Source organism: Vibrio sp. 1457 (assembly GCF_033340195.1).
GTDB lineage: Bacteria > Pseudomonadota > Gammaproteobacteria > Enterobacterales > Vibrionaceae > Vibrio > Vibrio alginolyticus.
In genome coordinates, this window is the sequence record NZ_JAWOWA010000029.1 from 1 (window position 1) to 51,661 (window position 51,661).

The following is a 51,661-nucleotide window of genomic DNA, read 5'->3' on the forward strand; positions in this document are numbered from 1 at the left end:
GTTTCATTGAAACCTAATTTGATACCGAAGTATCGAATTGGATTATCATCAACGAGTGCCCACACAGATTGATAGGTCTATATTGTTAAAGAGCAACTCTTCTTTGTGATTGACATCACTTCGGAAGAGGCGGCCATTCTAGCGAGATAATTTATCGTGTCAAACACTTTCTTCAAATTATTTCGTTTTTCTTTTCAGCCTTATCAACTTCGCTTAAACCCTTCTGAGCCCTTGCCCTGTCGACGAGGAGGCATTATAGAGATCGCGCTCACATTGGCAAGTGTTATTTTTCAAAAATTGCAAAAATAATGGTTAAACGATGAGTTTTCGATCAAACCTTTATTTATTCAACTTTACCCCAAACTCTCACACAACTTATCCACAGAGTTGTGCTTTGAGACGTATTTTTCAAGTACCATAAATAAAGAAAGCTGCTTTATTGCAGCTATCTTTATTAAACTTAACCTAAACTCTATTTAAAGAGTATTATGGCTATATGCCAGACCCATCTTGTTCAGAGCCATCATCTTCGTGTAGGCCACATTCTCGCTTTAAGCCAAAGAATCGAGTTTCTTCCTCTGACATTCCCGGCTCCCATTTACGAGTGGTATGTGTATCACCAACTGAAAGGTAACCTTCATCCCACAATGGGTGGTATTTAAGGCCGTGTTGTTCTAAGTAGTAATGAACGTCTTTATTAGTCCAATCAATTACTGGTAGAAATTTAAACACACCGTTCTGAATGGATAGAATCGGTAAACCTGCACGAGATTTACTTTGCTCTCGACGCAATCCAGAGAACCACGTTCCAACATTAAGCTCTTTTAACGCTCGACGCATCGGCTCAACTTTATTGAGCTTGTTGTATTTTTCAATTCCCTCTACACCCTGCTCCCATAATTTTCCATATCGAGCCTCTTGCCAATTCGCACTTTCTTTGGCTCGATAAACTTTTAAATTTAGGTTGAGAGCATCTGTCAGCTCATCGATAAATCGGTACGTCTCAGCAAACAGGTAACCAGTATCGGTTAGAATGACGGGGATGTCCGTTTTGGCGCGAGTAACTAAATGAAGCATAACCGCGGCTTGAATACCAAAACTAGAAGAAACCGCGAACTCGCCTTCTAGATTATCTAAAGCCCACGCTACTCTCTCTTGTGCTGAAAGCTTTTCGAGCTCGACATTAATTTGAGCAAGACGGAGGATTTGCTCCGTCTTTGTTAATGTCAGTAACTCTGTGAGCTCCAGCTTGGATGCTACAGAATCAAGCATGAAAGTCCCTCTTTGATACGAGCACTTCTTGGATAATGCCAGCACGAATAGTGAAATCGCCAAAGGCTTCGCCTTCTTCACGCTCTTTCGACCATCGAGCCACCAGCAGATCAATCTCTTCTAAGATTTGCTTATCCGTGATGTTCTCTTTATACATTTTTGGTACTCGAGTACCAGCACGGTTACCACCTAGGTGCAAGTTGTAACGACCCGGCGCTTTGCCAACTAGACCAATTTCAGCCAACATTGCGCGACCACAACCATTTGGACACCCAGTTACACGCAAAATGATGTTGTCATTTTCTGGTAGGTTGTGCTTCTCCAGAATCCCCTCCACATCAGTAACAAACTGAGGAAGGAAACGTTCAGCTTCTGCCATCGCTAGCGGACAAGTTGGAAAAGCAACACACGCCATTGAGTTCTTACGCTGTTCACTTACGCCGTCGTCCATTAAGCCATGTTCACGAGCGATCTTTTCAATTTTCGCTTTTTCGTTTTTAGGTACACCCGCAACAATTAGGTTTTGGTTCGCTGTCATGCGGAAATCGCCTTTGTGGATTTTGGCAATTTCAGCAACACCCGTCTTAAGTGGTTTACCTGGAAAGTCTAATAAGCGACCGTTTTCGATGAAAAGCGCTAAATGATATTTACCATCAATTCCTTCTACCCAGCCAATACGGTCACCACGTTCTGTGAATTCATATGGACGGCTTTGCTCAAACTTAACACCAGCACGTTTCTCGACTTCCGCTTTAAAGACATCGCTACCTACACGATCCAATGTGTATTTGGTTTTTGCGTTCTTACGGTTTGAACGGTTACCCCAGTCGCGCTGAGTTGTTACTACAGCTGCGGCAACATCAAGTGTCTTGTCTAGCGGAATAAAGCCAAAGTCGTCAGCGCGGCGCGGATAAGTTGATGTATCGCCATGCGTCATCGCTAAGCCGCCGCCGACCAGGACGTTAAAACCAACCAGCTTGCCGTTATCTGCAATCGCTACGAAGTTGAGATCGTTAGCGTGTACATCTACGTCATTTTGCGGTGGGATAACCACTGTGGTTTTAAACTTACGTGGTAAGTAGTTCTTGCCTAGAATCGGTTCGTCTTCTTCTGTGCTTTCTACTTTTTCACCGTCTAGCCAAATCTCTGCATAAGCGCGTGTTTTCGGAAGCAGGTGTTCACTGATTCTCTTCGCCCATTCGTAAGCTTCTTGGTGTAACTCTGACTCCACTGGGTTAGTGGTACACAACACGTTACGGTTTACATCACCCGCGGTTGCAATCGAATCAATGCCAATACTGTTGAGCGTTTGATGCATCAACTTAATATTCGGTTTTAATACCCCATGAAACTGGAACGTTTGGCGAGTCGTCAGACGAATACTTCCATATAAAGAGTGCTCCGTTGCGAACTTGTCGATCGCTAACCATTGCGTTGGCGTGATGATGCCTCCAGGCATACGAGCACGAAGCATCACATTATGTAATGGTTCCAGTTTTTGCTTTGTGCGTTCATTACGGATATCACGATCGTCTTGTTGATACATACCGTGGAAACGAATTAACTGGAAGTTGTCGGCAGTAAAGCCACCAGTAATACGGTCCTGTAAATCTTGCTCAATGGTGCCACGTAATAAGTTGCTTTCTCGCTTCAGGCGCTCGTTATCAGATAGCGGCCCTAACTCTTCACCTAATACAACCTGCTTATTATTGTCCGTAGAAAAAGTCATTAGTACACATCCCTCTGATAACGTTTCGCTTTACGTAGGTCATTAATAAATTGTTCTGCATCGTCACGCGGCATCTTGCCTTCTTGTTCAGCAACGATAACCAATGCGTCGTGCACATCTTTTGCCATACGCGTTGCATCACCGCAGACATAGATATAAGCGCCTTCTTGGATCCACTGCCACACTTGAGCTGCGTTTTCTAAGATGCGATGTTGTACGTAAACCTTTTCTACTTGGTCACGACTAAAGGCAACATCCAATCGGCTTAGTACTCCTGACTTGAGATACTTTTGCCATTCCACTTGGTACAAGAAGTCTTGAGTGAACGTGCGATCACCAAAGAACAACCAGTTTTTGCCTTCAGCATCGCGGTTTTCACGTTCCTGAATAAAGCTACGGAATGGTGCGATCCCTGTGCCAGGACCAACCATGATAATTGGAGTACTATCATCTTCCGGCAGTTTAAAGTTGTTGTTATGCTCAACAAATACTTTAACTTCATCTCCCTCTTCGAGACGCTGAGCTAAGAAACTAGACGCACCACCATACCGTTTTTCGTCGTTTTGTTCGTACTCAACCAAAGCAACCGTTAGGTGTACTTCTTCATCAACCTCTTCTTGGCTTGATGCAATAGAGTAAAGGCGTGGAGTAAGACGACGAAGCAAACCAATCAATTCATCTGCGGTTAACTTGGTTTTCTTTTCTGCCAGTACATCAACGATTTGAGTATTTGCAGAGTAATCGCGAAGCTTATCTTTATCTTCAACTAACTTTTGTAGCTTCTTGCTACCGGATAACTCGGCAAACTTTGTGATGAGCTGTGGGTTAGATGTTGTGATTTCATATTTACTCACAAGAGCACTGTGGATTGACAAGCTTTCACCATCAACGTCAACAGTCTCAACCCCAGACAAACCGACCTTACCAAGAATGGCGTTTGCAAGTTCCGAGCTATTTTCAAACCACACACCTAGTGCATCACCTGGCTGATACGTTAAACCCGAGCCTTCTAAGTCGATTTCTATATGACGAACGTCTTTTCCAGAGTCACGGCCCGTGATTTTTTGACTGGTCAGTAACGTCGCAGTGTACGGATTTTGTTTATTGTAAGGAGAGTGCGCAGTCGCAGCTTGACCCACAGGAAGTTGAACCACATCCGCTTCAGAGCCAGAAGACAGTGTATCTTTTACCTTGTCTAACGCACTCTTACGCCATTCAGTTGCAGGAGCCTCATAATCCACATCGCAATCAAGACGCTCGATAAATGGAGTCGCGCCTAGCTTTGATAGGTAAGTGTCGAAGTCTTTACCGGTCTGACAGAAGAATTCGTAGCTAGAATCTCCCAATGCAATAACACCATATTGCAGGTTTGGCAGCTTAGGGGCCTTCTTCGATTGCAAAAACTCATGTAGCTCAATGGCATTATCAGGCGCTTCGCCTTCGCCGTTAGTCGATGCCACAATAATGACATGCGTTTCTTTGGCTAAGTTTTTACCTTTGTAATCGCTTGCATCAAAAAGTTCGACTGCAATTCCTTCTGCTTTTGCTTCCTGTTCCAGAGCTTCAGCAACACCTTTAGCATTGCCCGTTTGGGAAGCAAAAATAATACTCAACTTACCTGCTGGCTTCGCTGATACGGCTGCCGTCGCTTGTGCAATTGGCGTTACCGCTGTGTTTGGTTGATTTTGAGCTAATCCCCAAAAATACCCACTGACCCAAGCAAGTTGCTGTGAAGACAACTCAGAGACAGTTTGTTGGAGTGAGCTAATTTGTTGGTCATTCAGAGGGCTTGCGATTGGAGGATTTCCTCCTTGCCCATTATTATCTTCAGACACATTCTTGTGAGAATACTCATTCTTTTGAAAAGACATTATCACGACATCCCTATTCATTGCGTGACGATAGAGTACCCACTCTCCTTAATAACAAGAAAGAATAGAAGTGAATGTTTTATAACTTTTTGGAAGTAAGAACGGCTTACTTTTTGCTCATCGATCTTCAATGCGGACTTGTTGAAAGCCTACTGCCATTGCCGATTTTGACGCAGTATCCAAATCTTCATAAAGACATTCTTCGCCGTGACTGTCCGTTAGAAAAACAAAACCACCGCGCGCATGTCTGAACTCTACAACCCAACCACCCTCTTGGATTGCAGGCTCAATAATCGCTTCGATAAGCTGATTTTCACGGAATAGATGTCTTAGTTCATTTATTGTCATCGCTATCCCTGCTTTAACTTTCACATTGCTCCTAGGTAAGCATGGTCTAAGTCAGCCAAATAGGGAGAAATTTCGATTAGATATAATGAAGTGATATAAAAAAACGCCGCTTATAAAGCGACGTTTTAAGTAAATCGAATATCTAACATGGCTGAATTTAGAACGCGTATTCCGCACTCACAAAGAAGCCGTTAGCAAAAATAAACTCTTTCCCTAGATCCGACATGAATTTATCGGACTCTAAATCAATCACACGGTAACCTCCACGAAAAGCCAGTCGAGCTTTTTCGAGCGGTACATTGTATTGAACACCTGCCATGAAATCGGTGCTTTTGATACCTTTGTTGTCACCAAAGTTTATCTCACCAATCACATCAAAGTTTGTATCCGGAACTTGAATTTCTGCGTAACCATACCAAGCCCAAATCAGCTCATCAAATTCTTCTACACGCCTGCTTGAGCCAGCATCAATGTATTTAGTGTCACTTAAATTACTGAACGTGAGACCCGCATCAAAGTGCAATAAATCATGCTCTAGAACGTGGTAATACAAGGTTAAATCGAGCTTATCGAACCCCATGTAATCCGCATCAACACTTGAGTAACGAAGGCGCGCATTAGGGACGTATTTAACATCATGTTCAATCGCCGCGTAAAAAGTGCCCGCGGTACTGCTATCTCGTCTCACTTCATTAACTTTAGTGTCGGCAGCCCATACCTCTGCGCCGACTTTTGTCGATACAGAGTACTCTGCAAAAACAGGAAAAGATACTGCCAACGATAATGCCGTTAAAGCGATGTTCGCTTTATTTGTCATGTAGTATTTACTCCGAGATAGCTGATATTCACGTAGAGGACGTGGGAGGAAATATACCATATTCTCACGCCTCTCCATCAACTAAATGATGTTACTCATTATTTATAGCGGGGCTGAGCGACGTAATTCTTGAAGAACCAAATACCCAATGCAATCACGATTAACCATGGTAATAGTTTGAGTACCGCTCCAACCATTCCCAGTAAAAACATCACAACTAACGCAATACCAGTTGCTGCGAATACGGTCATCATTGTGATACCCGTAACCAACAAGGTCGCCGCAAAGACTAAAATAAAGATTAGCTCCAACATAATCACTTCTCCATTTGTTTTCAATAAACAGAGCAGTTTCCATACCAACTTATAGAGAAGAATTTAAGATTATGATTTTTAATAAAAAAACAAAACCAGAGGCATTTCTGCACTCTGGCTTTATCATTCTTTAGTTGGTAATTTTAGCCATTCACTGGCGAATTTTACACATTCAATTCTTTTGGAATCTTAGCTAGCGCGTCTTGCAATACTTCTAGACCAGAACCTGGTTTGTGCGCATTTTCACTGATATGACGACGCCATTGACGAGCACCGGGCATGCTTTGGAACAAACCTAACATGTGACGGGTAATGTGACCAAGGTACGCACCTTTCGCTAATTGCGCTTCAATGTATGGGTACATCTCTTCAACAATTTCGCTGCGTTTCTTCACTGGAGCATTAGAGCCAAACAACTCTTGGTCTACCGATGCCAGTAAATATGGGCTTTGGTATGCTTCACGACCAATCATCACACCGTCAAGATGCTGAAGATGTGCTTTTGCTTCTTCTAATGATTTCACGCCACCGTTAATCGCAATCGTTAGGTGTGAGAAGTCTTGCTTCAATTGGTAAGCGCGTGGGTAATCCAATGGTGGGATCTCGCGGTTTTCTTTTGGGCTTAGACCACTTAACCATGCTTTACGTGCGTGGATAGTGAACTGCTCACAGCCACCCTTTTCTGAAACAATAGAAACGAAATCCGTTAGGAACTCGTAAGAATCTTGATCATCAATACCAATGCGAGTCTTGACTGTTACAGGGGTATCGACCACGTCTTTCATTGCTGCGACACAATCCGCAACTAACTGCGGTTCAGCCATTAGGCAAGCACCAAATCGACCGTTTTGTACGCGGTCAGATGGACACCCCACATTTAGGTTAATCTCATCGTAGCCACGCTCTTGCGCTAGCTTGGCACACGTAGCCAAATCTGCTGGGTTTGAACCACCAAGTTGAAGGGCTAACGGATGCTCTTCTTCGTTATAAGCCAGGAAATCTCCTTTTCCATGAATGATCGCACCTGTCGTCACCATTTCAGTGTACAGCAGGGTTTCTTTGGTCATTAAGCGATGGAAGTAGCGACAATGACGATCAGTCCAATCTAACATTGGTGCTACGGAGAGCCTGCAAGAATGAGTCATGATATAAACACCCGTTTTTATGTTGCCAAGGTCGAGCGCAGCAGTACGCTCAAAAAATAAGTCGGGTATTGTATACCCAAGCACCTCTGGGTGCTAGTTTCAGCGAGAATGATTTGGTTGGCTGGCTAGCCAAATGCTTAGGAATACGCAGAAGTAATACGAATCTGTCATTCGTTGATTCATTCTGTGATGATTATTCCGCCTTCACACCACCACCGACTTGCTTTAATTCATGATTTTCGTTCTGATAGTGGGTAAAATGAAGCATTTCTAAACGAACTTCGTATAGAAATGATTTATCATAGAGCACGTCCGATAGTTATGGTGAAAGGTTTGAACCCAACAATCATTGAACAAATTGAAAGTATCTGCGCAGAGCGTGGAGTACGACTGACTCCGCAACGCCGACGCGTATTTGAACTCATTTGTTCTAATCGCCGCGCCTCAAGTGCGTATGAGCTATTGGAGCAACTAAAAGAGAGTGAGCCTCAGGCTAAGCCGCCCACTGTTTATCGAGCATTAGATTTTCTCCTAGAGCAAGGCTTCATCCACCGAGTGGAATCGACAAATAGCTTTATTACTTGTTGTTCTTTCAATACTCAGCAGCACTTTTTCCAATTACTAATTTGCGATAAATGTGGTGATGTCGTTGAACTCGAAGATGAGACGCTGATATCCTTGTTAGCCGAAAACGCCGAGAAGCATGGATTCAAACTGACCAACCAAGTTATTGAAACTCATGGTGAATGCCAGGCCTGTTCCTCCGAGACGAAAGAAAAAGTATAGAAGAACGTTATGCGCGCTGAATTTGTAAACCCGTTTTTAGCTTCTTTAATGAACGTGCTAAAAACTATGGCTTCTCTTGAGCTGAAGCCACAAAAACCGCGAATCAAAAAAGATGAGATCGCACGAGGTGACGTTTCTGGTCTGATTGGTATGGTAGGCCCACAAACTCGTGGTTCAATGTCGATCACCTTTGATGAAGCACTCGCCCTAGAAATCATGCAGAACATGCTTGGTGAACGTCCAAATGGGCTCAATGAAGAAGTGACCGATATGGTGGGTGAGATCACCAACATGGTTACTGGTGGTGCGAAACGCATTCTGGCGGAAAGTGGTTTTGACTTTGATATGGCAACACCGGTTGTGGTTTCGGGCCGAGGTCATACGATTCGCCACAAGTGTGAAGGCTCAATTATTATCATGCCTTTCTCTTCCCAATGGGGAAATGCCTTTATCGAAATTTGCTTCGAATAAAAGAGAAAAAATAGGTTGGCACTGGCCAACCTATTTTGTTTTTGCCTCAGGCAATAAAAAGGTCAGCATTTGCTGACCTTTTCTTTATCTATTCAAACATTAAGCTTTGAACGCTTTAAATGCGTTGATTAGACCGTTTGTTGAGCTGTCATGCGAGCTGATTTGAGACTCGTCTGCAAGCTCAGGTAGGATTTGGTTAGCCAGTTGTTTACCTAGCTCCACGCCCCACTGGTCAAAGCTGAAGATATTCCAGATAACACCTTGTACGAAAATTTTGTGTTCGTACATTGCGATCAAGTTACCTAGCGTACGAGGCGTGATTTGCTTCACTAGAATAGAGTTTGTTGGACGGTTACCTTCAAACACTTTGAATGGCGCAATCGCTGCCACTTCTTCAGCATTCTTACCTACTTTCACCAACTCTTCTTTCACGGTTTCTTCATTTTTACCAAACGCTAGAGCTTCAGTTTGCGCGAAGAAGTTAGACATCAGTTTTTGGTGATGATCGCTAGCTGGGTTGTGGCTAATTGCAGGTGCAATGAAGTCACATGGGATAAGCTTAGTACCTTGGTGAATTAGCTGGTAGAACGCGTGCTGACCGTTGGTACCTGGTTCACCCCAAATGATTGGGCCAGTTTGGTAAGTTACAGCATTGCCGTCACGGTCAACGTATTTACCGTTTGATTCCATGTTACCTTGCTGGAAGTACGCCGCGAAACGGTGCATGTACTGATCGTAAGGCAGAATAGCTTCTGATTCCGCACCGTGGAAGTTGTTGTACCAAATACCGATAAGCGCAAGGATCACAGGGATGTTGCTTTCTAGATCTGTTGATACAAAGTGCTTGTCCATCTCGTGAGCGCCATCAAGCAGCTCAACGAAGTTGTCGAAACCTACTGCTAGTGCAATTGATAGACCGATCGCAGACCATAGTGAGTAACGGCCACCAACCCAGTCCCAGAATTCAAACATGTTCGCTGTATCGATACCAAATTCAGACACGGCTGTCGCGTTTGTTGAAAGCGCAGCAAAGTGCTTAGCCACATGAGCCTGATCACCCGCCGATTCTAGGAACCAATCACGAGCAGTGTGCGCGTTAGTCATGGTTTCTTGTGTTGTAAACGTCTTAGACGCGATCAAGAATAACGTCGTTTCTGGGTTAACTTTCTTCAACGTTTCAACGATGTGTGTACCATCAACGTTAGATACGAAGTGAAGGTTTAGATGATTTTTGTATGGCGCTAGAGCTTCCGTCACCATGTAAGGGCCAAGGTCAGAACCGCCGATACCGATGTTCACAATATCGGTAATTGCTTTGCCTGTGTAACCTTTCCATTCACCGCCGATAACGCGCTCAGTGAATGATTTCATTTTTTCTAGAACCGCGTTCACTGCTGGCATTACGTCTTCGCCATCTACCATAACTGGAGTATTAGCGCGGTTACGTAGTGCAGTGTGAAGAACAGCGCGACCTTCTGTTTGGTTGATCGCTTCACCACTGAACATCGCTTCAATTGCAGATTTCAGCTCGGTCTCTTTCGCAAGAGCAAACAGGTGCTTCAGAGTTTCCTCATTGATGAGGTTCTTTGAGTAATCGACTAGGATGTCTGAGCCGAAACGTGCAGAGTATTTGTCGAAACGCGCTGCGTCTTGAGCAAACAGCTCTTTAAGATCCATATCTTGTGCAGATTCGAAATGCGCCGTTAGCGCTTTCCAAGCTTGTGTTTGCGTTGGATTGATATTTTTCAACATGGTCTTTATCCCGATGTTACAGTAGGTTCCATTCCTTACAGTCTAGAGAAAACTGTGGAATCCCCGATTTAGCAAATAGAATATAAATTAGATGTTTGGGCAAATTGCCACAAAACAAGTCTTTGTAATTTTTTTTCAGGCGCCAATTATGACCGAGAGCTTTTACACTCACATTGAGTTAGGTCACGTTCCCTGCCCTGAAATTGAACATTCATTTACGATGACAAGAATCATATCATTTACTAATGACAGGCTCTAATTGGAATAGGATAGACGCCAATTTATAAATTTCCAAAGGAACACGTATGTGGGCACAAAAAACACTGCAATTAAAAGCGAGAAGCCGCGGTTTTCACCTGATAACTGATGAAATTGAACAACAATTACCACAAATAAACGAACTTTCAGTAGGTTTATTACACTTATTTATTCAGCACACCTCCGCCAGTTTGACCTTAAATGAGAATGCTGATCCAACCGTGCGTATGGACATGGAAGCGCACTTCAATAAGTTTGTGCCAGAGCGTGCTCCTTATTATCAGCACACCTATGAAGGTGACGACGACATGCCGGCACATATTAAAGCATCACTGCTGGGCAGTAGTGTGACGGTACCAATCCAAAATGGTCGATTAGCTTTAGGAACATGGCAAGGTATTTACTTGGGTGAGCATCGAGACTTTGGTGGCGGCCGCCGCGTTATTGCTACGATTAACGGTGAGTAGATAAAACAAAGGCTAACCTTGGGTTAGCCTTTCGTTGTTTATTTTGAGTATTCCATCTCGACGCGAGGCGTTAGCTTAGTCACGAGTTCATACGCAATCGTACCAATGTGACCCGCCACTTCTTCTACTGGGAGCTCTTTCCCCCAAAGAATCGCTTCGTCGCTGACTTTATCCGTTGCGTCTGGTCCCAAATCGACCGTCAGCATATCCATGGAAACTCGACCTGCAATAGGTACTTTACGGCCATTAACCCACACCGGCGTACCGTTTGGAGCACTTCTTGGGTAACCGTCACCATACCCTACAGCGATGACACCAACTTTTGTATCTCGCTCACTGGTCCAAATACCACCGTAGCCAACACTTTCGCCCTTCTTCACTTCACGTACCGCAATAAGGTGGGATTTAAGTGTCATAACAGGTTGATACCCAAGATCTTGCGCCGTTTTGTCATCGAATGGCGACACGCCATACATGATAATACCCGGACGAACCCAATCTAAATGGCTTTGAGGCCATGCCAATAACCCCGCAGATGCCGCCAGTGAACGTTCCCCTTGGCAACCAGAAGTCAACGATTTAAACAGCTCAATCTGTTGTGGGGTAATATCGCTATCCAGCTCATCTGCACAGCCAAAGTGGCTCATGTAACGCAACGGTTTCGCTACATTTGGACACTCCTTCAGCCGCGTTACAAACTCGTCATATTGTTCAGGACGAACCCCAAGGCGGTGCATGCCACTGTCAATCTTCAGCCACACGACAACCGGAGTTTCAAGGTCTGCTTGCTCCAAGGCGATAAGCTGCTCTTCACAGTGCACCACAGTTTGGATGTTGTTCGTCACAAGAACAGGTAAGTCACCAGGAGAGTAAAAACCTTCTAGCAATAGAATCGGCTTTACTACTCCACAAGCGCGCAGTTGCAATGCTTCTTCAATACGAGCCACACCAAACGCATCCGCATGGTTAGCATGTTTTGCGACATGACGTAATCCGTGACCATAACCATTGGCCTTGACGACAGCCATCACTTTACTTTGTGGTGCTTGAGCTTTTACGCGCTGTAAGTTGTGCTGCAACGCAGACAAATCAATGCACGCCTTGGCCGCTTTCATATAGCTCATGGGATTACTCATCATCAATATCGAATGCAGGACCCGCGTAGTTGTCGAAACGCGAATGTTGACCTTGGAAAGTGAGGCGAACAGAGCCGATAGGACCATTACGCTGTTTACCAATAATGATTTCAGCCGTACCTTTGTACGGACTATCTGGGTGATAAACCTCATCACGGTAGATGAACATGATCAAGTCGGCATCCTGCTCGATGGAACCGGATTCACGCAAGTCCGAGTTTACTGGTCGTTTATCCGCACGTTGCTCTAGGGAACGGTTTAGCTGCGACAGTGCCACAACAGGCACATTTAGCTCTTTTGCCAGCGCCTTAAGAGAGCGAGAGATCTCAGCAATCTCAAGAGTACGGTTATCGGTTAACGAAGGCACGCGCATCAACTGAAGGTAGTCGACCATGATCATCGATAGACCGCCATGTTCACGAGCGATACGGCGAGCGCGCGAACGCACTTCGGTCGGAGTTAGACCAGAGCTATCATCAATGTACATATTCTTCTTCTGCATCAGGATACCCATAGTAGAAGAAATACGCGCCCAATCTTCGTCATCTAGCTGACCCGTACGGATCTTGGTTTGGTCAACACGAGACAAAGAGGCCAACATACGCATCATCAACTGTTCAGCTGGCATCTCTAACGAGAAAATAAGTACGGGCTTTTCTTGTTGCATGGCCGCATTTTCACACAAGTTCATCGCAAAGGTCGTTTTACCCATCGATGGACGCGCTGCGACAATCACCAAATCAGAGCCTTGCAAACCTGCGGTTTTCTTATTGAGATCGGTGAAACCGGTATCGACCCCCGTAACACCATCTTGTGGCGTTTTATACAACAACTCGATACGTTCTAACGTCTTTTCGAGGATGTTGTCGACGTTTTGTGGTCCTTCGTTTTCACTAGTTCGAGACTCGGCGATAGCAAAAACTTTACTCTCCGCCATGTCTATTAAATCTTCAGAACTGCGACCTTGAGGGTCATAGCCCGCGTCCGCAATTTCATTCGCGACACCAATAAGGCCACGAACAATCGCACGCTCAGCGACAATATCAGCATACGCATTGATGTTAGCTGCACTTGGCGTATTCTTCGCCAAGTCAGCGAGGTAAGCAAAACCGCCTACATCTTCTAACAACTCGTGACGCTCTAGATATTCCGATAAAGTAATAAGATCGAGAGGTTTACCCGCTTCAAGAATAGTTTTTACACCTTCAAAAATCAGGCGGTGTGGACGACTATAGAAATCACTGCTCACAACACGTTCGGCAACGGTGTCCCAACGTTCATTATCCAGTAAAAGACCACCAATTACTGATTGCTCGGCTTCTAGTGAGTGAGGTGGCACTTTGATTGCGTCGACCTGACTGTCTGAAGGTTTGCGATTTCTGTTTTCCGCCATGACTTTGCTCGATAACTACTATTGACCCACGATTATAACCTTAACCTAGCTGAGATGCTTCCCCGAAGCGACAATTACTTGTTAAGAAATCATCATGTGAACCACCCGGGTAATAGCCTGGTTCTTCCGCCTAGCTCTAATAAAAATTAACCTACCATTGACCCAACCAAATATCTGTATCAGTATCATGCCCCTCCTTTTTGATTACGTTCGAGGTTGATGTGTCCCGATACTGGTTACTTAGCTTTAGCCTACTGTGCGCTAGTGCATCGTATGCTGACGAATCAGTACAGCCAGAGCAAAATATTGATGTACCCGACCCACTAAAAACCGAGGTGGAGTTCGGCTATCAAGCTCACACAGGTAACACGGACTCTCGTTCCCTGAATGCTCGTTTGAGTGCTGAATATACGTCAGGTCGACACCGTTCTAATGGTGAATGGAAGTACTACAACTTGTACAAAGACGGTGAAGAAGACAAACGCTCATCCACCTACTCCCTACAGAGTGACTACAAGTTAGGCCCTAAGACATATTTGTATGGCAGCTTTAAAGGGGTGGATTCTCGCTACAGTGCTTATTTTAAAGACTATACGTTGTCAGGTGGTTTGGGTTACCAGTTCTCCTACACTGAGAACTTCATTTTAGAGGTAGAGGTAGGCCCTGGTTTTCGCTATCAAGAGCCAAACTTAGACGAAATAGATGATGACGATATTGTCTTTCCCGATATCGTTAGAGAAGGCATTTTTCGAGGAAATATCAACACAACTTGGCATGCGTTGGATAATTTAAGTTTCGCAGCTGATATTACGTTGGTAACAGGTAGAAGTAACACACGTACTGATAGTGAACTCAGTGTAACCAATGATATTACTGAAGATATTGCACTGAAACTGGCGCACTCTCGTCAGTATCACGATAAAGTGCCTGAAGGCTTAAGCAAAGCGGACAGCGTATTTTCCGTTAATTTACTTTTCGCTTTTTAACCCTTTTTCTCTCAGTTTTAGAAATAAAAAAAGCACCTCCAAGGAGGTGCTTTTTAGTATTTCGTCTTGATACTGAATTACTCAGCAGCAACAACTTGTAGGTTAACTGTCGCGAAAACTTCAGAGTGAAGTTGAACGCTGATCTCGAACTCACCAGTGTTACGTAGAGCACCTTCAGGAAGGCGAACTTCGCTCTTAGCAACTTCAACGCCTGCAGCTGTGATAGCGTCAGCGATGTCACGAGTACCGATAGAACCGAATAGTTTGCCTTCGTCACCAGCTTTAGAAGCGATAACTACCGCTTCTAGAGCGTTAACTTTCTCTGCGCGAGCTTCTGCAGCAGCTAGTTGCTCAGCAACTTTAGCTTCTAGTTCAGCACGACGAGCTTCAAACATTTCAACGTTAGCTTTAGTTGCCATAACTGCTTTACCTTGTGGGATAAGGAAGTTACGAGCGTAGCCAGATTTAACGTTTGCAGTATCGCCAAGACCACCTAGGTTACCAATTTTATCAAGTAGAATAACTTGCATTGCTTAATCCTCTTTCTTAATAAAATGAACCGATTACTGATGCTTGTCAGTGTACGGTAGTAGAGCTAGGTAGCGTGAACGCTTGATAGCACGTGCTAGTTGACGCTGGTACTTAGCGCTTGTACCAGTGATACGGCTAGGTACGATTTTACCAGCTTCAGTGATGTAGTTTTTAAGAGTTGCTACGTCTTTGTAATCAATCTCTTGTACGCCTTCTGCAGTGAAACGGCAGAATTTACGACGACGGAAGAAACGAGCCATGGGCTATCTCCTGATCTTAAATTTGAGTAATGTTGTCGGCGTGTAACACTAATTTTCCCACGCCATTTCGGCCGGTTTGATAAGTGACAAAACCACTTACCTTAATGTTACTGCCTTGAACTAAATTCTGAGTTAGTGCTTGTGACTCAAGCCCGCTGACGACTACCGGCATACGACAATAAACTTGTCGAGGTAAGTCAGCTTCGATAATAGTAGAGCGATGCTCCAGCCAAAACCGACAGTGTTCAATGCCACCAGGGCTTTTACTACGAATGGGCGGTTTGGCAATGGTGCCGCTCAGCTCCATTCGATTGGCCATAAGAAAACTTACTCAGCAGCTTCTGACTTAGCTTCAGGCTTAGCTTCAGAACGCTCTTCACGACGTGGAGCACGCTCTTCTTTTTGCTTAAGCATGATAGATTGCTCAGTGATCGCTGCTTTAGTACGCATGATCATGTTACGTAGAACTGCATCGTTGAAACGGAAAGCAGTTTCTAGCTCATCAATTACAGCTTGGTCAGCTTCAACGTTCATAAGAACGTAGTGAGCTTTGTGAAGCTTGTTGATTGGGTAAGCCAGTTGACGACGGCCCCAGTCTTCTAGACGGTGGATTTTACCGCCAGCTTCAGTGATTGAACCAGTGTAACGCTCGATCATGCCAGCAACTTGCTCGCTTTGATCTGGGTGCACCATGAATACGATTTCGTAATGACGCATTGGTTGCTCCTTACGGATTATTCAGCTTCCACAAATGGCTCAGTCGTCCAGAGGAAGCAAGGAACTAAAGATAATTGACTGAGTTTAAGGAGCACGAATAGTACAGAAAGGGCGTAAAATAGGCAAGTGATTATTTGCTCAGCGCAGTGGATATTTAATTTCTTCTAATACTAGAAAACACAAAGGCTGCCAACAAGCTGGCAGCCTTTAAAATCAGCGTGTTATTGCGCTGGCTTATCGGTGCTTATTTAACTTCAGCCAGTTCAGCGCGCATTTGATCGATCACTTGTTTGTAATCTGGCTCACCGAAAATCGCCGAGCCTGCAACAAACATGTCTGCGCCCGCTTCTGCAATTTCACGAATGTTGTCAACCTTCACACCGCCATCGATTTCTAAGCGGATATCACGGCCAGACTCGTCAATCATCTTACGAACGGCACGCAGTTTATCTAGTGTATGAGGAATGAATGATTGACCACCAAAACCAGGGTTTACCGACATCAGTAGAATCATGTCGACTTTATCCATAATAAATTCAAGACTTGCAAGTGGCGTTGCTGGGTTTAGTACCACACCAGCCTGACAGCCGTGCTCTTTAATTAACTGCAGTGTACGGTCTACATGATCAGAAGCTTCTACATGGAACGTAATCATCGACGCACCCGCTTTTGCGAAATCAGGAATAATACGGTCAACGGGTTTCACCATTAGGTGAACATCGATTGGCGCTGTGATGCCATAATCGCGTAGTGCTTTACACACAGGCGCACCAAAAGTCAGGTTTGGTACATAGTGGTTATCCATAACGTCGAAATGCACCACATCCGCACCCGCTGCGAGTACTTTTTCTACATCTTCACCGAGACGAGCAAAATCTGCCGATAAAATGGATGGAGCAATAAGAAAATCTTTCATACCTGACCTCAGTAGTAATGAGCAAACAATCTGCGCGCAATTCTACCGAAGCCAGTGGGGAGATCCACTATTTAGATATAATAGTGTGAGAATTAAGAGCTTGATTTATCCATGTCTGGCGCATGAAAAAGCGCAAGTAGCTCATCAACTTTATTACGACCGTTACCATTACGGCTAATGGTACGCTTTACTTTAACCACATTAAGATCCGCACCGTGATACAACCGACGTGTCAAGGTAGTGTCGTGGTTAGAAATCAACACAGGAATGCCACGTTCAGTCGCTGTTCTTTCAGCAATGTCGGCTAATGCAGCTTGGTCGTCCAACGTGAAACCATTACCTGCGTATGAGGTGAAATTTGCCGTATTTGAAAGCGGCGCATAAGGTGGATCGCAATACACGACGCTCCCTTTGCGCGCACGACGAAATGTTTCAGGATAACCTTCACAAACAAACGTAGCTTTTTTGGCTTTTTCTGCAAAAAACTCCAATTCCGCCTCAGGGAAATACGGCTTTTTGTAAGAGCCAAACGGTACATTGAAGCCACCTTTTTTGTTGTAACGGCATAGGCCATTAAAACCAAAGCGGTTCATGTACAAAAACGCTAAAGAGCGGTACATCACGTCATCGGTTTTATTAAACTCAGCGCGAATGTGTAGGTAGGCTTCTTTGCGGTTGTTCTCAGCGACAAACCAACGCTTCGCTTCAGAGATATACTCTTCAGGGCGTTCTTTCAGCAGGTTGTACAGATTGATCAAATCTGGATTGATATCTGCAAGTAGATAATGGTCATAATCGGTATTCAGAAACACTGAGCCCGCACCAACAAAAGGTTCAACTAGCTTTCGAGCCGGCGGCAAATGACGTTGGATGTCTTCAACCAGTCCGTATTTTCCTCCTGCCCATTTAAGAAAGGCTCGTTGCTTTTTCATCTACTGCTCTATCTATCGACCAAAAATTAAGGCTGCGGAATGTAACATATTTTTCAGGGAAGCTCAGGTTTATTTCACTCGTTCAATTTCACGGTGAACCTGACGGAGTGATTTTGCCCAAGGACTCACCGACTTAACCGAATCTGGCAAGCTTGCGACGGCATCACGAGCCATTTGAATTGTCGGATAATCTTGATATGTGATGATATACCACTCGGTGTCATTACGAACGGTAGGATAAATTCGCACTTGATTATTCAGTTGATGCTCATTGAGAAAGGATTGTACATCTTCCATTGAGGTCATAGCTGCGAGTTGTAAAGTATAAGCTCTTGGCGATAGCGCTTTTAGTTCTTCACGAGCAAATGAAAACTTCACAACAGGTTGGTTTGCCTCACCCTCTTCTGACTGAGCAGGTGCTTGCGTCATATCTTGATTCGGTTTTACGACTTTAATCAAAGGGGAGCTAGTTTCATCGGCGGTTTCTGTCTTCTCAGTACCTACGACATCATCAATCGCTTTTGTGTCTGCTGAATCAGCTTTACCTTCAAGCAATGCATCGACCACATTCGACTCAATCACCACTCTTTGTTGATTGTCATCACTGCCTACGCTCGCTACTTCTTCTGTCACAGCTGGCGGTAATGAATCAGAATCATCAACCGCACCAGACTTATCAAGACTGCTAGAGCCATCGGTTACAGGTTGCAGTGAAGACTGCGCTGCACTGACTCCTGACTCTTCAAAAGTTGGAATAGCCGTTTGCTCTAAACTGCCAGCAATTTGCTGCGCTTTATCATCAGGACTTGGTTGACTAAGCATCCACCAATAGCCACCAGCAGCAAGCAACAGTAAGACTAATACCACCAACGCAATATTCAGGGGTGAACCGACAATCGAGCGGATAATGATCCTTTTTTCCACTTTCATCTCTCCTAACGCCATGATGTCACCCGGTACTGGGTCGACTTTTTTAAATGCATCTCGAACCCGTTTCTCAGACTCATCATCGACGTAGCGCGCAACAAGTGACTCAAAGAAACGACGAGCTTCCACTTCGGACAACATATCAATATCAAGCTCAACAGGCTTTATCTCTTGTCCATAACTGAGACGTGCTAGCAAACCGTCTAAACGTCCAGACTGTGTAAACAGTAAGACATTGATGGTCCAATTTGGCTTATGGTGCGCCTCTAAGACCAGCATCCAAAGCTCAGAGATAAGTGTCTCACTCAATAAATGCGCATCATCTACAACAATTGCAATGTCACACGCCTCATCACCTAAAAGCCTTTCAAGGCTATCAAGTAAAGGCTCTTGCTGATTAAACAATGCGTCTGAAACCAGTTGACTCAAAATAAGGACGCGATGCTGCACATCGTCTTGATTAGAATGACAAAGTAACAAACATTGATTCTTGTTACTGGCACCCACTTCAAGGTATCGCTGCGCTAACCAAGATTTCCCGTACCCATCATGACCATTAATCGCAATTAGATTGGAACCAAAGTTAGTCAGTAGACCTAATCTATCAAGCAACTCGATTTGAGAATCTAATTCCAGTACGTGAGCAACACTCATCTAATAACCTTAATACACTACAAGAATGACGCCCAAAGGCGCCATTACAAGGTTAAATATCGCGACCGAAGTCTATTGCCTGTTTGAGTACGTCTTGTGTCGTATCAGCAATTACCTCGGCAGTGCCAATGCCTGTAGGCAAAACCAATCGTAATTGACCAGAGAGGACTTTCTTATCTCGCATCATGTGCTTGATGAAGTCATCGAAATTCATACTGTCTGGAGTATGCACAGGCAGTTTTGCACGACGCAAAATCGCAACAATACGCTCAAATTGCTCTTCCGAGATCAGACCGCGTAGATGCGACGTTTTGGCCGCCATAACAGTGCCGGAAGATACCGCTTCACCATGCAGCCAATTGCCATAGCCAAGTTCCGCTTCAATCGCATGACCAAAGGTGTGACCTAAGTTAAGCAAAGCACGGATGCCCGACTCTTTCTCATCCTGAGCCACCACTTCCGCTTTTATTTCACAGCAACGTGCGATCGCATAAGTTAGTGCTTCTTCATCCAACGCATACAAGCGCTCAAGATTGTCTTCTAACCATACAAAAAAATCTGCATCGTAAATAATGCCGTACTTAATGACTTCGGCGATACCCGCAGCGAACTCACGTTCAGGCAACGTCGACAGGCAGTTGGTATCAATGATCACGGCTTTAGGTTGGTAAAACGCACCTATCATGTTCTTACCCAACGGATGGTTAACCGCGGTTTTTCCACCAACCGAAGAGTCCACTTGGGATAGTAATGTGGTCGGTATTTGAATAAAGTCGACCCCACGCTGGTAACAGGCAGACGCAAAACCCACAAGGTCGCCAATAACACCACCACCTAACGCGATGATCACAACATCACGAGCATAACTCCCTTCCAGTAAGAAGTTCATTACTTGATTAAATACATCCAAGTTTTTGTACTGTTCACCGTCAGGCAATTCTAACAAGGATGCACTACAACCGAGCTGCTCGAGTTGCTTTAAAATTTTGTCTGCATACAAAGGCGCCACTGTGACATTACTGATCACAACAACTTTTTGTTTTGCATTTTTGTTTGAGAGAACTTGAGAGAGGTACGCCGGGTCCTCAAATAACCCGGCGCCAATAGAGATTGGGTAGCTACGCTCAGCTAGGTTGACCGTAATCCGTTCCATCGGTTTGCTCCAATTAAAAAAAAGATAAAGACTTATCTCTCTTCTAGCATTTTTACGATCTGGTTGGCTACCACTTTTGCACTTTGATCGTCAGTGCGAACAGTGTAATCCGCTACTTCTTCATATAAAGGATTACGTTCTTCAGCTAATTGCTCCAGTACTTCGCGAGGGTTATCCGTTTGAAGTAAAGGACGCTTCTTGTCGCGGTTTGTACGCGCAAGTTGCTTTTCAATCGTCGTTTCTAAGTAAACAACAACACCACGTGCCGAAAGACGATTGCGGTTTTCTTTGCTCTTAACAGAGCCACCGCCAGTCGCAAGCACGATGCCTTGCTCTTGTGTTAGGTCTTCAAGTACCGCTTCTTCACGCTTGCGGAAGCCTTCTTCACCTTCTACATCAAAAACCCAAGAGATGTCTGCACCAGTGCGTTCTTCGATCACTGTATCGGAGTCAACAAACTCCATATGCAGTTGCTGTGCTAGATGTCTACCAATTGTACTTTTGCCGGCGCCCATTGGGCCAACAAGGAAAATATTACGTTTCTCAGCCATGTTTAGCAGTAATTTACAACATTGATTCAATAAGATCGCCACAAGAAAACACAGCTAAACTGCTGTTCTACAAGGCTTGTGGCACCAGTTCCTCACAGATAATTCGTGATAAGACCCGAAATTATCCAAGCATGGTGCCACTATTGCAACTTTATTTTTGATTTAATCAGTTTTTCCCGAGACAGAACTACTGAATCACCACCTTAGGCGTGACGAAAATTAACAGCTCACTTTTACCAACATTTTCATAACTTCGACGAAAAAGCGCACCTAATAGCGGAAGATCGCCCAACAAAGGCACTTTGTCCACCGAGTTAGTAATGCTGTGCTGAAAAATACCACCAAGAACGACCGTTTCACCGTTATTCACTAACACTTGCGTCCCGATACGTTGAGTATCAATCGCAACAGCTTCACCAGTGCCTGTCTTCACGACTTGTCCTGGTCTATCTTGCGTGACACTTAAATCCAATACTAAGCGGTTATCCGGTGTGATTTGCGGGGTTACCTTCAAACTTAATACCGCCTTTTTGAACGTCACCGTCGTTGCACCACTTGATGATGACTCTAGGTAAGGAATCTCTGTACCTTGTTCGATATAGGCAGGTTTCTTATTGGTAGTGATCAAACGTGGGCTCGAGATAATCTCAGCTTTAGACTCTTGTTGCAGAGCAGAAAGCTCAAGATCCAACAAGGTGTCTGAACCTAACTTTGCGACCTGAAAAGCAATGCTGGTGGCATTCGGACTGGTTGCAGCTAAGTTTACATTTAGGAAGTCATCGATCCCTACTCCATCACCGTCACCACCGTCATCACCCCCTTCTCCATTATAGAGACCGATCGTGGCAAGGTTGTTCTCAATAGAACCGCCCACTGTATTACTGCCATTAATAGACGTAAAACCCCAACGAATACCTAGCTCGTCCATGTTACCTTCATTGATGGTCACAATACGCGCCTCAATTTGAACCTGTTTAACTGGAATATCCAAAGACTCAATAATTTCTCGAATCACCTCGATGTTTTCAGGTAACTCTCTAATCAATAACGAGTTAGTTCGCTCATCAATGGTCATACTGCCGCGCTCTGACAGCATGCTGATATTTCCTTCACCATTGATCATCTCCGCAATGTCTGATGCTTTAGCAAAATTAACTTTGATGATTTCAGATGAAAGCTCTCCCATTTCTTCCGTCAGTTTTTGTTTTTCTAACTGCTGCTTCTCACGCAAGTCCAGCTCATCAGTCGGAGCAACTAAAATCACGTTGCCATCAACACGCTTATCTAACCCCTTAACTTGCAAAATAATATCCAGCACTTGCTGCCAAGGGACACCATCAAGACGAAGCGTGAGGTTGCCTTCGACAGAGTCGGAGACAACCAAATTAAATTGGTTGTAATCAGCAATAAGCTGCAAGACATTTCGCACAGGAATATCTTGGAAGTTAATCGAAATAAGCTTACCTTCTCTTTCTAAAATGCTTTTATCTGGGGCTTTCTCATTGTGTTTGATCTTCGCTACTTTGATTTCCAAAAAACGCCCCGTTAAACGGTAATCATGCATGTATTCTTCATTGATGTGCGCAACCAAGCGCGTCGTCGAGGTGTCGCGAAACACTTCTACGCTCTCAACCACAGTCGAAAAATCTTTCACGTCTAGGAGATACAATTGCTCGTCTTTTACTGAAGTGTTAAGCAAATCGATACTTAACCCTTCCTGTACACGCTTGATATCTACAATCGCAGCCGGTGACGCCAATTCTACGACAATCACGGCGTCTTTATCTTTATTAGTTCGAAAGTCGATACTTTTTAGGGCATTGGACGAAACTTCTTCAGCTGCCGCTAAAGGGGCTAAAAATACAAACAACCATAAGGAGAAGAGCCCAGTAAGTATCCTTGGTGTACGTGTTAATCCTTGTCTCATTTTCATTACTCAATATCAAAAATAAATGGGGCTATCTCAAAGCCAACTTAACTTTACGTTTTTGCCAACATCCTAAGCCGTCGGGCAACGTTTCATTAATCAACAAATAGGAGTGGCTGACATGGGTCACTTTGCCATTATTGCGTCCGAGGTATTGACCCGGCTTAACTTTATAGACGGTGCCATTGGGAGCCTGAACGAGGCCAGAAACCGTGTTATCCATGCCCATGACCCCTTTCAAACGTAATTGGCTTAATGGGAATTTTTCTAATTTGCCAGTTCGCCTTCTTGAGGGCGGTTGCCAACAATCTTTTCTTGCAACTGGCTGAGTCGCGATGGTGGCTTCTTTGGGTAATTCAAAGGGTGCACGCTGTACTTCCGGTGCGTACGTGACTGCAACATACTTGTCTGCGGGCTTAAGCTTCTCGACCTCTCGACGCGCCTGTGTTTCCACTCCTCGAATAAAATCCGTCAATGATTCATCATTCGCCTGGCAGCCCATCAATAGAGAACCCATCAGTACCAGCAACAAAGACTTACTTGTCATTTTTCGTCTCCTCCGGCTTAAACTGATAGGTATTAGCACGCACCCGAAAGTGCAGGGTTTCGCTCTCTTGGCTGACACGTTGCCAAGTCACATCTTTAAACGTGATGATTCGAGGTAGCGTCGCTATTGCCTGAGAAAAATGGCCGATGTCATGAAAGTCGCCCGTTAACTCTATGTTTAAAGGAAGACGATAAAGGAAGTGCTCTGATTGTTTTTCGCCCCAGTCGATTCGGGTGAAAGTCAGCTTATTGTCGATGCCAAGCTCATTCACTGAAGCGAGCATTGTAGCCAGCTCTTTTTGCGCAGGCAGTTGTTGCAGTAATAACTCGTAACGAGTGGTAAGTTCATCCAATTGAGATTGAAGCTGAGGCAACGCTGCCACTTTGTTCGCTTTGATCTTCAATGCCACCTTGAGTGTCTGCTCCTGCTGGATCAAGTGATTCAACTGTTCTTCTTTCGGTTTAAGGTAAAACCAATAACCTAAGCCTTGAATCACCATGATCAGAAGCGCGATTACCACAATTTGGGGCAACAATGGCCACTCGGCCATTTCATCTATTTCGAGATCCTGCCAATCAACCACGTTGAGCCTCCAATTTCTTCTCCGTTACTTTGAACATGAAAGACACTTTGAATGTTTGAAACTCTTTCCCAAAACGGGCTTTGCCGTGAACGATGGAATGCATTTCTACGTCGTTCAACTTGGCCGAGCGCTCCATGTTGTCCAGCATCGTGGCAAGTTTTGGAGTGCTATCTGAGATCCCAGAGATCTCAATTTCCAGATCATTCATTTTGATCTTGTCAACATATACACCTTCAGGGATAACGGCAGGCATTAAGTTCATGAACTCGGTCGTTTTGTTTCGTCCGTTTTGTAAACCTTCAACGACCTTTAGACGTTCGAGGATTTTGCTGTGCTCTTGCTCTGCAATTTTCATTGCTTCAATACGCTGGTCGAGTTCGGCAATGTAGTGAGTGAGGTAATCGAGCCGCTCCTGTTGTTGATCTTGTTGGTACTCAAAAAACTTTCCAATACCCCACTGGATGCCAACAGCGACCAACATGCCTAATGCGACCAAACTGATGAAACGACGTCGGTGCTCTTCTCTTTGATTCTCTCGCCAAGGAAGTAAATTAATGCGATAAAGCACGGGCGCCTCCTAGCCAATGAATGCCACGAACGGCCAGTCCGGCTGCTGTTGAGAAATGCTGCCAATCCACAGCACGACGCTTACGCTTAGACACCTTCATCTCAAATAGCCCTAGCGGATTTAGCAATTCACACTCTAACGACAATTGTTGAGACAACTCCTCTGCGAGCATGGGAGTGGAGGCCCCTTCCCCTGATAACCAGATACCCTTGATGTTTTGTGAGCCATTGATTGAGGTATAGAGCTGCATCTGGCGCTTTACTCGCTCTACGATTTGACGGTTAAACAGCTCTGTTTTCTCCTGAGCATCATCGGACAGAAAATCGACTGGAGAAGCGCTGTTTGCTCCGCGTGTGCCGTAAGCAAACTCTTTGTGAAACAGTTCACCTTGTTCGGTAAACATGGTGAAGGAGCTCGATAAGGTGCCAATATCGAGTAAGCAGTATTTGTTTTTGTCAGGAAAGCGATCGGCGGTGAGCTTCCAGATATGACCAAGGCTTTGCGAATGCACGTCCACTAAAACAGGTTTTAGTCCGGACTTTTGTAATGCATCGACTCGGCCTTCTACCACATCTTTTCTTGTCGCAAACACTTGATAGCTATCACTGCCACTCTGCCCGCCCTCAGCGCGAAGACGAACGAAGTCTAAACTCAGCTCTTCGACAGGGAATGGCGATTGATGAGAAAAGGCTTGTATCACTGCAAACTCAACTTCACTCTCTTCAAGATTTTGTTCTATTTGCAGTTTCTTGCTAATTACCGAGTTATCAGGAACTGAGATCGCAACTTTTTTAGCACCAAAAGGCAGTTCTTTTTTTATCTGCTTGAGGGTCTTTACAATTTCTTGATGATTTATGGTGTTATTTTCAGCGACAATACCTTCCTTTAGTAATATTTCTTTGTAACCCAACAGAGCGTAATTGTTGCCTGTGGGTTTAAGTACTACGGCTTTGAGGCTGTTATGGCCTATATCGATGCCGGTAACGATTAGCTTATCCATCTCTTACTCTCGCTCCGAAATTTCTTCGTGCAAAGGTTGTTATTAGCATCCAAATAAGAGTTAATATCTCTTATGTGCTAAATTTTTGACCTAAGAGTACAAGGGTTTGCCGTTACACAGCCTCAACCAATCAGGGATTCTCCGGTGAAGTTCATAAAGCGTTTATTATTTTTAACATTGATTTGCATAATTCTTGGAGTCACCACAATATTTGGCTTCTATCAGTACGTGAAGCCTGAATTGCCAGATGTTGCAACTCTAAAAGACGTTGAATTACAAACACCTATGAAGGTGTTTAGTCAAGACGGGAAGCTGATCGCACAGTTCGGTGAAAAGCGTCGTATTCCTGTTACTTATGACGAAATTCCTCAAGACTTAATTCACGCGCTCATCGCAACCGAAGATAGTCGTTTCTATGAGCATCCTGGTATCGACCCTATCGGCATCACTCGTGCAGCGGTTGTTGTTGCGGTTTCAGGCTCGGCTAAACAGGGTGCAAGTACGATTACGCAACAGCTAGCTCGTAACTTCTTCTTATCTAATGAGAAGAAGATCATGCGTAAGATTAAAGAGATTTTTATTGCTATCCATATTGAGCAGCTTTTAAGTAAGCAAGAAATCATGGAGCTTTATGTCAATAAAATCTTCCTTGGTTACCGCTCATATGGCTTTGGTGCTGCCGCTCAAGTGTATTTTGGCAAGAGCCTTGATGAATTGACGTTAAGTGAGATTGCAACACTCGCTGGTATGCCAAAAGCGCCATCAACCATGAACCCAATTTACTCTCTTGAGCGCGCAACAAAACGCCGTAACGTTGTATTAATGCGAATGCTTGATGAGAAATACATTACACAAGAGCAGTATGACGAAGCACGCAATGAGCCTATTGTGGCGCGTTATCATAGCGCTGAGATTGAGCTTTCCGCACCTTACGTAGCAGAGTTGGCTCGTGCATGGGCAGTAAAAGAATACGGTGAAGAAGAAGCTTATACCTCTGGCTTGAATATCTACATGACTGTGGATTCTAAACTGCAAGATGCTGCAAATACGTCTGCGGTAAATAACCTCTTGTCATACGATGAACGTCATGGCTACCGTGGTGCAGAAAGTGTGCTTTGGAAAGAAAGGGAAGCGGCCTGGGACAATGAGCAAATAGAAAAGCACCTGAAGAAACAGCCAACTTATGGTGACCTTTACCCTGCGGTTGTGACGAAAGTCGATGATAAGACGGCACAAGTATGGGTTAAGAACCATGAAGAGCAAACCATCCCTTGGACTGGAATGCACTGGGCGCGTAAGTACATTACTGATAACCGCCAAGGCTCAACACCAAAGTCAGCGCATGATGTGCTAGCGACAGGTCAACAAGTTTGGGTTCGCGAAGTAAGTGAAACCGATGAAGATGACAACACAACACTGAGCTGGAAACTGAGCCAAGTGCCGACAGCAAACACCGCGTTTGTTGCGATGAACCCAGAAAATGGCGCGATATTGTCGCTGGTTGGTGGTTTCAACTTTGTTCACAGCAAGTTTAACCGTGCAACCATGTCAGTGCGTCAGGTTGGTTCAAGTATCAAGCCTTTCATCTACTCGGCAGCAATTGACAAAGGGCTGACTCTAGCCACTTTGATTAACGATGCGCCGATCAACAAGTGGGATGCAGGTTCTGGTTCAGCTTGGCGACCAAAAAACTCACCACCGACTTATGGTGGTCCAACGCGTCTTCGCCTCGGCTTAGCTCAATCAAAAAACGTCATGGCAGTGCGTACACTCCGTGAAGTTGGCCTCGAGGAGACACGTCAGTACCTTACTCGTTTCGGTTTTGATATTAACCAAGTACCGCGCTCAGAGACCATCGCACTCGGAGCTGGCAGCTTAACACCAATGAAAGTGGCACAAGGTTACTCTGTGTTTGCGAACGGTGGTTATTACGTTGAACCATTCTATGTAGAACGCGTGGAAGATGCATTCGGTGAAGTACTGTTTAAAGCCAATCCAAAGAGTGTTTGTCATAAGGATTGTCCACAAATGAGCGAGCAGCCAGAAAATCGCTACGCTGATGAATTTGGCGAACAAGACGTCGCAATTGACGGCCTTGCAACAGACAATGCCCTTGAAAATGATGAACCTCAATATGCACCGCAAGTTATCTCTGAACAGAATGCATTCTTAATGCGTGAGATGATGTACAGCAACATTTGGGGTGGCGGTAACTGGCGTGAAGGCACAGGTTGGAATGGTACAGGCTGGCGCGCGCAAAAACTTGGTCGTCGTGATATCGGGGGTAAAACGGGTACAACGAATGATTCCAAGGATGCTTGGTACAATGGCTATGGACCTGGTGTCGTTGCGATAGCTTGGGTTGGCTTTGATGATCACTCACGTGCACTTGGCCGCACCACTGTTAACAGCAACCTAGGGCAAGGCCAAATTTCTGGTGCCGAGTCGGGTGCGAAAACCGCAGAGCCTGCTTGGATTGACTTCATGCGTGTTGCGCTAGAAGGGACGCCGGAGCAAGGTAAAAATATTCCAGAGGATATTATTCGAGTTCGTATTGATCGCAACAGCGGTATGCTAACGCACAAGGTAGATAGCACATCAATGTTCGAATACTTTGAAAAAGGCACGGAGCCTACCGAATACGCTGGCGACCGTTTAGAAGATAGTATTTATTCTTCAGGTTCTGGCGCAGAAGAACTGTTCTAAATCACAAAAGCACAAGGGAGAGCATCAAGCTCTCCCTTTTTATTTCTGCTTTTTATGCTGCAGCATTCAATGATGGATAAGAAGCCAACACCTCTTTAATCTTCGCTGCTAAAGCTTCAAACCTAGCTCGTAATGGTGAGCCCGGACGGTATACGAGCACGATATTACGCGAGGGGGTTGGGTTAACAGCTGGTACGTAGCATACGCCATCTTTTTGCTTCTCATTAGGGATAGAAAGCTGAGGCAATAACGTAATCCCCGCACCGGCAGCAACCATGTTGCGTAACGTCTCCAAGCTGGTGGCTTTAAAACGCTCATCGTCTTTTGCACCAGCGGCAAAACAAAAACCTAACGCTTGATCTCGCAGACAGTGGCCGTCTCCCAACGCTAAAACGGTTTTACCATTCAGCTCCAACATATCAACATGGTCGAGAGAGGCCCACTCGTGGTCACATGGCACTGCGACACTTAATGGCTCTTGATACACTTCGATCTCTTTAAATGGCGCAGTTTCATCAACCGAAGCTAAAACTAAGCAATCTAGTTTGCCTTCTTCCAATTGACGCACTAATTGATGTGTTTGAGCTTCGTGCAGAAATAGTTCCAACTCAGGAAATGCTTCTTTTATCTGCGGCAGAATTTTGGGTAGTAGATAAGGCCCAACCGTCGGGATGAAACCAATATGCATCGGTCCAGTCATGGCTCCGCTTTGACCACTTGCCATATCTCTGAAGGTTTTCACTTCACTTAAGATGCGTTTAGCCTGCTCCACCAGCTGTAACCCTGAATCGGTAAACAAAACACGTCGGCTGCTTCGCTCTAAAAGCGTGGTCCCGAGTTCATCCTCTAGTTTACGAATTTGCCCACTCAATGTTGGCTGGCTAACAAAACATGCCTCTGCCGCTTTGCGAAAGTGCTTATGTTCCGCAAGTGCAACTAAGTACTCAAAATCTCGAATATTCATAATTCACGCTTCGCTTCTTTAATAATAGCTAATACCTATCAAAACCATAACACCAAACGATTAGAGCTATCAAAGGATTTTTACAATAATGGGCTCAACAAAACGAAACAGAGCGACGAAAAACGCTAAGCTCTATACGTATAATTTAAAATAGTTAAAGGAAATCATTATGTTTGTATCTAAAGAAGGTCAACAAGTCCCTCAAGTTACTTTTCCAGTTCGTCAAGGTGACTCTTGGGTGAATGTAACGACCGATGAGCTATTTAAAGGTAAGACCGTTATCGTATTTAGCTTACCGGGTGCATTTACTCCAACCTGTTCATCAAGCCATCTACCTCGTTACAACGAATTGTTCCCTGTATTTAAAGAGCACGGAGTGGATGAGATTATTTGTGTCTCGGTCAATGATACGTTCGTGATGAATGCATGGAAACAAGACCAAGAAGCAGAAAACATTACCTTCATCCCGGATGGTAATGGTGAATTCACCGATGGCATGGGTATGTTAGTGGATAAAAACGACATCGGCTTTGGCAAACGTTCATGGCGTTACAGCATGCTAGTAAAAGATGGCGTAGTGGAAAAAATGTTCATTGAGCCAAACGAACCAGGCGACCCATTCAAGGTGTCAGACGCAGATACGATGCTGAACTACATAGCGCCTGACTACAAAACGCAAGAATCCATCACGGTGTTCACTAAACCAGGCTGCCCTTTCTGTATGAAAGCGAAACAAAATCTGATTGACCACGGTCTTCAATATGAAGAAGTGATTCTAGGTAAAGACGCAACAACAGTTAGTCTACGAGCTATATCTGGTCGCACGACTGTTCCACAAGTCTTTATCGGTGGCAAGCACATCGGCGGTAGCGAAGAGCTAGAAGCGTATCTAGGCTAAGCTGTCCATAGCCTACACCCTCGGTCTCCGGTGCCTTTTGGCTCGGAGGCCAACCCTAACCCACTTCTTCTACTAGTCTAGATAAGTAGTCATCTGCCAATAGGGTGACTACTTATCCAGATTCAACTATCCAATTCACTCTCCAAGCTCAATGTAGCAAGCTTGGCTTAAAACAAAAGCGAGAGTTCACGATGAAACAAGTTAATGTCGACGTAGCGATTATTGGTGGCGGTACGGCTGGTCTTGGTGCTTATCGAGCAGCAAAAGCTCATACCAACAGCGTGGTAATGATTGAGGGCGGTCCCTACGGAACAACCTGTGCTCGTGTCGGATGCATGCCGTCTAAGCTGTTAATTGCGGCAGCAGAAAGTGTTCATCAAATCGAAAAAGCACCTGGATTTGGGATACACCCGCAAGGTGAAGTACGAATTAACGGACGAGAAGTTATGGATCGTGTAAAGCGCGAACGCGATCGTTTTGTTGGCTTTGTGCTTGAAAGTGTCGATGATATTCCCGCTGAAGACAAACTATCGGGCTACGCGAAGTTTGCCGATGACCACACTCTCATCATAGATGATCATACTCAGGTCACCGCACAGCGCATTGTTATTGCGACAGGATCTCGTCCAGCATATCCGGCAGCTTGGAATGAACTGGGTGATCGCCTAGTGATTAACGATGATGTATTTGACTGGGATGACTTACCAGAGTCCGTGGCAGTATTTGGCCCAGGAGTCATCGGCCTTGAATTGGGTCAGGCTTTACACCGCCTAGGAGTGAACGTGAAGCTCTTTGGCCTTGGAGGACAAGTGGGCCCACTGACAGACCCAGAGGTGATGGCGTATGCAGATAAAGCCTTTAAGGAAGAGTTCTACCTTGATGCAGATGTAAAAGTCGAAAGCATGAAACGCATTGCTTCGTCAGACAATGACGGCGAAGACAAGGTCGAAATCCAATTCATCAACCATGATGGCGAATTAGAAACTTTCGTTGTCGATTACGTATTGGCTGCAACGGGTCGTCGTCCAAACGTAGATAAGCTGACGATCGAGAACACCAATGTGGCGCTCGATGAACGTGGCGTACCAACGGCGGATCACTATACATTGCAAACTTCGGTAGAGAGCATCTTCATCGCAGGTGATGCAAGTAACCAAATTCCACTGCTGCACGAAGCCGCTGACCAAGGCCGTATTGCTGGAGACAACGCAGGCCGTTTCCCAGATATTCGTGCGGGTCTGCGTCGCTCACCAATTTCAGCCGTGTTCTCCGACCCTCAAATTGCTATGGTTGGCGAAACATATAAACAACTAGAAACACGTCTAGGCACATGTGGATGTTTCGCAACCGGTGAAGTCTCGTTTGAAAATCAAGGACGTTCGCGCGTCATGCTTCGTAATAAAGGTATTCTGCATGTCTACGGAGAGCAAGGCACTGGACGTTTTTTAGGTGCAGAAATGATGGGCCCGAATGCAGAGCATCTTGCTCACCTTTTAGCATGGGCGCACCAAAATAGGATGACGATTTCTGAGATGTTAGATATGCCCTTCTATCACCCAGTGATTGAAGAAGGCGTCCGCACCGCTCTACGTGATTTGAATGCAAAACTACACTTAGGGCCAGAAATGGTGAAACATTGTCTTGACTGCGGCCCTGGCTGCTAACGCTTTCAGGCTTCTATCTAAATATAAAGCAAAGCCTCGTCATCAACGAGGCTTTGCTTTACTACTTCGGCGCAATGAAATCTCTCTTACGCTGCCATCATTGCATAGCGGCTGACCATACAAATCGCGACAACACCGATCATAAAGAACCCACCAGCGATACTCAGCGCAAGTTTCAACTCTGTCGACATCATTATATTTCCTGTTAAAGACTGACAGCGCACCATACATCAATTACGTGCCACAAAGCTTTTACAAAGCTAACTTTCCATTTTTGGTTGTGTCATGGCGATCTAAGCCCGTGTAAGAAACGCTTTCCACCATTTAGTTAGATATATAATCTGAAGCAACACTAATGGTTTGGAAAACACTATGACTTGTCGCCGCTGCGAAGAACATTGGTTTTGGAAAAAACTTGGACGTTGCCAACGATGCTTGGATCAATTGACGGTACTTTCTGTACTGTGTTGGATTGTATGGTGGTTTACGCTCAAAGATGATCCACAAAGCATCGAGTCGATCGCTTTGATCTTTGCCGGCTTCGCTTTCAACGTTTTGTTGTTTTTACACTTATGGATGCGTTTTGTCATCTTGCCTTGGCAGCGTCGACGGGGACAAAAAAAGGCGAATAAAAAAGAGAAAAGTGACAGATAGAAAAAAGCCCCAAAACCAATGTCAGTTCTGGGGCTCTCTTAGATTCTTCTAAGAAAAAGCAGTGGTACTTTAATAGACCGGGCTTCCTCTCAAAGGTTCCAAATTTTTTCGATTTTTTTAGCGAATACTGATGTAAGTAAACAGGAAAATGACTATGTCATTGAATGCTAATAAAATCACTCCACAACTTCAGTTCATGCCACATGCGTTTTTTGGATCACTTGCTCCATTAAATTGATCTCAAGCGCTACCTCATCACATGCATGTTGACGTGGGCACTGATCGCAATCTTTCAGAACTTTCTCCGGCAGTAATGACTTCGATGTCGGTAAAAAGCTTTGCTTCATAAAGAACTCAGGCGTTCGCGTTAGAACAAAGACTTTCTTGATCGCCATCTGGCGCGCTTTCTCAACCAAATAGTTCACAATCGCACTGCCCTGCCCTTGGCCTTGCCAGCCCGCTTCGATACCAAGAGAGCGTATTTCAGCCAACCCTGAGTCATACACATATAGAGAAGCGCAACCCGTCACTTCACCATGATGCTCAGCCACCGCGAAAGAGCCAATATCTCTCACGAGCTCATTACGAGAGCGCGGAAGATTCTCACCAAGGTTCGCCCAGTAAGCAACCATACCTTCCAACGTTTCAATGTCCGTCAAACGTGCAGGACGCACTTTCACCGCCGAGCTGTCACGCTGGCTCAGGCGCTTATCCGCTTGTTCTACCGCGTAAGCGACCTGGTGAGGCGAAACACCCCCCAAAGCACAACGCTTTTCCAAACACGAATCGATAGTCAGAATGTCATACACATCCGCTTCAATGACTTCTGAGAAGGCTTTTAACTCTTCGATAGACAGCTCTTCTAGCGCACAACCTTTAGCAATAGCACCAACGACCGCGACACCGACGATGTGGTGAGCTTCACGGAATGGGATGCCTTTCGCCACTAGGTAATCAGCTAACTCCGTCGAGTTTGCGTAACCTTGTTTCGCCGCTTCTAGTGTGCGCTCGCCATTCACTTTAATACCGTCAAAACACAGAGCTGCCATTTCCATGCAGTCGTTCCATGTATCTAAAGCGTCAAACAACCCTTCTTTATCTTCCTGCATGTCTTTGTTGTACGCCAATGGCAAGGCTTTAACTGTCATCATCATGCTCGATAATGCGCCATAGACACGCCCTGTCTTACCACGGATCAACTCAAGTGCATCTGGGTTTTTCTTCTGTGGCATTAATGACGAACCAGATGTCACCGTATCCGCTAACTCAATGAAGTTTGACTCGCCTGAATTGTAGAAGATCATATCTTCTGCAAGACGAGAAAGGTGAAGCATAGAAATCGACGCCACCGACATCAGTTCCATCACATGATCACGATCTGAAACCGAATCGAGTGAATTACGCGTAGCACGGTGGAAACCGAGATTATGTGCTAATTGTTCGCGATCAATCGGATAAGCCGTTCCCGCTAAAGCACCCGAGCCAAGTGGACAAGTGTCGAGACGCTGTAAGGCATCATTCAGACGAGAGTAGTCACGATCGAACATTTCAACATAAGCCAAGCACCAGTGAGCAAAGGTTACAGGTTGAGCACGCTGAAGATGAGTATAGCCTGGCAATACGGTGCCTTGGTGCTGTTTAGCAACATGGACCATTTGTGCTTGTAGGCGATCTAAAGCAATCAACAATTGCTGACCTTGCTGACGACACCAAAGTTTCAAGTCTGTGGCGACTTGGTCATTCCGAGAACGCCCAGTGTGGAGTTTTTTACCTAAATCTCCCACTTTACTGATTAGCTGCTGTTCAACCCAAGAGTGGATATCTTCTGCATCAGAGCGAAGAATTTGGTGAGGGTCTTCCATCACTTCTAACTTCAGCTCATTTAAAGCAAGTTCCAGTTTTTTCTGTTCTTCTGCCGATAGCACATCAACAGAAAACAGAGCTTTAGACCATGCGATTGAACCTACGATGTCTTGCTCAGCCAATCGGTAGTCAAAACGCAACGAATCATTGAACTCTTTAAATCTGGTGTCTGCCGCTTGGGTAAATCTTCCGCCCCATAATGCCATTGCGTCTCTCCTGATGACTATTGCTTACTCTAACGTTCTCGAATGAGTAGTAACCAATTTGATGGTCATTTGCTCACTTTTTCTTATGGGTCAACGTTACGGCAATTTCGATAAAAAATAAAGTATAAATTCAATATTTTTACATATATATTCAAACCAACTTTAGATACCCGCTTTTAGAAACCAAAAGACCCGCCTATAAATGGCGGGTCTTTATTCAATCCGAGATGGATGTTAAGGGATTATTTCTTCTGGCTGTTCAATGCACGAATACGGCTTGATAGCGAGTAAAGACGGATAAACCCACCTGCATGGCTTTGGTCGTAAACTTCATCTTCACCAAAAGTCGCGAACTCTTCTGAATACAAGCTGTTGTCAGAACGTTTTTGCGTCACTGTCGCTTGACCTTTGTAGAGCTTAACAACCACTTCACCGTTAACGTCTTGCGCTAGCTCTTCTGAAGCGGCAAGGATCGATTTACATAGTGGCGTAAACCAACGGCCATCGTATACAAGGTGAGACGCTTTTAGACCTAGCTCCTCACGGAATTCGAATGATGATTTGTCTAGCACAAGCTGCTCTACAGCACGCAGCGCTTCCATCATGATGGTGCCTCCCGGTGTTTCATAACAACCACGAGACTTCATCCCAACAAGACGGTTTTCCACGATATCGATACGGCCAACACCGTGCTTAGCGCCCTTCTCGTTTAGGTAAACCAGTGCGTTGTATGGTGTCATCACTTCACCATCAACTTCGACCACTTCACCTTTTTCTACTTTCAGCGTGACGTATTCCGCTTCATTTGGCGCTTGCTCTGGGTCGACAGTCCACACCCAGCAGTCTTCGTTTGGTGCGTTCCACGTATCTTCTAAAACGCCGCCTTCCGTCGAAATGTGCCATGCGTTTGCATCACGTGAATAGATCTTAGTAAGAGACGCAGAGCAAGGAATATTACGCTCAGCTAGGTAATCCAAACACTCTTCACGGCTCACTAGGTCCCACTCACGCCAAGGTGCAATCACTTGTAAGTCCGGTGCTAGTGCTGCGAATGCGCCTTCAAAACGTACTTGGTCGTTACCTTTACCTGTACAGCCATGACACAGAGCGTCCGCGCCCACTTTACGTGCCACTTCAACCTGCGCTTTGGCAATGATTGGACGCGCCATTGATGTACCTAGCAGGTACTTACCTTCGTAGTACGCGCCGGTTTTTAGCGTTGGGTAAATGTAGTCTGCGACCATTTCTTCTTTCAAGTCAGCGATGTAGCACTCAGAAGCACCAGAGGCTTTTGCTTTCGCTTCAATGCCTTCTAGCTCTTCGGCACCTTGACCAACATCGGCAACGAAAGCCACTACTTCACAGTCGTAGTTCTCTTTTAGCCACGGGATGATTACTGAAGTATCTAGACCGCCTGAGTATGCGACTACCACTTTATTTACGTTCACTTTGCTCATGTTTTTTCTCCAAACTTAACTGGCGCTGCGCTCGGCGGTCAGTGCCAACTACGACTTCCTAATATTGAATTCTTTTGCTGATGCTTATTGAGGCAAGAATTGAGTACCAATACTTTCACCAGCGAATAACTGTGCTAATTTTTCTGGGTAACGCCAGGTCGCGACTTCAATTGGACGGCCAAGATCATTGGCGGCCTCCAAAGCGGCTTTAACTTTGACGATCATGCCATCGGTGATCACATGTCCATCGATCAACGAGTTAGCTTGCTGCTCTGACAGGGTTTTGATCAAATGGCCTTTTCCATCTAATACACCACTCACGTCTGATAACAGGACTAACTCCGCATCTAATGCGCCCGCAACCGCGACTGCTGCTTGATCAGCATTCACATTCATCATCTGGCCATCTTTGGTTAAACCAATTGAACTGATGATCGGCAGTGCACCTGTGTTTAGCACCGCTTGTAATAGTGCTGAGTCACCCGGTGATGCTTTGCCTACCGCGCCGAGTTCTGGGTCAAGTTCTTCAACAAGACACAAACCACCATCCGCAAGGCTAAGGCCCACAGCGTTAAGACCGTCCGCAATCGCTTGACCTTGAAGTAACTTATTCGCAGTGCCTGCAAGCGCGCCTGCAATCACAGGAATTTGATCGTAAGGTGTTACGCGTAAACCGTTTTTCTTTACGGTTTCAAGCTGAAGCTTTGCCATCAACTCATCAACTAGGTAGCCACCGCCATGAACGATGGCGATTTGTCGCTGTGCCGATTTTTGGTAAGCCGCAATGGCACCAAAAAGTTGGCTTAAGGTTTGAGTGCATGATAGAGCTGCACCACCTAGCTTAATGACTAAAGGAGCTTGATTGGTTTGCGTCATCGCATTTCCCTCTTTCAACGACTACAGCAACGCTGTCAGTTCTGGGTAACCGTAATGAATATTGAGACATTGCATCGCTTGACTCGATGCACCTTTAAGTAGGTTGTCGATAGCTGAAATCACAATGATGTGTTCGCCTTGTACCTTCCAGCCGATATCACAGAAAGGGGTATTTTCGACATCCTGAATACGTGGAATACCGTCGCCTTTAAGACGCACCGCAGGCTTGCCTTGATAAGCTTGTTCAAACGCCTGTGCCACTTGTGCTTCTGTCACACCTTGCGCAAGCTTCATGGTGATAGTGGCAAGAATGCCGCGTTTAAAGTTGCCGAGGTGCGGAGTAAAAATCACATCGCAACCCAAGTGCTGAGCAATCTCTGGCTGGTGACGATGGTTAAATACACCATAGGGTTGCAAGCTCACTTCACAGAAGCTGTTAACCATGGAGGCTTTACGCCCTGCACCTGATACACCACTGGTTGCGTTGATCACTGGCCATTGGTTGGTATCGAGCAACGCATGTTCTAATAAAGGTTTGATTGCAAGCTGTGAAGCGGTTGGGTAGCAACCTGCTACTGCAATCAAAGGAGTGGTTTTTATTGATTCTTGGTTCCACTCAGCTAAGCCGTATGCTGCTTTATCTAGCCAGTTGTTATGTTGATGTGCGAAGCCATAAAAAGTGTCGTAAAAGCCTTCACTTTTCACACGGAATGCACCCGATAAATCGAATACCTGACAGCCTGCCTCCAAGAAAGTTGGGGCTAAATTATGGCTGACTTCGTGAGCCGTTGCCAAAAACACCACGTCCGATTCTTGAGCGATTTGCAGTGGATCCGTTAGTGGTAAAACTGGCATATCAATGATGCCCGCTAGCTTACCGTGCAGCTGCGCGATGCTCTTTCCCGCATCAACACTGTTGGCGGAAACGTATAAACCTGATAGCGTGAGTTGTGGGTGTTTATTAACCATTAACGCTAACTCTGCGCCGGTGTAACCGCTGGCTCCAATAATCGTGGTTTTTAGCATTGTGTGACATCCATATACTTAAAGGCTCAAATGACTATTCATATTTAATTTTTGCTTTATTTTGATTTTTTATTCATTAAATATGATTTAATATGTGTTTTACATTTTTGTGGTCTGTCTGTCAACAGGAGATTTGAAGAATCCATGCAATTACCAACTTTTCTAGAGGTCTATGAAGGACTCATCAGCACCTCTTCTATCAGCTCCACGGATCCGAGCTGGGATCAGGGCAATGCAAAAGTCATCGAAAAACTCGCATCTTGGTTTAAAGATCTGGGTTTTAGCGTTGAAGTGATCGAAGTCGAGCCAGGCAAGCACAATATGATCGCACGTATGGGAGAGGGAGAAGGTGGCCTTTTACTTGCTGGCCATAGTGATACCGTGCCATTCGATCAAGGGCGATGGAATTTTGATCCGCATAAACTGACGGAAAAAGACAACCGCTTCTACGGTTTAGGCACAGCAGACATGAAAGGCTTTTTCGCCTTTATTTATGAAGCAGTGAAGAAAGTCGATTGGAGCAAGCAGAGCAAACCACTTTACGTATTAGCCACTTGTGACGAAGAGACCACCATGTTGGGCGCGCGACATTTCACAGCAAACGCCCCATTTAAGCCGGATTACTGCATCATTGGTGAACCCACCAGCCTTGTACCAATTCGAGGTCATAAAGGGCATGTGGCAAATGCCATTCGCGTAACAGGCAAGTCCGGTCACTCATCGGACCCAGCGCTTGGCGTTAACGCTATTGAGATCATGCATGAAGTCATGTTCGCCATGATGCAACTGCGTGACAAATTGATTAAAGAATATCACCATCCGGGTTTTGCCATTCCAAGCCCAACCCTAAATCTTGGACACATTCATGGTGGTGACAGCGCTAACCGTATTTGTGGTTGCTGCGAACTGCATTACGACGTGCGTCCTCTTCCCGGCATTAGTCTTGATGGTTTAGAGAACATGTTGCGCGGAGCATTAAAAGAAGTCGAAGCGAAATGGCCTGGGAGACTGGAGATTATTCCATTGCATGAGCCTATTCCAGGTTACGAATGCCAACATGACCACCCATTTATTGGTGGTGTTGAAGAGATCTGCCAAACCAGTTCAGAAACCGTGAACTACTGTACTGAAGCACCATTTCTACAGCAGTTGTGTCCAACCTTGGTGCTCGGCCCTGGGTCAATCGACCAAGCCCACCAACCGGATGAGTTTCTATCCTTCGACTTTATCGACCCCACAATTGATGTGCTTTCAAAGGCGATGGTCAAGTACTGCTGTTAATACGCGTTTAAGCTCAAAAGTCTGTGCAGCTCGATTGAGCTGCATCTTTTTATCTTCACAATTTAGCGCTAGTCTTAACACTTATTTAACTTGTTATTTTGTAATTAATTTTCACTTCTTACTCTATGGCTGCCGTAAATTTGCTCTAAATCAGGAGACAGCGGAATAATTGCAAACTTAGTCTGCTTTATTTGACTATAACTGGTGCTTTTCGCTAGATTGGAGTCTTAACAAGGACAATGGATGTAGTTTTTTTACGAGGCAGGACGACAATGAACGAGAAATACGCCGCACTCAAAAGTAATGTGCGCATGTTAGGCCACTTATTGGGTAACACCATTCGCGATGCCCATGGCGAAGAAATCTTCGAGAAAGTGGAAACCATTCGTAAATTATCCAAATCAGCTCAAGCAGGGAATCAAGCAGACAGGGACAGCTTGATCGAAGAAATCAAACATCTACCTGATGAGCAGCTAACGCCCGTTACTCGCGCGTTTAACCAATTTCTAAACCTCACCAATATCGCTGAGCAATACCACACGATTTCACGCCATTGTGAAGAGCACATTTGTGAACCAGACGCGATTAACTCGCTGTTTTCTAAACTGGTACAAAACGATGTGAGCAAACTGGACACTGCCCAAGCGGTTCGTGATCTAAATATTGAATTGGTATTGACGGCTCACCCAACAGAAATTACGCGCCGTACGATGATCAACAAACTGGTCAAGATAAACGAGTGCTTATCAAAGTTGGAGCTAAGCGATCTTTCTTCTAAAGAGCGCAGAAAAACCGAACGCCGCCTAGAGCAACTGATTGCCCAAGGCTGGCATTCAGACGTGATTCGACAACAACGCCCAACTCCGTTGGATGAAGCAAAATGGGGCTTTGCGGTCGTTGAAAACTCGCTATGGGAAGCAGTACCGGACTTCCTACGTGAGATGAATGACCGTCTAAAATCTTACCTTGGAGAAGGTTTACCCATTGATGCTCGCCCAGTGCACTTCTCCTCTTGGATGGGCGGTGACCGTGACGGTAACCCGTTTGTTACTCACAACGTTACGCGTGAAGTCTTACTATTGTCTCGTTGGAAAGCCGCCGATCTTTATCTCAATGACATTAACGAGTTGATCAGCGAGCTGTCTATGACAGTTTCAAACGATCAAGTACGTGAACTTGCTGGCGAAGATCAGCACGAACCATACCGTGCGATCCTGAAGCAATTACGCACTCTGCTCAATGAAACCAAAGATATTCTCGATGCTAAGATCCACGGTCAAAAACTGGCCGTTAAAGCACCACTGCAAAAAGTCGAGCAACTTTGGGAACCGCTGTATGCCTGCTACCAGTCACTAAACGAATGTGGCATGGGTGTAATAGCCAACGGCTCACTACTGGATACACTACGCCGCGTAAAAGCATTTGGTATCCATCTTGTACGTCTTGATATCCGCCAAGAGAGCACGCGTCACTCAGACGTCTTGTCTGAACTAACTCGCTACTTAGGTATTGGTGATTACGAACAATGGAGTGAGCAAGATAAGATTGCTTTTCTAACTAACGAGCTGGCATCTAAACGTCCGCTTCTCCCTCGTGATTGGGAACCGTCTGAACCCGTCAAAGAGGTTTTGGATACCTGCAAGATTGTTGCAGCACAACCGCGTGAAGCGTTTGGCGCTTACGTTATTTCAATGGCACGTACCGCCTCTGACGTACTAGCCGTTCATCTACTGCTACAAGAAGCAGGTTGCCCTTACCGCATGGATGTGTGTCCTCTGTTCGAAACGCTAGACGATTTGAACAACGCAGAATCGGTCATTAAGCAGCTTATGGGGATTGACCTTTACCGTGGTTTTATCCAAAACCACCAGATGGTCATGATTGGTTACTCTGACTCAGCGAAAGATGCAGGTGTTATGTCTGCTGGTTGGGCTCAGTATCATGCGATGGAATCGTTAGTTAAAGTGGCTGAAGAAGAAGGCGTTGAGCTAACTCTATTCCATGGTCGTGGGGGCACAGTCGGTCGCGGTGGTGCGCCTGCGCATGCTGCGCTTTTGTCGCAACCACCAAAAAGCTTGAAAGGCGGTTTACGTGTAACAGAGCAAGGCGAGATGATCCGCTTTAAACTGGGACTCCCAGATGTCGCAGTAAACAGCTTTAACCTATATGCAAGTGCGATTCTGGAAGCCAACTTGTTACCGCCACCAGAGCCAAAACAAGAATGGCGCGACTTGATGGAAGTGCTATCAGAAGTAAGCTGTGAGTCTTACCGAAATGTGGTTCGTGGCGAGCCAGATTTCGTGCCTTACTTCCGCCAAGCAACACCAGAACTCGAACTCGGCAAGTTGCCACTTGGTTCTCGTCCTGCAAAACGAAACCCTAAGGGCGGAGTAGAGAGCTTACGTGCAATCCCGTGGATCTTCTCATGGAGTCAAAACCGTTTGGTACTTCCTGCATGGCTAGGCGCAGGTGAAGCGATTCAATACTCGATCGATAAAGGCCACCAAGCATTGCTCGAAGAGATGTGCCGCGAATGGCCGTTTTTCTCTACTCGTCTCGGCATGCTAGAGATGGTGTACTCGAAGTGTAATATTGATATCTCTCGCTACTACGATGAGCGATTGGTGGATGAGTCGCTCCGTCCACTCGGTGAAAAACTTCGTGCTCAGCTTCAAGAAGACATCAAAGCGGTACTGAATGTAGAGAACAATGAAAACTTGATGCAGCATGACCCTTGGGGACTCGAGTCGATTCGCTTACGCAATATCTACGTTGAGCCATTGAATATGCTACAAGCAGAGCTGCTATACCGCACGCGTCAAACCGAAGAAGCCTCTGCAAACTTGGAAGAAGCGTTGATGGTGACGATTGCTGGTATTGCTGCTGGTATGCGCAACACAGGCTAATCGTTTCATTTTTAATAAAAAGCTGGGCAAATGCTCAGCTTTTTTTTATCACAGGATAATCGCACCAAAACAAAAGCAGTTTAATAAACTACTAGAGACCCAAAAAATACCAAAATAAAAGAACAAAAAACCACAAGTTAACACTATTGATTATTATGTTAGTTTTTTAGGGTAATTTTGTCCTACTATTCCACTTCATGCTTATTATTTATATACTACTTGCCTGCTGAGAGCTCATAAATCCAATCATACCTGCTCCAGCCTTGATGGGACTCCCCATCTCTCTAGGTGATAAACGGCTTTAAGGTGACAGGACCAACATTGTTGGTGCTACTTATACATTAAAAAACTCAAGTGCCAGTAAGAGCGCAGCTGAAAGTATAAGTAGCTTGTTTACAAGTTTATTGACCATTTGGATTGAAGACATGTCATTACCACACGTAATCTTAACTGTTCTTAGCACTCGCGACGCAACCGGTTACGATATCACTAAAGAATTCTCTGCTAGCATCGGTTACTTCTGGAAAGCAAGCCACCAACAGGTGTACCGTGAACTCAACAAAATGGCTGAGAAAGAACTGGTTACTTGCGTATTAGAACCCCAAGAAGGCAAACCAGACCGCAAGGTTTACTCCATTACAGACGCTGGTCGCAGCGCTTTAGGAGAGTGGTTTGATCAACCAACTGCACACCCAACAGTTCGTGATGAGTTTTCAGCGAAATTGATGGCATGTGCCGTTCAACCTGCAGCTCCATTCCGTGACCAACTCGCCGAGCTAGTTGAAGAGTCTCGCAAACTGGTTTCTCACTACAAAGAAATTGAAGCGGCTTACTACGCAACGCCGTCAACTTTAGATAAACAAGCTCGCCTAGAACGTCTAACGCTTCGCCGTAACCTTCTGTTACGTGAAACTTGGATCACTTGGGCAGAAGAAGTTCTAACTGAACTTGAAGTGATTGGTTAAACTCCTTTTGCTTTGATAAAACGAAAAAGGCTTGCCACTTGGCAAGCCTTTTATCCTTTTGAAACCAGATTTACGCACCGACTACTGCGCGAGGACGAACACCCAACGTATGACATAACGCGTAAGTCATCTCTGCACGGTTTAGCGTGTAGAAGTGAAAGTCCTTAACCCCTTCACGACTCAGTACACGCACCATATCAATAGCTTGGCTAGCTCCTACAAGCTGGCGAGTCACCGGATCATCATCCAAGCCATCGAATTGTTTGCTCATCCATCCTGGTACTTTCACATTGTTCTGTGCCGCAAAGCGAGACGCTTGCTTAAAGTTCGATACAGGCAAAATTCCTGGCACAATTTCTACGTCAATTCCTGCTGCGACACAACGGTCACGGAATCGCAGGTAAGACTCAACGTCAAAAAAGAACTGAGTAATAGCACGGTTTGCACCTGCATCTACCTTACGTTTTAGGTTCAATAAGTCAGACTGAGCGCTTTTAGCTTCAGGGTGAACCTCAGGGAATGCAGCAACGGAGATATCGAAATCGTGGCGTGATTTCAGCAGCTCAACCAAATCCGAGGCATACATATCAGGCGCACCGCCACCTGGAGGAATATCACCACGCAGAGCGACGATATTTTCAATACCATTGTTCCAATAATCATCGGCAATATTAATCAACTCTTCACGAGTCGCATCAATACAAGTGAGATGGGGAGCGGCAACCAATCCGGTTGTGGCTTTAATTTCTTTAATGATGGAGTGTGTTCTGTCACGCTCGCCGGAGTTCGCACCGTAAGTCACAGAAACAAATTTAGGTTGAAGCGTTTTAAGACGGTGCACTGAATTCCAAAGTGTTTCTTCCATCTTAGCGCTGCTTGGCGGAAAAAACTCAAACGATACATTGATGTTATCTGATAACTCAGCAATATTCTGGTTCAAGGCGTCGATATGGCCTGCGTGCGTATATCCCATCTTACTCTCCCTGCGGCACTCCGCCACGAAAACAAATCCTTAAAATCGACGTTTGGACGTCTATATGTCTACAGAATGTATTGAATACGATTTAATGTCAACCTTGTAATTATGAATTTTTCTCAAGTTAATAATGAAGATAGTTCAAGTTTCTACTTGAGCATCATCTCGCCATTTTGCACGGGTTATGACTTCAGTATGGCACTGATAGGGGAATAAAAAACCCTGGATTAATTCCAGGGTTTTTAGGTCAATCGCAACTTTAAAATAAACCAGCCAATCGGTTGAGGTCGGATTGAATAGCGCCGGCTGTCACTTCTCTGCCTGCGCCTGGTCCTCGAATGACCAGAGGGTTATCTTTGTACCACTTGCTCTCTATGGCAAAAATGTTATCGCATGGCAATAAGTTGGCGAGCGCGTGCTCACGAGATAACGCTTCGACTCCCACCGTTGCTTTACCATTTTTTTCTAAACGCGCCACATAGCGAAGCACTTGATCGTTTCTCTGTGCTTTTGTCAGACGCTCTTGAAGTATTTCACTCAACAACGCTCCATTATCGAAGAAATCATCTAAGCTCAGTTCTCTTAATTCTTCTGGCACCAAAGACTCAACTTTAACGCTGTCTGGTTCTATATCTAGGCCCGACTCTCGAGCCAAGATGACTAACTTGCGCATTACATCGGAGCCATCTAAATCAGAACGAGGATCAGGTTCGGTTAAACCTTGCTGCCAAGCAAGATCGACTAAATCATTAAATGGCACAGAACCATCAAACTGTTGGAACAGCCATGATAGCGTCCCCGAGAAAATACCCGATAGAGCGACGATTTCATCCCCACTTTCACGAAGATCTCGCACGGTATGGTTTATCGGTAACCCAGCACCAACCGTTGCGTTGTATAGCCAATGACGACCAATTTTAGCGAATGCATCTTGAACCTGATGGTAGTACTGACTATCTGCGGAACCGGCCACTTTGTTAGCGGAAATCAAATGAATGCCTTGCTGTGCGATTTCTACGTAGCGCTGAGCTAACTCTTTACTCGCGGTAACATCAAGCACGACGGCTTCATCATAGCTTTTAAGCGCTCCCAAACGTGCCAGCCAATCCCCATTGTTGGCTATGCTTTCATCATCAAATCGTTCAGCAACACTCGCCGCCTCAATACCTTGCTCATCGAACCAATAGGTTTGGCTATCCACAACCGCGACAAGATCAAAGCTCATACCATGACGTTTTTCGAGCTCACTTTTTTGCGTCGCAAATAAATTTAACCAACTAGAACCAATATTACCCTTGCCACATAAAGCCACTGCCACGCGTTTTTGCGCTTGGAACAACTGGCTATGAATCGTTTGAACCAACGTCTCGGTATCAGTACGGCGCAAAACAGCGACTAGGCTCAGCCCTGAGTCTGTTTCAGAGATAAATTCTACCGGAGAGTGCTTTAGCTTCTGATAAAAGCCAAAGCAATGATTGGCGTTTTTCGTAACGCCTGCACCTACCGCAGCTAAGAGCGAGTAACCTTCTTTTAGCTTAATTTCTGCCTCTACCGCAAGCTCTTGCAAGTGTTTCAATGCACCACCGGCGATTTCTGCGGTGTAAGCCAAGCGTAGCGTGTGCTGATCGGATTGAGCTTCAAATGCCAGTGGCTCTAATTGCGCGCGCTGCAACGCTTGTAATACATCACTCTGTGTTTTTTCGAAGTCGTGCCCATGCATGAAAGACAATTGCACCAATAAAACATCATCCAGTGAAGTAATAATTTTAGCGCCACGACCAGATGCCAATACACGCTCAATACGAGTAGAACCCGACTCTGGCAGATAGCTACACTTGAGATTAAGGTCCATGGTACTTTGCGCCACAGGCTGAAGCGTACGACTGTGTAGCACTGGGGCAGCTAAGCGAGCAAGTTCACTGGCTTCATCCAATCGAAGTAACGGTAATAAACAAGCGTCAGACACCAAACGTGGATCGGCACTATAGACACCAGCAACATCACTCCAAATCGTGACAGTACTGACTTCAGCAAGCGCGCCTATGACCGTTGCAGAATAGTCAGAGCCGTTACGACCAAGTAGAATGGTTTCTCCTGCCTCGTTCTGAGCCATAAATCCAGTAATTACCACACGTTTATGGTTATGCTGCGCGAGGATCTCTTTAATTAAAGGGTATGAACGAGCGCGATCAACCTCTGGTTGAGTTCCCGCTTCTGCACGTAAAAACGCTCGTGCATCTTGTGCAACCGCAGGGATAGAACGTTGAGATAATAACGCGGCCAATAGGCGAGCAGACCATACTTCTCCGTGTCCCAGTACCGCAGATTTTTGCGCATTAGTGAGTGGTGCAGTCAGCTCCGAGAGAGTACTGAACTCATCATGTAATAAAGCTAACAGCTCTTCTTTTGCTTCACTCTCCAACAAGCTTTCTATTAGCTCAGTTTGAAACTGTCTTAAGCTTTGAAGCGCTTCATGCGCAATTCGGCCATCTTTATTTAACCCTTCCAAAAACTCAATCAAGCGGTTAGTGGTTTTTCCTGCAGCAGAGACGACCACCAGATCATTTTCTGTCGAATACTCCTTGAGAATACCCACAACGCGTAAGTAGCATTCTGGGTTTGCTAAGCTACTGCCACCAAACTTATGCAGCTGACGTTGTACAGTCATTGTTATCGTCTCCTATTACTGGGTAGCTTTAGCGAACGCTTGTTCTAAATCTGTGATGAGGTCTTGTGCATCTTCCAAACCGACAGACAAACGCAATAGTTGATGAGAGACCCCAGCCTCCGCCAGCGCCTCCTCACCCATTGCACGGTGCGTCATGGATGCTGGGTGGCAAATCAAACTTTCTACACCACCTAATGACTCTGCTAATGAAAACAGTTGGAGCTCTTTCACAAACACCTTTAACTGTTCAAACGAACCAGCAAACTCAAAACTCAACATAGAGCCAAAGCCCGTTTGCTGCTTTTTAGCGATGTCATGACCTGGATGTTCCGGCAGGCTTGGATGATAGATAGTTTTAACTAACGCTTGTTTCTGTAGGTAAGCCAGTACCTGCTGTGAGCTCTCTTCATGTACTTTCATACGAGCACCAAGCGTACGAATACCTCGCAGCGTCATATAACTATCGAAAGGTGTGCCCGTTGCACCAATACAATTGCCCCACCATGCAAGCTCTTCTGCATGCGCTTCTGTGTTGGTGATGATTACCCCACCAATTACGTCCGAATGACCGTTGATGTACTTTGTTGTGGAGTGGATAACAAAATCCGCACCTAGCTCTAAAGGTTTTTGGTACACGGGTGTCAAAAAGGTATTGTCCACCGCAACTAACGCGCCGACTTGTTTCGCTTTTTCACAAGTAGCTGCAATATCCACTACGCGAACCAGAGGGTTTGACGGAGTTTCTAGCAAAATGAGTTTTGGTTTTTGTGCCAATGCAGCATCTAAAGCCTGTTCGTCTGATTGATCGACAAACTGAACCTTAAAATCGCCTTTGTTAGCTCGGGTATTAAAAAGACGATAGGTACCACCATAACAATCGTGAGGAGCAATAATGAGATCATCTGGGCCGAGAAAAGCGGAAACCCATAAATTTAATGCCGACGTACCGCAGTTAGTAACAACCGCTCCTTTTCCAGACTCAAGTTCAGATAGCGCACTTTCCAACAGTCCGCGGTTTGGATTACCAGATCGTGTGTAATCATACTTGGGCACTTCACCAAAAGCAGGAAAACCATAGTTAGTGGAAAGATAAATAGGTGGAACGACAGCATGATATTGGCTGTCTGATTCAATACCAGTGCGTACTGCAATGGTCGCAGGTTTGCGAGTGCTCATGGGTGTATCCTTTCACGGGTAATGACTTCTAAATAGGAATGCGCTATATCTAATGAGTAACATAAAGTGATCAACACGCTTCCTTTGCTGTTATGTTCACTTTACTCGTCAAAAAATGAGACGTCAACACTTCTAGACGTCTATATGTCTTTGCTTATGGCGGTAAATGCAGCTAAAATCAGCACCTAAATTATTTTTAACCGATTACATAAATGAAGGTGTGCAATGGCTGACTGGAATGGCGAATACATTAGCCCATATGCAGAGCACGGCAAAAAAAGCGAACAAGTAAAAAAAATTACCGTCTCTATCCCGCTAAAAGTTTTAAAGGTGCTAACTGATGAGCGTACTCGCCGTCAGATCAATAACTTACGCCATGCAACCAATAGCGAATTGCTATGCGAGGCATTTTTGCACGCGTACACAGGTCAGCCACTTCCGACAGATGAAGACCTTCGTAAAGACCGTCCTGATGATATTCCAACAGAAGTAAAAGCGCTGATGACGGAAATGGGCATCGAATTTGAGTCATTCGACGAAGAATAAAAAAGCCTGATAAGAGGTTTCAGGTAATGACTCTTGCCTCGAGCCAAATGAATGACATAAAAAATGGGACGCAATAGCGTCCCATTTTTGTGTATCACACCTGAAAGATATATTACTCTGCCATGTAGTTTTCAGGCATCTCGATACGAGCTACACCTGAATTAACCGCCGCCTGAGCAACCGCTTTTGCAACACGCGGTAGCAAACGTGAATCCATTGGTTTTGGAATAATATAGTCCGCACCAAACTCTAGCTTATCAACACCTGCAGCCTTCAATACGGCTTCAGGTACAGGCTCTTTTGCTAGCTCGCGAATCGCCTCAACGGCTGCAAGTTTCATTTCATCATTGATTTCACTTGCACGCACATCAAGAGCACCACGGAAAATGAATGGGAAACACAATACGTTGTTAACTTGGTTAGGATAATCACTACGGCCAGTACCCATGATCAAGTCATCACGAACTGCGTGAGCAAGTTCCGGCTTGATTTCAGGATCCGGGTTAGAACATGCGAACACGATTGGCTTATCAGCCATCAACTTCAACGCTTCCGCTGGCAACAGGTTTGGACCAGATACACCTAGGAACAGATCTGCACCTTCAATTACGTCTTCTAGTGTGCGCTTATCTGTATTGTTCGCAAATAACTGCTTATATTCATTAAGGTCATCACGACGAGTGTGAATCACACCTTTGCGATCTAGCATGTAGATTTTTTCGCGCATTGCACCGCATTTGATCAGAAGCTCCATACACGCTACAGCGGCAGCGCCAGCGCCAAGACAAACAATTGTTGAATCTTCAAGTTTCTTACCTTGAAGTTCGATTGCATTCAGCATACCCGCTGCCGTTACAATAGCAGTACCATGTTGATCATCGTGGAATACTGGTACATCACAACGCTCAATCAAACGTTTTTCAATCTCAAAACAGTCTGGTGCTTTAATATCTTCAAGGTTGATACCGCCAAAAGTGTCTGCAATGCTCGCAACAGTATCCACAAATTCATCGATCGTGCGGTGCTTAACTTCAATATCAATAGAGTCAAGACCAGCAAAACGCTTAAACAGTAACGCTTTACCTTCCATCACAGGCTTAGATGCAAGTGGACCTAGGTTACCTAGACCTAGAATAGCGGTACCGTTAGAAATAACAGCAACCATGTTCCCTTTTGCAGTGTACTTGTACACGTTATCCGGGTTTTGTGCGATTTCACGCACTGGCTCTGCAACACCAGGGCTGTATGCAAGGGCAAGATCACCCGCCGTTTCCGCAGGCTTTGTCAGTTCGACAGCAATCTTTCCTGGAGTTGGATAAGCATGGTAATCCAATGCTTTTTGGCGATGTTCTTCTTCTGGAGTGGCTGCTTGGTGGTTGTCTTCAGACATGGACGTTTCTCTTTTTTATTTTTAGGTAAGGGGGCATAAATTCTATCGGATAGAAATCAAACTTCATAGGCAAGATTGCGAGCAATATCCTTAAAAAGCCGATAATAAAAGAGATTAGACCAGATAACGGGGTTAAGCACCCGATTTTCGAGTCAGGTGCTCTTTCTTCTTACTATTATTGGAGTATGCAAACTCAGAAAGTATCGTTACTCTTCGTCCACGTATTGCGCTTGGAGATAATTCTCAATACCAGACATTTCAATCAAGCCAAGTTGCGTCTCTAGCCAATCAACATGTTCTTCTTCATCTTCAAGAATATCTTGGAAGAGATCTCGAGACACATAATCTCGAATGTCTTCAGCGTAGGCAATCGCATCTTTTAAATCTGGAATAGCCGCCATTTCAAGCTTTAAGTCACACTCGAGCATTTCCTTGGTATCTTCACCAATCATCAACTTACCTAAATCTTGTAGGTTCGGTAAGCCTTCAAGGAACAAAATACGCTCAATTAGATGATCGGCATGCTTCATCTCATCGATAGATTCGTGATATTCCTTGTCTGCTAGGTGCTTTAAGCCCCAGTCTTTATACATTCGGGCATGAAGAAAATACTGATTAATAGCGACGAGCTCGTTACCGAGCACTTTATTGAGATGTTGAATGATGATTGGATCGCCTTTCATGACAAAACCCTCCTCTTTGGCTTCATTTAAATGTAGAAGCAAATGAGAAGGTGTCAAAATGTAAGGCAAATAATTACTGCATACTTACAGCAATTAGCTGGCTTGTTTAAATTCCGTGTAACTAGTTTCCGCTAAAATTTCCTTGGCCTGTCTGATGCACTTACCACATTGGCTGCCCAATGCCGTGCACTTTTTGATTCCTTTAATATCTGTTACGCCTTCATCTATCGCCAACTTCCTGATTTTTTTGTCGGAGACACCATGGCAAAGACAAACGTACATACTCAAAAAACCTATAAAACTAATCTGTGACAAACAATATAAACAAGAATAGTTCTTGTTACCAGTCGCATTATGGTGTCCGCTCAGAATATTTGGTTATAACGATTTTACCGCTGCAGGAAAAGATCAAAGGGTTAAGAGGGGTGAGTAAAAGCGTTAAGAAATAAAGTCGGTAAAACTCTGTTTTTAAATCGAAAAAGTGACGTCTTTTATTTCAACACTTATAACTAAATGTAATCTAGAAATGAAAAAGGGAAGCCTAAGCTTCCCTTTTCGATGCGCTTTCTTCAAAAAGAAGAACAGTGCAAGATTTCGTTTAATTCGTTATGAATTAGTCGAAGATCTTAGCAACAACACCAGCACCTACTGTACGGCCACCTTCACGGATCGCGAAACGTAGACCTTCGTCCATTGCGATTGGTGCGATTAGCTCTACAGTCATCTGTACGTTGTCGCCTGGCAT

Annotated in this window: 47 protein-coding genes and 1 pseudogene; 12 read left to right on the forward strand and 36 right to left on the reverse strand. The window is 45.0% G+C overall.

What is annotated here, in order from left to right:
• Positions 1 to 492: 492 nt before the first annotated feature.
• From R7Z41_RS20945 to dusA, 7 genes are all read right to left on the reverse strand, one after another.
• Positions 493 to 1,272 carry a phosphoadenylyl-sulfate reductase gene (locus R7Z41_RS20945; RefSeq protein WP_054729680.1) on the reverse strand — a complete coding sequence of 260 codons (780 nt, stop codon included), beginning with the start codon at positions 1,270 to 1,272 and terminating at the stop codon, positions 493 to 495.
• Entirely contained in the window at positions 1,265 to 3,001 is a 1,737-nt protein-coding gene (gene cysI, locus R7Z41_RS20950) for an assimilatory sulfite reductase (NADPH) hemoprotein subunit (RefSeq protein ID WP_017821724.1), read from the reverse strand. The genes R7Z41_RS20945 and cysI overlap by 8 nt, the downstream gene beginning before the upstream one ends.
• Positions 3,001 to 4,872: an assimilatory sulfite reductase (NADPH) flavoprotein subunit gene (locus tag R7Z41_RS20955; protein WP_206971044.1), complete on the reverse strand. Its 1,872-nt coding sequence runs from the start codon at positions 4,870 to 4,872 to the stop codon at positions 3,001 to 3,003. The genes cysI and R7Z41_RS20955 overlap by 1 nt, the downstream gene beginning before the upstream one ends.
• A 117-nt stretch (positions 4,873 to 4,989) precedes the next feature.
• Positions 4,990 to 5,220 (reverse strand): hypothetical protein, encoded by a 231-nt coding sequence (locus R7Z41_RS20960; RefSeq protein WP_005381264.1) that lies wholly within the window; start codon positions 5,218 to 5,220, stop codon positions 4,990 to 4,992.
• 157 nt (positions 5,221 to 5,377) lie between these two features.
• A complete protein-coding gene (locus tag R7Z41_RS20965) occupies positions 5,378 to 6,037 on the reverse strand; it encodes a TIGR04219 family outer membrane beta-barrel protein (RefSeq protein ID WP_005381265.1) in 660 nt (219 codons plus the stop codon).
• Between the two features lie 98 nt (positions 6,038 to 6,135).
• Positions 6,136 to 6,351 (reverse strand): envelope stress response protein PspG, encoded by a 216-nt coding sequence (gene pspG / locus R7Z41_RS20970; RefSeq protein ID WP_005381266.1) that lies wholly within the window; start codon positions 6,349 to 6,351, stop codon positions 6,136 to 6,138.
• 164 nt (positions 6,352 to 6,515) lie between these two features.
• Complete coding sequence (dusA, locus tag R7Z41_RS20975; protein WP_206971045.1) at positions 6,516 to 7,496, reverse strand: tRNA dihydrouridine(20/20a) synthase DusA; 981 nt, start codon at positions 7,494 to 7,496, stop codon at positions 6,516 to 6,518.
• Between the two features lie 321 nt (positions 7,497 to 7,817).
• Between dusA and zur the strand changes: the two genes are divergently transcribed.
• Positions 7,818 to 8,282 (forward strand): zinc uptake transcriptional repressor Zur, encoded by a 465-nt coding sequence (zur, locus tag R7Z41_RS20980; RefSeq protein WP_005381268.1) that lies wholly within the window; start codon positions 7,818 to 7,820, stop codon positions 8,280 to 8,282.
• A gap of 9 nt (positions 8,283 to 8,291) precedes the next feature.
• Positions 8,292 to 8,753 carry a chemotaxis protein CheX gene (locus tag R7Z41_RS20985; RefSeq protein WP_005381269.1) on the forward strand — a complete coding sequence of 154 codons (462 nt, stop codon included), beginning with the start codon at positions 8,292 to 8,294 and terminating at the stop codon, positions 8,751 to 8,753.
• Between the two features lie 99 nt (positions 8,754 to 8,852).
• Here the strand turns inward: R7Z41_RS20985 and pgi are convergent, their stop codons facing one another.
• Positions 8,853 to 10,505, reverse strand: a complete 1,653-nt coding sequence (gene pgi, locus R7Z41_RS20990) for a glucose-6-phosphate isomerase (RefSeq protein ID WP_005381270.1) — start codon at positions 10,503 to 10,505, stop codon at positions 8,853 to 8,855.
• 305 nt (positions 10,506 to 10,810) lie between these two features.
• Here pgi and R7Z41_RS20995 point away from each other — a divergent pair, with 305 nt between their 5' ends.
• The gene (locus R7Z41_RS20995) at positions 10,811 to 11,230 is read left to right on the forward strand and encodes a secondary thiamine-phosphate synthase enzyme YjbQ (RefSeq protein WP_005381271.1); all 420 of its coding nucleotides are present in this window, start codon (positions 10,811 to 10,813) and stop codon (positions 11,228 to 11,230) included.
• Positions 11,231 to 11,268: 38 nt separating this feature from the next.
• Here the strand turns inward: R7Z41_RS20995 and alr are convergent, their stop codons facing one another.
• Together alr and R7Z41_RS21005 are read right to left on the reverse strand one after the other, a co-directional pair.
• Positions 11,269 to 12,345 (reverse strand): alanine racemase, encoded by a 1,077-nt coding sequence (gene alr / locus R7Z41_RS21000; protein ID WP_031777284.1) that lies wholly within the window; start codon positions 12,343 to 12,345, stop codon positions 11,269 to 11,271.
• 13 nt (positions 12,346 to 12,358) lie between these two features.
• Positions 12,359 to 13,759, reverse strand: a complete 1,401-nt coding sequence (locus R7Z41_RS21005) for a replicative DNA helicase (RefSeq protein ID WP_005382759.1) — start codon at positions 13,757 to 13,759, stop codon at positions 12,359 to 12,361.
• Positions 13,760 to 13,980: 221 nt separating this feature from the next.
• On the opposite strand from R7Z41_RS21005, the gene R7Z41_RS21010 reads away from it, so the two are divergent.
• A complete protein-coding gene (locus tag R7Z41_RS21010) occupies positions 13,981 to 14,745 on the forward strand; it encodes a DUF481 domain-containing protein (protein ID WP_005381276.1) in 765 nt (254 codons plus the stop codon).
• Positions 14,746 to 14,822: 77 nt separating this feature from the next.
• On the opposite strand, the gene rplI is transcribed toward R7Z41_RS21010, so the two are convergent.
• The 14 genes from rplI to pilM form a co-directional block, all read right to left on the reverse strand.
• Positions 14,823 to 15,275, reverse strand: a complete 453-nt coding sequence (gene rplI, locus R7Z41_RS21015) for a 50S ribosomal protein L9 (RefSeq protein WP_005382760.1) — start codon at positions 15,273 to 15,275, stop codon at positions 14,823 to 14,825.
• Positions 15,276 to 15,308: 33 nt separating this feature from the next.
• Positions 15,309 to 15,536: a 30S ribosomal protein S18 gene (rpsR, locus tag R7Z41_RS21020; protein ID WP_000090472.1), complete on the reverse strand. Its 228-nt coding sequence runs from the start codon at positions 15,534 to 15,536 to the stop codon at positions 15,309 to 15,311.
• A gap of 16 nt (positions 15,537 to 15,552) precedes the next feature.
• Positions 15,553 to 15,855: a primosomal replication protein N gene (priB, locus tag R7Z41_RS21025; RefSeq protein WP_085344356.1), complete on the reverse strand. Its 303-nt coding sequence runs from the start codon at positions 15,853 to 15,855 to the stop codon at positions 15,553 to 15,555.
• A gap of 8 nt (positions 15,856 to 15,863) precedes the next feature.
• Positions 15,864 to 16,253 (reverse strand): 30S ribosomal protein S6, encoded by a 390-nt coding sequence (gene rpsF / locus R7Z41_RS21030; protein WP_005381299.1) that lies wholly within the window; start codon positions 16,251 to 16,253, stop codon positions 15,864 to 15,866.
• A 244-nt stretch (positions 16,254 to 16,497) separates the two neighbouring features.
• Complete coding sequence (gene rpe / locus R7Z41_RS21035; RefSeq protein WP_005381300.1) at positions 16,498 to 17,169, reverse strand: ribulose-phosphate 3-epimerase; 672 nt, start codon at positions 17,167 to 17,169, stop codon at positions 16,498 to 16,500.
• Positions 17,170 to 17,261: 92 nt separating this feature from the next.
• Positions 17,262 to 18,101, reverse strand: a complete 840-nt coding sequence (locus tag R7Z41_RS21040) for a Dam family site-specific DNA-(adenine-N6)-methyltransferase (protein WP_005382762.1) — start codon at positions 18,099 to 18,101, stop codon at positions 17,262 to 17,264.
• A 69-nt stretch (positions 18,102 to 18,170) separates the two neighbouring features.
• A complete protein-coding gene (locus tag R7Z41_RS21045; protein WP_033907307.1) occupies positions 18,171 to 19,682 on the reverse strand; it encodes an SPOR domain-containing protein in 1,512 nt (503 codons plus the stop codon).
• A 52-nt stretch (positions 19,683 to 19,734) separates the two neighbouring features.
• Complete coding sequence (gene aroB, locus R7Z41_RS21050) at positions 19,735 to 20,835, reverse strand: 3-dehydroquinate synthase (RefSeq protein WP_005381318.1); 1,101 nt, start codon at positions 20,833 to 20,835, stop codon at positions 19,735 to 19,737.
• 32 nt (positions 20,836 to 20,867) lie between these two features.
• Positions 20,868 to 21,386, reverse strand: coding sequence for a shikimate kinase AroK (gene aroK, locus R7Z41_RS21055; RefSeq protein ID WP_005381319.1), 519 nt, complete (start codon positions 21,384 to 21,386; stop codon positions 20,868 to 20,870).
• Between the two features lie 187 nt (positions 21,387 to 21,573).
• Complete coding sequence (locus tag R7Z41_RS21060; protein ID WP_206958469.1) at positions 21,574 to 23,319, reverse strand: type IV pilus secretin PilQ; 1,746 nt, start codon at positions 23,317 to 23,319, stop codon at positions 21,574 to 21,576.
• 25 nt (positions 23,320 to 23,344) lie between these two features.
• A complete protein-coding gene (locus R7Z41_RS21065) occupies positions 23,345 to 23,860 on the reverse strand; it encodes a pilus assembly protein PilP (RefSeq protein ID WP_005382766.1) in 516 nt (171 codons plus the stop codon).
• The gene (locus R7Z41_RS21070; protein ID WP_053350733.1) at positions 23,850 to 24,443 is read right to left on the reverse strand and encodes a type 4a pilus biogenesis protein PilO; all 594 of its coding nucleotides are present in this window, start codon (positions 24,441 to 24,443) and stop codon (positions 23,850 to 23,852) included. The genes R7Z41_RS21065 and R7Z41_RS21070 overlap by 11 nt, the downstream gene beginning before the upstream one ends.
• Positions 24,436 to 25,011 carry a PilN domain-containing protein gene (locus R7Z41_RS21075; protein WP_005381323.1) on the reverse strand — a complete coding sequence of 192 codons (576 nt, stop codon included), beginning with the start codon at positions 25,009 to 25,011 and terminating at the stop codon, positions 24,436 to 24,438. The genes R7Z41_RS21070 and R7Z41_RS21075 overlap by 8 nt, the downstream gene beginning before the upstream one ends.
• A complete protein-coding gene (gene pilM, locus R7Z41_RS21080; RefSeq protein ID WP_005381324.1) occupies positions 24,995 to 26,011 on the reverse strand; it encodes a type IV pilus biogenesis protein PilM in 1,017 nt (338 codons plus the stop codon). The genes R7Z41_RS21075 and pilM overlap by 17 nt, the downstream gene beginning before the upstream one ends.
• A gap of 144 nt (positions 26,012 to 26,155) precedes the next feature.
• On the opposite strand from pilM, the gene R7Z41_RS21085 reads away from it, so the two are divergent.
• The gene (locus R7Z41_RS21085) at positions 26,156 to 28,717 is read left to right on the forward strand and encodes a penicillin-binding protein 1A (RefSeq protein WP_206958471.1); all 2,562 of its coding nucleotides are present in this window, start codon (positions 26,156 to 26,158) and stop codon (positions 28,715 to 28,717) included.
• Between the two features lie 52 nt (positions 28,718 to 28,769).
• On the opposite strand, the gene oxyR is transcribed toward R7Z41_RS21085, so the two are convergent.
• A complete protein-coding gene (gene oxyR / locus R7Z41_RS21090; protein ID WP_005381326.1) occupies positions 28,770 to 29,681 on the reverse strand; it encodes a DNA-binding transcriptional regulator OxyR in 912 nt (303 codons plus the stop codon).
• A gap of 169 nt (positions 29,682 to 29,850) precedes the next feature.
• On the opposite strand from oxyR, the gene R7Z41_RS21095 reads away from it, so the two are divergent.
• The 3 genes from R7Z41_RS21095 (at position 29,851) to R7Z41_RS21105 (ending at position 32,897) form a co-directional block, all read left to right on the forward strand.
• On the forward strand, positions 29,851 to 30,579 hold the full coding sequence (locus R7Z41_RS21095) for a redoxin family protein (RefSeq protein ID WP_005382781.1): 729 nt from the start codon (positions 29,851 to 29,853) through the stop codon (positions 30,577 to 30,579).
• A gap of 191 nt (positions 30,580 to 30,770) precedes the next feature.
• Entirely contained in the window at positions 30,771 to 32,243 is a 1,473-nt protein-coding gene (locus tag R7Z41_RS21100; RefSeq protein ID WP_213901839.1) for a dihydrolipoyl dehydrogenase, read from the forward strand.
• 372 nt (positions 32,244 to 32,615) lie between these two features.
• Positions 32,616 to 32,897 (forward strand): DUF3624 domain-containing protein, encoded by a 282-nt coding sequence (locus tag R7Z41_RS21105; protein WP_017633527.1) that lies wholly within the window; start codon positions 32,616 to 32,618, stop codon positions 32,895 to 32,897.
• 194 nt (positions 32,898 to 33,091) lie between these two features.
• On the opposite strand, the gene argH is transcribed toward R7Z41_RS21105, so the two are convergent.
• From argH to argC, 4 genes are all read right to left on the reverse strand, one after another.
• On the reverse strand, positions 33,092 to 34,966 hold the full coding sequence (gene argH, locus R7Z41_RS21110; RefSeq protein ID WP_225478168.1) for an argininosuccinate lyase: 1,875 nt from the start codon (positions 34,964 to 34,966) through the stop codon (positions 33,092 to 33,094).
• Between the two features lie 242 nt (positions 34,967 to 35,208).
• On the reverse strand, positions 35,209 to 36,423 hold the full coding sequence (locus tag R7Z41_RS21115; protein ID WP_005381332.1) for an argininosuccinate synthase: 1,215 nt from the start codon (positions 36,421 to 36,423) through the stop codon (positions 35,209 to 35,211).
• A gap of 84 nt (positions 36,424 to 36,507) precedes the next feature.
• Positions 36,508 to 37,299 (reverse strand): acetylglutamate kinase, encoded by a 792-nt coding sequence (gene argB / locus R7Z41_RS21120; protein WP_005381333.1) that lies wholly within the window; start codon positions 37,297 to 37,299, stop codon positions 36,508 to 36,510.
• A gap of 21 nt (positions 37,300 to 37,320) precedes the next feature.
• Entirely contained in the window at positions 37,321 to 38,325 is a 1,005-nt protein-coding gene (gene argC / locus R7Z41_RS21125; protein WP_005381334.1) for an N-acetyl-gamma-glutamyl-phosphate reductase, read from the reverse strand.
• A gap of 144 nt (positions 38,326 to 38,469) precedes the next feature.
• On the opposite strand from argC, the gene argE reads away from it, so the two are divergent.
• The 3 genes from argE to R7Z41_RS21140 all read left to right on the forward strand — a co-directional run bounded on the left by argE (position 38,470) and on the right by R7Z41_RS21140 (position 43,477).
• The gene (argE, locus tag R7Z41_RS21130; protein WP_005381335.1) at positions 38,470 to 39,606 is read left to right on the forward strand and encodes an acetylornithine deacetylase; all 1,137 of its coding nucleotides are present in this window, start codon (positions 38,470 to 38,472) and stop codon (positions 39,604 to 39,606) included.
• Positions 39,607 to 39,878: 272 nt separating this feature from the next.
• Positions 39,879 to 42,512, forward strand: coding sequence for a phosphoenolpyruvate carboxylase (gene ppc / locus R7Z41_RS21135; protein WP_005381336.1), 2,634 nt, complete (start codon positions 39,879 to 39,881; stop codon positions 42,510 to 42,512).
• Between the two features lie 425 nt (positions 42,513 to 42,937).
• Complete coding sequence (locus R7Z41_RS21140; RefSeq protein ID WP_005382791.1) at positions 42,938 to 43,477, forward strand: PadR family transcriptional regulator; 540 nt, start codon at positions 42,938 to 42,940, stop codon at positions 43,475 to 43,477.
• 70 nt (positions 43,478 to 43,547) lie between these two features.
• On the opposite strand, the gene metF is transcribed toward R7Z41_RS21140, so the two are convergent.
• The 3 genes from metF to R7Z41_RS21155 all read right to left on the reverse strand — a co-directional run bounded on the left by metF (position 43,548) and on the right by R7Z41_RS21155 (position 48,297).
• A complete protein-coding gene (metF, locus tag R7Z41_RS21145) occupies positions 43,548 to 44,450 on the reverse strand; it encodes a methylenetetrahydrofolate reductase (protein ID WP_005381345.1) in 903 nt (300 codons plus the stop codon).
• A 262-nt stretch (positions 44,451 to 44,712) separates the two neighbouring features.
• Positions 44,713 to 47,121, reverse strand: coding sequence for a bifunctional aspartate kinase/homoserine dehydrogenase II (locus R7Z41_RS21150; protein ID WP_053304153.1), 2,409 nt, complete (start codon positions 47,119 to 47,121; stop codon positions 44,713 to 44,715).
• A gap of 15 nt (positions 47,122 to 47,136) precedes the next feature.
• Positions 47,137 to 48,297, reverse strand: a complete 1,161-nt coding sequence (locus R7Z41_RS21155) for an O-succinylhomoserine (thiol)-lyase (protein WP_005381350.1) — start codon at positions 48,295 to 48,297, stop codon at positions 47,137 to 47,139.
• Positions 48,298 to 48,522: 225 nt separating this feature from the next.
• Here R7Z41_RS21155 and metJ point away from each other — a divergent pair, with 225 nt between their 5' ends.
• Positions 48,523 to 48,843 carry a met regulon transcriptional regulator MetJ gene (gene metJ / locus R7Z41_RS21160; RefSeq protein WP_005381353.1) on the forward strand — a complete coding sequence of 107 codons (321 nt, stop codon included), beginning with the start codon at positions 48,523 to 48,525 and terminating at the stop codon, positions 48,841 to 48,843.
• 112 nt (positions 48,844 to 48,955) lie between these two features.
• Here metJ and R7Z41_RS21165 read toward each other — a convergent pair whose 3' ends face one another.
• From R7Z41_RS21165 to tuf, 4 genes and pseudogenes are all read right to left on the reverse strand, one after another.
• Positions 48,956 to 50,233, reverse strand: a complete 1,278-nt coding sequence (locus R7Z41_RS21165; RefSeq protein WP_005381358.1) for a malic enzyme-like NAD(P)-binding protein — start codon at positions 50,231 to 50,233, stop codon at positions 48,956 to 48,958.
• A 206-nt stretch (positions 50,234 to 50,439) separates the two neighbouring features.
• Positions 50,440 to 50,916, reverse strand: a complete 477-nt coding sequence (bfr, locus tag R7Z41_RS21170) for a bacterioferritin (protein ID WP_005381359.1) — start codon at positions 50,914 to 50,916, stop codon at positions 50,440 to 50,442.
• A 93-nt stretch (positions 50,917 to 51,009) separates the two neighbouring features.
• Positions 51,010 to 51,198: a (2Fe-2S)-binding protein gene (locus tag R7Z41_RS21175; protein WP_005381360.1), complete on the reverse strand. Its 189-nt coding sequence runs from the start codon at positions 51,196 to 51,198 to the stop codon at positions 51,010 to 51,012.
• Positions 51,199 to 51,529: 331 nt separating this feature from the next.
• Positions 51,530 to 51,661, reverse strand: a pseudogene (gene tuf, locus R7Z41_RS21180) (elongation factor Tu); the annotation flags it as partial.

Coding starts and splice junctions, on each gene's coding strand:
- R7Z41_RS20945 (WP_054729680.1), bottom strand. CDS start 1,272: ATGCTTGATTCTGTAGCATCCAAGCTGGAGCTCACAGAGTTACTGACA.
- cysI (WP_017821724.1), bottom strand. CDS start 3,001: ATGACTTTTTCTACGGACAATAATAAGCAGGTTGTATTAGGTGAAGAG.
- R7Z41_RS20955 (WP_206971044.1), bottom strand. CDS start 4,872: ATGTCTTTTCAAAAGAATGAGTATTCTCACAAGAATGTGTCTGAAGAT.
- R7Z41_RS20960 (WP_005381264.1), bottom strand. CDS start 5,220: ATGACAATAAATGAACTAAGACATCTATTCCGTGAAAATCAGCTTATC.
- R7Z41_RS20965 (WP_005381265.1), bottom strand. CDS start 6,037: ATGACAAATAAAGCGAACATCGCTTTAACGGCATTATCGTTGGCAGTA.
- pspG (WP_005381266.1), bottom strand. CDS start 6,351: ATGTTGGAGCTAATCTTTATTTTAGTCTTTGCGGCGACCTTGTTGGTT.
- dusA (WP_206971045.1), bottom strand. CDS start 7,496: ATGACTCATTCTTGCAGGCTCTCCGTAGCACCAATGTTAGATTGGACT.
- zur (WP_005381268.1), top strand. CDS start 7,818: ATGGTGAAAGGTTTGAACCCAACAATCATTGAACAAATTGAAAGTATC.
- R7Z41_RS20985 (WP_005381269.1), top strand. CDS start 8,292: ATGCGCGCTGAATTTGTAAACCCGTTTTTAGCTTCTTTAATGAACGTG.
- pgi (WP_005381270.1), bottom strand. CDS start 10,505: ATGTTGAAAAATATCAATCCAACGCAAACACAAGCTTGGAAAGCGCTA.
- R7Z41_RS20995 (WP_005381271.1), top strand. CDS start 10,811: ATGTGGGCACAAAAAACACTGCAATTAAAAGCGAGAAGCCGCGGTTTT.
- alr (WP_031777284.1), bottom strand. CDS start 12,345: ATGAAAGCGGCCAAGGCGTGCATTGATTTGTCTGCGTTGCAGCACAAC.
- R7Z41_RS21005 (WP_005382759.1), bottom strand. CDS start 13,759: ATGGCGGAAAACAGAAATCGCAAACCTTCAGACAGTCAGGTCGACGCA.
- rplI (WP_005382760.1), bottom strand. CDS start 15,275: ATGCAAGTTATTCTACTTGATAAAATTGGTAACCTAGGTGGTCTTGGC.
- rpsR (WP_000090472.1), bottom strand. CDS start 15,536: ATGGCTCGTTTCTTCCGTCGTCGTAAATTCTGCCGTTTCACTGCAGAA.
- priB (WP_085344356.1), bottom strand. CDS start 15,855: ATGGCCAATCGAATGGAGCTGAGCGGCACCATTGCCAAACCGCCCATT.
- rpsF (WP_005381299.1), bottom strand. CDS start 16,253: ATGCGTCATTACGAAATCGTATTCATGGTGCACCCAGATCAAAGCGAG.
- rpe (WP_005381300.1), bottom strand. CDS start 17,169: ATGAAAGATTTTCTTATTGCTCCATCCATTTTATCGGCAGATTTTGCT.
- R7Z41_RS21040 (WP_005382762.1), bottom strand. CDS start 18,101: ATGAAAAAGCAACGAGCCTTTCTTAAATGGGCAGGAGGAAAATACGGA.
- R7Z41_RS21045 (WP_033907307.1), bottom strand. CDS start 19,682: ATGAGTGTTGCTCACGTACTGGAATTAGATTCTCAAATCGAGTTGCTT.
- aroB (WP_005381318.1), bottom strand. CDS start 20,835: ATGGAACGGATTACGGTCAACCTAGCTGAGCGTAGCTACCCAATCTCT.
- aroK (WP_005381319.1), bottom strand. CDS start 21,386: ATGGCTGAGAAACGTAATATTTTCCTTGTTGGCCCAATGGGCGCCGGC.
- R7Z41_RS21060 (WP_206958469.1), bottom strand. CDS start 23,319: ATGAAAATGAGACAAGGATTAACACGTACACCAAGGATACTTACTGGG.
- R7Z41_RS21065 (WP_005382766.1), bottom strand. CDS start 23,860: ATGACAAGTAAGTCTTTGTTGCTGGTACTGATGGGTTCTCTATTGATG.
- pilM (WP_005381324.1), bottom strand. CDS start 26,011: ATGGATAAGCTAATCGTTACCGGCATCGATATAGGCCATAACAGCCTC.
- oxyR (WP_005381326.1), bottom strand. CDS start 29,681: ATGAATATTCGAGATTTTGAGTACTTAGTTGCACTTGCGGAACATAAG.
- R7Z41_RS21095 (WP_005382781.1), top strand. CDS start 29,851: ATGTTTGTATCTAAAGAAGGTCAACAAGTCCCTCAAGTTACTTTTCCA.
- R7Z41_RS21100 (WP_213901839.1), top strand. CDS start 30,771: ATGAAACAAGTTAATGTCGACGTAGCGATTATTGGTGGCGGTACGGCT.
- R7Z41_RS21105 (WP_017633527.1), top strand. CDS start 32,616: ATGACTTGTCGCCGCTGCGAAGAACATTGGTTTTGGAAAAAACTTGGA.
- argH (WP_225478168.1), bottom strand. CDS start 34,966: ATGGCATTATGGGGCGGAAGATTTACCCAAGCGGCAGACACCAGATTT.
- R7Z41_RS21115 (WP_005381332.1), bottom strand. CDS start 36,423: ATGAGCAAAGTGAACGTAAATAAAGTGGTAGTCGCATACTCAGGCGGT.
- argB (WP_005381333.1), bottom strand. CDS start 37,299: ATGACGCAAACCAATCAAGCTCCTTTAGTCATTAAGCTAGGTGGTGCA.
- argC (WP_005381334.1), bottom strand. CDS start 38,325: ATGCTAAAAACCACGATTATTGGAGCCAGCGGTTACACCGGCGCAGAG.
- argE (WP_005381335.1), top strand. CDS start 38,470: ATGCAATTACCAACTTTTCTAGAGGTCTATGAAGGACTCATCAGCACC.
- ppc (WP_005381336.1), top strand. CDS start 39,879: ATGAACGAGAAATACGCCGCACTCAAAAGTAATGTGCGCATGTTAGGC.
- R7Z41_RS21140 (WP_005382791.1), top strand. CDS start 42,938: ATGTCATTACCACACGTAATCTTAACTGTTCTTAGCACTCGCGACGCA.
- metF (WP_005381345.1), bottom strand. CDS start 44,450: ATGGGATATACGCACGCAGGCCATATCGACGCCTTGAACCAGAATATT.
- R7Z41_RS21150 (WP_053304153.1), bottom strand. CDS start 47,121: ATGACTGTACAACGTCAGCTGCATAAGTTTGGTGGCAGTAGCTTAGCA.
- R7Z41_RS21155 (WP_005381350.1), bottom strand. CDS start 48,297: ATGAGCACTCGCAAACCTGCGACCATTGCAGTACGCACTGGTATTGAA.
- metJ (WP_005381353.1), top strand. CDS start 48,523: ATGGCTGACTGGAATGGCGAATACATTAGCCCATATGCAGAGCACGGC.
- R7Z41_RS21165 (WP_005381358.1), bottom strand. CDS start 50,233: ATGTCTGAAGACAACCACCAAGCAGCCACTCCAGAAGAAGAACATCGC.
- bfr (WP_005381359.1), bottom strand. CDS start 50,916: ATGAAAGGCGATCCAATCATCATTCAACATCTCAATAAAGTGCTCGGT.
- R7Z41_RS21175 (WP_005381360.1), bottom strand. CDS start 51,198: ATGTACGTTTGTCTTTGCCATGGTGTCTCCGACAAAAAAATCAGGAAG.